At 59.0% G+C, this 57,671-nt stretch carries 44 protein-coding genes, 1 tRNA gene and 2 pseudogenes (1 of these 47 running past the window's edge); 26 read left to right on the forward strand and 21 right to left on the reverse strand.

Annotated features, from left to right (window positions below):
- Positions 1–7 precede the first annotated feature (7 nt).
- Both IPK32_19125 and IPK32_19130 read left to right on the forward strand, forming a co-directional pair.
- Positions 8–2,206, forward strand: coding sequence for an FAD-dependent oxidoreductase (locus IPK32_19125; GenBank protein MBK8094019.1), 2,199 nt, complete (start codon positions 8–10; stop codon positions 2,204–2,206).
- Positions 2,207–2,228: 22 nt separating this feature from the next.
- A complete protein-coding gene (locus tag IPK32_19130; GenBank protein ID MBK8094020.1) occupies positions 2,229–4,700 on the forward strand; it encodes a DUF1592 domain-containing protein in 2,472 nt (823 codons plus the stop codon).
- 5 nt (positions 4,701–4,705) lie between these two features.
- Here IPK32_19130 and IPK32_19135 read toward each other — a convergent pair whose 3' ends face one another.
- The 3 genes from IPK32_19135 to IPK32_19145 all read right to left on the reverse strand — a co-directional run bounded on the left by IPK32_19135 (position 4,706) and on the right by IPK32_19145 (position 10,283).
- Positions 4,706–6,064: an ATP-binding protein gene (locus tag IPK32_19135; GenBank protein ID MBK8094021.1), complete on the reverse strand. Its 1,359-nt coding sequence runs from the start codon at positions 6,062–6,064 to the stop codon at positions 4,706–4,708.
- A 158-nt stretch (positions 6,065–6,222) separates the two neighbouring features.
- The gene (locus IPK32_19140) at positions 6,223–8,739 is read right to left on the reverse strand and encodes a DUF559 domain-containing protein (protein MBK8094022.1); all 2,517 of its coding nucleotides are present in this window, start codon (positions 8,737–8,739) and stop codon (positions 6,223–6,225) included.
- 305 nt (positions 8,740–9,044) lie between these two features.
- Positions 9,045–10,283, reverse strand: a complete 1,239-nt coding sequence (locus IPK32_19145; GenBank protein ID MBK8094023.1) for an ATP-binding protein — start codon at positions 10,281–10,283, stop codon at positions 9,045–9,047.
- A gap of 417 nt (positions 10,284–10,700) precedes the next feature.
- Here IPK32_19145 and gcvP point away from each other — a divergent pair, with 417 nt between their 5' ends.
- Entirely contained in the window at positions 10,701–13,526 is a 2,826-nt protein-coding gene (gene gcvP, locus IPK32_19150) for an aminomethyl-transferring glycine dehydrogenase (protein MBK8094024.1), read from the forward strand.
- An 84-nt stretch (positions 13,527–13,610) separates the two neighbouring features.
- On the opposite strand, the gene IPK32_19155 is transcribed toward gcvP, so the two are convergent.
- Positions 13,611–13,684 (reverse strand) — tRNA-Gly (locus IPK32_19155).
- 218 nt (positions 13,685–13,902) lie between these two features.
- On the opposite strand from IPK32_19155, the gene IPK32_19160 reads away from it, so the two are divergent.
- From IPK32_19160 to IPK32_19180, 5 genes and pseudogenes are all read left to right on the forward strand, one after another.
- Positions 13,903–15,129 (forward strand): FAD-dependent oxidoreductase, encoded by a 1,227-nt coding sequence (locus IPK32_19160; protein MBK8094025.1) that lies wholly within the window; start codon positions 13,903–13,905, stop codon positions 15,127–15,129.
- 39 nt (positions 15,130–15,168) lie between these two features.
- Positions 15,169–15,480 (forward strand): TusE/DsrC/DsvC family sulfur relay protein, encoded by a 312-nt coding sequence (locus tag IPK32_19165; protein ID MBK8094026.1) that lies wholly within the window; start codon positions 15,169–15,171, stop codon positions 15,478–15,480.
- A gap of 36 nt (positions 15,481–15,516) precedes the next feature.
- Positions 15,517–16,039: pseudogene (locus IPK32_19170) on the forward strand (DsrE/DsrF/DrsH-like family protein).
- Positions 16,040–16,044: 5 nt separating this feature from the next.
- Entirely contained in the window at positions 16,045–16,254 is a 210-nt protein-coding gene (locus IPK32_19175; protein MBK8094027.1) for a hypothetical protein, read from the forward strand.
- Between the two features lie 55 nt (positions 16,255–16,309).
- On the forward strand, positions 16,310–17,845 hold the full coding sequence (locus IPK32_19180) for a hypothetical protein (protein MBK8094028.1): 1,536 nt from the start codon (positions 16,310–16,312) through the stop codon (positions 17,843–17,845).
- Between the two features lie 82 nt (positions 17,846–17,927).
- Here IPK32_19180 and IPK32_19185 read toward each other — a convergent pair whose 3' ends face one another.
- The 3 genes from IPK32_19185 to nagB all read right to left on the reverse strand — a co-directional run bounded on the left by IPK32_19185 (position 17,928) and on the right by nagB (position 22,410).
- Positions 17,928–18,920, reverse strand: a complete 993-nt coding sequence (locus IPK32_19185; protein ID MBK8094029.1) for a G protein-coupled receptor LGR4 — start codon at positions 18,918–18,920, stop codon at positions 17,928–17,930.
- A gap of 108 nt (positions 18,921–19,028) precedes the next feature.
- The gene (locus IPK32_19190; GenBank protein MBK8094030.1) at positions 19,029–20,384 is read right to left on the reverse strand and encodes a Gfo/Idh/MocA family oxidoreductase; all 1,356 of its coding nucleotides are present in this window, start codon (positions 20,382–20,384) and stop codon (positions 19,029–19,031) included.
- A gap of 139 nt (positions 20,385–20,523) precedes the next feature.
- Positions 20,524–22,410, reverse strand: a complete 1,887-nt coding sequence (nagB, locus tag IPK32_19195) for a glucosamine-6-phosphate deaminase (GenBank protein MBK8094031.1) — start codon at positions 22,408–22,410, stop codon at positions 20,524–20,526.
- A 213-nt stretch (positions 22,411–22,623) separates the two neighbouring features.
- Between nagB and IPK32_19200 the strand changes: the two genes are divergently transcribed.
- The 10 genes from IPK32_19200 to IPK32_19245 all read left to right on the forward strand — a co-directional run bounded on the left by IPK32_19200 (position 22,624) and on the right by IPK32_19245 (position 33,085).
- Entirely contained in the window at positions 22,624–23,706 is a 1,083-nt protein-coding gene (locus IPK32_19200; GenBank protein ID MBK8094032.1) for an SPFH domain-containing protein, read from the forward strand.
- A 307-nt stretch (positions 23,707–24,013) separates the two neighbouring features.
- A complete protein-coding gene (locus IPK32_19205) occupies positions 24,014–24,370 on the forward strand; it encodes a polymer-forming cytoskeletal protein (protein MBK8094033.1) in 357 nt (118 codons plus the stop codon).
- 21 nt (positions 24,371–24,391) lie between these two features.
- Positions 24,392–25,543: a polymer-forming cytoskeletal protein gene (locus IPK32_19210; protein MBK8094034.1), complete on the forward strand. Its 1,152-nt coding sequence runs from the start codon at positions 24,392–24,394 to the stop codon at positions 25,541–25,543.
- Positions 25,544–25,623: 80 nt separating this feature from the next.
- Positions 25,624–26,544, forward strand: coding sequence for a D-alanine--D-alanine ligase (locus IPK32_19215; GenBank protein MBK8094035.1), 921 nt, complete (start codon positions 25,624–25,626; stop codon positions 26,542–26,544).
- Positions 26,541–27,029: an iron-sulfur cluster assembly scaffold protein gene (locus IPK32_19220; protein MBK8094036.1), complete on the forward strand. Its 489-nt coding sequence runs from the start codon at positions 26,541–26,543 to the stop codon at positions 27,027–27,029. Before IPK32_19215 ends, IPK32_19220 begins: the two co-directional genes overlap by 4 nt.
- 111 nt (positions 27,030–27,140) lie before the next feature.
- The gene (upp, locus tag IPK32_19225) at positions 27,141–27,764 is read left to right on the forward strand and encodes a uracil phosphoribosyltransferase (protein MBK8094037.1); all 624 of its coding nucleotides are present in this window, start codon (positions 27,141–27,143) and stop codon (positions 27,762–27,764) included.
- A gap of 59 nt (positions 27,765–27,823) precedes the next feature.
- A complete protein-coding gene (mutS, locus tag IPK32_19230) occupies positions 27,824–30,316 on the forward strand; it encodes a DNA mismatch repair protein MutS (protein ID MBK8094038.1) in 2,493 nt (830 codons plus the stop codon).
- A 43-nt stretch (positions 30,317–30,359) separates the two neighbouring features.
- Positions 30,360–31,253 carry an ATP-binding protein gene (locus IPK32_19235; protein ID MBK8094039.1) on the forward strand — a complete coding sequence of 298 codons (894 nt, stop codon included), beginning with the start codon at positions 30,360–30,362 and terminating at the stop codon, positions 31,251–31,253.
- A 428-nt stretch (positions 31,254–31,681) separates the two neighbouring features.
- Complete coding sequence (locus IPK32_19240) at positions 31,682–32,314, forward strand: DUF1080 domain-containing protein (protein MBK8094040.1); 633 nt, start codon at positions 31,682–31,684, stop codon at positions 32,312–32,314.
- A gap of 30 nt (positions 32,315–32,344) precedes the next feature.
- Positions 32,345–33,085 carry a GNAT family N-acetyltransferase gene (locus IPK32_19245; GenBank protein MBK8094041.1) on the forward strand — a complete coding sequence of 247 codons (741 nt, stop codon included), beginning with the start codon at positions 32,345–32,347 and terminating at the stop codon, positions 33,083–33,085.
- Between the two features lie 378 nt (positions 33,086–33,463).
- Here IPK32_19245 and IPK32_19250 read toward each other — a convergent pair whose 3' ends face one another.
- From IPK32_19250 to serC, 6 genes are all read right to left on the reverse strand, one after another.
- Positions 33,464–35,707 carry a heparinase II/III family protein gene (locus tag IPK32_19250; GenBank protein ID MBK8094042.1) on the reverse strand — a complete coding sequence of 748 codons (2,244 nt, stop codon included), beginning with the start codon at positions 35,705–35,707 and terminating at the stop codon, positions 33,464–33,466.
- Positions 35,708–35,813: 106 nt separating this feature from the next.
- Positions 35,814–36,605, reverse strand: a complete 792-nt coding sequence (gene lpxA, locus IPK32_19255; GenBank protein ID MBK8094043.1) for an acyl-ACP--UDP-N-acetylglucosamine O-acyltransferase — start codon at positions 36,603–36,605, stop codon at positions 35,814–35,816.
- Between the two features lie 118 nt (positions 36,606–36,723).
- Entirely contained in the window at positions 36,724–37,119 is a 396-nt protein-coding gene (locus tag IPK32_19260; GenBank protein MBK8094044.1) for a hypothetical protein, read from the reverse strand.
- A gap of 33 nt (positions 37,120–37,152) precedes the next feature.
- The gene (locus tag IPK32_19265) at positions 37,153–37,890 is read right to left on the reverse strand and encodes an rRNA pseudouridine synthase (GenBank protein ID MBK8094045.1); all 738 of its coding nucleotides are present in this window, start codon (positions 37,888–37,890) and stop codon (positions 37,153–37,155) included.
- Between the two features lie 77 nt (positions 37,891–37,967).
- A complete protein-coding gene (locus IPK32_19270) occupies positions 37,968–38,630 on the reverse strand; it encodes a hypothetical protein (protein MBK8094046.1) in 663 nt (220 codons plus the stop codon).
- Between the two features lie 6 nt (positions 38,631–38,636).
- Complete coding sequence (serC, locus tag IPK32_19275) at positions 38,637–39,728, reverse strand: 3-phosphoserine/phosphohydroxythreonine transaminase (protein ID MBK8094047.1); 1,092 nt, start codon at positions 39,726–39,728, stop codon at positions 38,637–38,639.
- A gap of 178 nt (positions 39,729–39,906) precedes the next feature.
- On the opposite strand from serC, the gene IPK32_19280 reads away from it, so the two are divergent.
- From IPK32_19280 to IPK32_19290, 3 genes are all read left to right on the forward strand, one after another.
- Positions 39,907–40,320: a cytidine deaminase gene (locus IPK32_19280; protein ID MBK8094048.1), complete on the forward strand. Its 414-nt coding sequence runs from the start codon at positions 39,907–39,909 to the stop codon at positions 40,318–40,320.
- Entirely contained in the window at positions 40,317–41,234 is a 918-nt protein-coding gene (locus IPK32_19285) for a D-hexose-6-phosphate mutarotase (GenBank protein MBK8094049.1), read from the forward strand. The genes IPK32_19280 and IPK32_19285 overlap by 4 nt, the downstream gene beginning before the upstream one ends.
- A gap of 89 nt (positions 41,235–41,323) precedes the next feature.
- Positions 41,324–42,280 carry a hypothetical protein gene (locus tag IPK32_19290; protein ID MBK8094050.1) on the forward strand — a complete coding sequence of 319 codons (957 nt, stop codon included), beginning with the start codon at positions 41,324–41,326 and terminating at the stop codon, positions 42,278–42,280.
- Here IPK32_19290 and IPK32_19295 read toward each other — a convergent pair.
- On the reverse strand, positions 42,243–43,382 hold the full coding sequence (locus IPK32_19295) for a glycerate kinase (protein MBK8094051.1): 1,140 nt from the start codon (positions 43,380–43,382) through the stop codon (positions 42,243–42,245). The two genes, IPK32_19290 and IPK32_19295, sit on opposite strands and share 38 nt — an antisense overlap.
- 182 nt (positions 43,383–43,564) lie before the next feature.
- Between IPK32_19295 and mscL the strand changes: the two genes are divergently transcribed.
- Complete coding sequence (mscL, locus tag IPK32_19300; GenBank protein MBK8094052.1) at positions 43,565–43,942, forward strand: large conductance mechanosensitive channel protein MscL; 378 nt, start codon at positions 43,565–43,567, stop codon at positions 43,940–43,942.
- Positions 43,943–44,021: 79 nt separating this feature from the next.
- On the opposite strand, the gene IPK32_19305 is transcribed toward mscL, so the two are convergent.
- A complete protein-coding gene (locus IPK32_19305; GenBank protein ID MBK8094053.1) occupies positions 44,022–45,536 on the reverse strand; it encodes a hypothetical protein in 1,515 nt (504 codons plus the stop codon).
- Between the two features lie 42 nt (positions 45,537–45,578).
- On the reverse strand, positions 45,579–46,199 hold the full coding sequence (gene ruvA, locus IPK32_19310) for a Holliday junction branch migration protein RuvA (protein ID MBK8094054.1): 621 nt from the start codon (positions 46,197–46,199) through the stop codon (positions 45,579–45,581).
- A 253-nt stretch (positions 46,200–46,452) separates the two neighbouring features.
- Here ruvA and IPK32_19315 point away from each other — a divergent pair.
- Together IPK32_19315 and IPK32_19320 are read left to right on the forward strand one after the other, a co-directional pair.
- A pseudogene (locus tag IPK32_19315) lies at positions 46,453–47,963 on the forward strand (MFS transporter).
- A 991-nt stretch (positions 47,964–48,954) separates the two neighbouring features.
- Complete coding sequence (locus tag IPK32_19320) at positions 48,955–51,147, forward strand: SNF2 helicase associated domain-containing protein (protein ID MBK8094055.1); 2,193 nt, start codon at positions 48,955–48,957, stop codon at positions 51,145–51,147.
- Positions 51,148–51,254: 107 nt separating this feature from the next.
- On the opposite strand, the gene IPK32_19325 is transcribed toward IPK32_19320, so the two are convergent.
- Complete coding sequence (locus IPK32_19325) at positions 51,255–52,382, reverse strand: ROK family protein (GenBank protein MBK8094056.1); 1,128 nt, start codon at positions 52,380–52,382, stop codon at positions 51,255–51,257.
- 128 nt (positions 52,383–52,510) lie between these two features.
- Here IPK32_19325 and IPK32_19330 point away from each other — a divergent pair, with 128 nt between their 5' ends.
- Complete coding sequence (locus IPK32_19330; GenBank protein MBK8094057.1) at positions 52,511–53,662, forward strand: LLM class flavin-dependent oxidoreductase; 1,152 nt, start codon at positions 52,511–52,513, stop codon at positions 53,660–53,662.
- A 31-nt stretch (positions 53,663–53,693) separates the two neighbouring features.
- Here IPK32_19330 and IPK32_19335 read toward each other — a convergent pair whose 3' ends face one another.
- Complete coding sequence (locus IPK32_19335) at positions 53,694–53,942, reverse strand: hypothetical protein (protein MBK8094058.1); 249 nt, start codon at positions 53,940–53,942, stop codon at positions 53,694–53,696.
- A 216-nt stretch (positions 53,943–54,158) separates the two neighbouring features.
- On the opposite strand from IPK32_19335, the gene IPK32_19340 reads away from it, so the two are divergent.
- Complete coding sequence (locus IPK32_19340) at positions 54,159–55,577, forward strand: DUF1501 domain-containing protein (GenBank protein MBK8094059.1); 1,419 nt, start codon at positions 54,159–54,161, stop codon at positions 55,575–55,577.
- Here IPK32_19340 and IPK32_19345 read toward each other — a convergent pair.
- The 3 genes from IPK32_19345 to IPK32_19355 all read right to left on the reverse strand — a co-directional run.
- Complete coding sequence (locus tag IPK32_19345) at positions 55,505–57,040, reverse strand: hypothetical protein (protein ID MBK8094060.1); 1,536 nt, start codon at positions 57,038–57,040, stop codon at positions 55,505–55,507. The genes IPK32_19340 and IPK32_19345 overlap by 73 nt on opposite strands.
- Positions 57,040–57,258, reverse strand: a complete 219-nt coding sequence (locus IPK32_19350) for a hypothetical protein (GenBank protein ID MBK8094061.1) — start codon at positions 57,256–57,258, stop codon at positions 57,040–57,042. Before IPK32_19350 ends, IPK32_19345 begins: the two co-directional genes overlap by 1 nt.
- 63 nt (positions 57,259–57,321) lie before the next feature.
- On the reverse strand, positions 57,322–57,671 hold the 3' portion of the coding sequence (locus tag IPK32_19355) for a hypothetical protein (GenBank protein ID MBK8094062.1). Its footprint extends 100 nt past the window's final position; 350 of the gene's 450 nt are visible here — the last part of the coding sequence; its start codon lies beyond the right edge, outside the window; it ends in the stop codon at positions 57,322–57,324.

A 57,671-nucleotide genomic window follows, 5' to 3' on the forward strand; every position in this document is an offset into this window, starting at 1 on the left:
CCCGCTTATGAAACACCTCCTCACCTTCCTCTTCCTCACGACCTCACTGCACGCAGGCCACGTCGTCATCTACGGCGGCACCCCGGCGGGCATCATGGCAGCCATCGCGGCTGCACGTCAGGGGCATGAGGTTTCATTGGTCGAAATGAATGCGCATGTCGGCGGCATGGTCAGCGGTGGGCTCGTCGCGACGGACATGGGGGATCGGCCCACGGTCGGCGGTTTGGCAGATGATTTCTTCAAGCGCATCGTGCGCTACTACACGGAGAAATACGGTGCCGACTCGAAGGAACTCAAGGCCGCACGCGGCGGAGCCACCTTTGAGCCCCATGTCGCCGAACTCATCTTTGAGCAAATGCTCGCCGAGCAGCCGAAGATCACGATTTGGAAAAAACATCGCTACCAGGCCACTCACATCGACGCTGACCGCTCCAAGGCAGGAAACCGTGTCACGGCGCTGGTGACTGATGATCTGGTCAAAGGCACGACCAAGACCTTCACCGGCGATCTGTTCATCGACGCGAGTTACGAGGGCGATCTGATGGCTGGGGCCAAGGTGCCGTATCGCATCGGACGTGAGAGTCGCAGCGAGTATGGCGAAATGCTGGCCGGAGTGAGCATGGGGCCGCTGGAGCAGCGCGGCATGGGCGACCACCGCACGCCGCCCTACAACTACCGCGTCAGCGTCACCTCCAACACCGCCAACCGCGTGCTCTTCCCCAAGCCCGATCACTATGATCCCACGCCCTTCATCGCCACCGATGGCAAGCGCATCAAAGAAGGTCGAGCGAAGGGCTTCGGTGATTTTTTCACCACAATCGACAAATGGCACCCCGGCTACAAATACGACGCGAACTGGGGCGACAGCGCGGGCAATAGCCAAGGCTATGCCGATGGTGATTGGGCCACGCGTGAACGCATCGCGGCCAAGATTCGTGATGGCTTCCTGTCGCGTCTCTACTACTTCCAGAACGATCCCGAGCTGCCACAGGCCTTTCGCGATGAAGCACGCACCTGGGGCCTGCCGAAAGATGAATTCACTGACAATGGCCACTGGCCTTTTCAGCTCTACGTGCGCGAGGGCCGCCGCATGGTCGGTGCTTATGTTTTGCGGGAGAATGATCTCACGCAGGATCGCTGGAAGGCCGATGGCATCGCCACCGGCAGCTACGGCATTGATTGCCATGTGGTGCAGTATCTCCGTGAGAATGGCAAACTTGTCCCCGAACACACGCGGCACACTGCAGTGAATAATTACGACATACCGTATCGCTGCCTCGTGCCGCCGGAGGTGGAAAATCTGCTCGTGCCCGTGTGCGTCAGCGCCACGCACATCGCCTACTGCTCACTGCGCATGGAGCCCGTCTATATGATGCTCGGTCAGGCCGCCGGAGTGGCCGCAGGCATCGCACTGAATGAAAAACTGCCGGTGCAAAAAGTGGACACAAAGAAGCTGCGCGAGCTGCTGCTCAAGGATGGCGCAGTGCTCGATGCAGGCTATCAGCCGCAGGTGAAGCTCACCTTTACCCCACAGCGCCCGCGTCCCGGTGAGAAGGTGATCTTCAAAGCCATCTCGCAGAAGCCGCTGAAGGCTATGCAGTGGGACTTCATCGGCAACGGCACCATCAGCGCCACAGGCGAACGTGTGGTTCATGCCTACACGGTGGAAAAGGTGCATCACGTCAGCCTGCTCGTCACCGATGACGCTGGACGCCGACGCCTACTCACCGCCGAGGTGCCCGTCGGCATCGCCGAGCCGCTCGATGTCACGCTGGATGCCTTTGAAGCCGAACTCGCCGGTCGCTGGAACGGCACCGTGCCGGACTACCTCGCTGGCTTACCCTTGCGCTATTCCGACATCTTCCACGGCCCCGGCACGCACCGCGACATGGTGGTGCGGGGCAAGGTCGCCGCTGCCCGTGCGCACTTTCAGCCCACCCTGAAGCGCAGTGGTCGCTACCAGGTCTGCCTTGGCTTTCGCCCTTCCAAAACCCAAGCCACCAACACCCCTGTGCTCATCAAACACGCCAGCGGCACCGCCAAGCTCTCCGTGGATCAACGCTCCGAGAAGACTCCCTTCCTCTGGGTGCCCGTCGGCGAGTATGAGTTCAAGGCAGGCAGTGCTGGCTTCGCTGAACTCCGCAATGCCAATACCGATGGCCGTATCGCCGTTGATGCCATGCGGTGGTTGTGGATTGCTGAGTAGTCTGTAAATCATCGCTATTCTCATGCGAGTCCCCGCTCTCTTTTTCGCCCTCTCCGTTCCTGCCTTCGCCGCCGCGCCGAAGGCCATCACCACGTTTTTCGATCAACACTGCACAGAATGCCATGATGCAGAGGTGAAGAAAGGCGGGCTCGATCTCACGGCGCTCGCCTTTGACCTCAAAGACCCTCAGCTTTTTGAAAAGTGGGTCAAGGTCCACGACAGCGTCGCCGATGGTGAGATGCCGCCGAAAAAGAAAGCGCGGCCTGATGCAAAGCTCGCGGAGGCGTTCCTAGACTCGCTCGATGGGCAGTTGCGTGAGACGAGCAGCTCGGCGCAGACCGCGCAAGGCCGCACGCTGGTGCGGCGGCTCAATCGCATCGAGTATGAAAACACCGTGCGTGACCTGCTGCACATCGACACGCCGCTCGCGGGCCTGTTGCCAGAGGATACGCCGATGCATGGCTTTGATACCGTGGCGGAGGGTCTGCGCTTCTCACAGCTCCAGATCGAAAAATACCTGGAAGCCGCCGACGCCGCCCTCGATGCCGCTGTGGACCTACGCATGTCGATCGAGCAGAAAAAAGAACGCTTCACCTACAAGGATGAAAAGTGGATCATCGAAAACCTCGCACTGCCCGATGACCCTCCTGCGGACCCGAAAAAAAAGTATGAGCGCAAGCGTGTCGCCTTCCGCGATCTGCCGGATGCGCTCGTCATGTTCACCGATGCCGACTACATGCTGGGCCTCAGCAAGTTCAAGATGCGTCGCAGCGGCACCTACCGCATTCGCCTTTCCGCCTATGGTTATCAAAGTGCGGGTGAACCCGTCACCGCACGCATCTACGCGAATGATTACAGCATCGGCAAGCGCCTGCTCGGCCACTGGGACATGCCAGAGGGCAAGCCGCGTGTGGCAGAGGTCGTGACTCGCATCAATCGTAGCGAGCACCTGCTAGTGATGCCCTTCAGTGTCGGTTACGACGCCGAAGGCAAGCGCCTCAACGACAGCGATACGACCAAGGAATTCAAAGGCCGAGGCCTCGCCGTGCAGTGGATCGAGATCGAAGGGCCGCTGGAGATGCAGGACTGGCCACCGCCTTCACTCAAGAGCCTGCTACCCGATGTGCCCGTGGTGAAGCTCGATGAAAAGAAGATCAACAACCGCCATGATGCAGAGAAGGCCATCGGCTATGAATTGCAGCCTGCTGACCCCGCCGCATCGCTGAAGACCTGCATCGAATCCTTCGCCGCAAAGGCCTTCCGTCGCCCACTGGAGTCCGGTGAATCAGATCGCTTCGTCAAACTGGCTCACGATGCCCTCGCAGGCGGTGCGAGCTTCCTCGACGCATCGAAGCTCGGTCTGCGCGGCGTGCTAACCTCGCCGCAGTTTTTGCTCTTCGATGAACTCCCTGGCCCACGTCTCAGCGACTACGCTCTGGCCTCACGGCTCTCTTATTTCCTCTGGAGCACGCTGCCGGATGACGAACTCATGCGCCTCGCCGCTGCCAAAAAGCTCCACGAGCCCGAAACGCTCAAAGCGCAGGTGAAACGCCTCCTCGCGGACAAGCGCAGCAGTGCCTTCGTGAAGAACTTCGCTGGTCAATGGCTTGATCTACGCAGCATCGACGCCACCTCGCCCGACACGACGCTTTACCCCGAATTCGATGAAATGCTGAAGCTGGCCATGGTCGGCGAAACGGAAGCCTTTTTCGCTGAAATGCTTCATCAAGACCTGCCAGTGACGAATTTCATCCGCAGTGACTTTTTGATGCTCAACCACCGCATCGCGCAGCACTACGGCCTCGGCACCGATATGGCGAAGGGCGAAGACTTCGTCCGCGTGTCGCTCCCCGCCGACAGCGTGCGCGGTGGCCTGCTCACCCAGGCCAGCATTCTCAAAGTCACCGCCAACGGCACAGTCAGCTCGCCCGTGCTGCGCGGTGGCTGGGTGATGAAGCGTCTGCTTGGCCAGCCACCGCCACCTCCACCGCCCGGCATTCCCGGTGTGGAGCCCGACACCCGCGGCGCGAGCACCATTCGCGAGATCCTAGCCAAACACAGCACCTCAGAAAACTGCGCAGGCTGCCACGCCAAGATCGACCCGCCCGGTTTCGCCTTGGAGAGCTTCGATGTCATCGGCGGCTGGCGTGATCGCTACCGCAGCAAGGAGAAAGGCGAGCGCCCGAATGCCAAAGTCGAAAACCGCGGCGTCTGGCAATACAAAGTCTCCCTCCCCGTCGATCCCACCGGCCAACTCGCCGACGGCCGCCCCTTCAAAGACATCAAAGACTTCAAACAACTCCTCCTCGCCAAACCCGCCGATGTGCAACGCTGCCTAGCTGAAAAACTCCTCACCTACGCCACCGGTGCCGCCCCCACTTATGCGGATGGTCAGGCGGTGAATGACATCGTCGGCAAATCGCTGAAGCAAGGTGGTGGCTTGAAGACTTTTGTGACTGAGCTGGTGCTGAGTGAGACGTTTGGGCGGAAGTAGCATCACTACACCGCGTAAATATCCTCCAGATCATGCCAGTGCTCCGTCGCAGGCGGCGGAGTGCTGTGCGTGATCTTGGTGCGGGTGAAGTAGCGTGTGTGGATCGTCGCCCGGCGTGAGTTGGGGTAATGGGGAACGCGGGCCTCCAGTTCCTCCCGCAGCGGGGCTGGAGAGCGTGCGGCGGTCCATTTGCACTCGCCGAGGTCGGTCCAGCCGTCTTTGCGCAGGCCGACGACATCGATTTGCGATTCCTTGTCCCAATACTCGCCGATCTCGAAGGCGGCGGTGACGCCTTCGCGGGCATAGATCATCGGCAGGGCCTCGCGGCAGAGAGCCTCAAAGCAAATGCCGAAGTAGGCATCCAGGCCCGGCTTGATGAGCCGCTCCATCGCCGCCGATGGACCGAGGCGGGCGATGAGGCTGGTCTGCGGGAAGACAAAGCGGAACCAGAAACGCAGCAGCGGATCATCCAGCACATAGCGCCCCTGCCGCACCTGCGCGGCACCGCCGGTGAGCGGATGCTTTTTGCGCACATAACCGAGGTCGATGAGCGTGGTGAGGTAGAAATGCAGCGCCCGGTCACCGATGCCGCTGGCGGTGGAGATGCCGCTGTTCGTGTTTTGACCCTCCGCCAGCGCCATGAGGATGCTGTGATAGTTCACCAGCTCGCGCAGTTCCTCACGCAGCAAAAAATCCGCCTCGCGCCGCAGCAGCCCCGTCTCCGTGAGAAAGGCGTCAGCAATGTTTTGCTCCACCGACCGTCCCTGGGAGAAGCATTTCAGGTAAAACGGCAACCCACCACACACGAAATACGTCCGCGTCTGTTCCAGCCGTGAGTAGCCGGGATGAAACAACGCAGCTTCCTTGTGGTCAAAGGGCCGCAGCAGGATCTGCCCGGTGCGCCGGCCAAAAAGCGGACTCTTTTTCCCCAGCACCTCCCGCTCCATGAAGCCGAGATACGAGCCGCAGAGGATCAGCATGATGCCACCCTTCTTCCACCGGCGATCCCATGCCTCCTGGATCACCGACGGCAACTCAGGGCTGACCTCGCACATCCACTGAAACTCATCCAGCGCCAGGATGAGCTTCTCCGGCCCCTTCCATCGCTCTTCGATCAGCTTGAAGGCCCGCGCCCAGCCGTCTACCTGCACCTCGGCCAGCAGCGGCTCGTCCAGGCACTCCGCCGCATCCCGCATGAACTCGCGGAGCTGCAAATCCGCCGGAGCCTGCTTCCCCACATAATAAATGCCGCGCTTCTGGCTGATGAAATGACGGATCAGCTCGCTCTTCCCGACCCTCCGCCGCCCGTAAACCGGAAGAAACGCCCCCGCCGCATCCGCCCATGATTTCTCCAGGAACCGCACTCGTTGCTGCGCCCCATGAATGGTTCGTCGATGGATGGAAGTGGCACGGCAATAATGAAACTTGTCATGCCTACACTTGTCAAGTTGCGACTTGAATATTAAAGAAAAACTCAGCGGCTGAACCAGTCTACCTCACGGTATTATCTCAGTGTAACTTGTCAAGTCACGACTTGAATACTCACCCTCCCCGCCATCGCCCGCAGCACCGTGTCCAGCACGCTCTCCAGCTCCTTTCCCAGGTCATCCGCCAGGAAACGCAGCACGAGGTAGCCCCGCGTTTGCAGCAGCAGGTCCTTCCGCCGATCCCGGCGATAAGCGACGGCATCGCCCAGATGCTGCGCACCATCGATCTCGATGACGAACTTTGCTTTCTCGCAAAGCAGATCGACCTCCATCTCGCCGCGATCATCGAAAGGGATCGGCAGCCGTGCATTCAGCCGGAATTGACCCGCCAAGGCAGGCAGCGTCTCGAAGCGACGGAAAATGAAGGCCTCGCTGGCACTGCGAGCACGATCAGCACCTGCGGCATCTGCGGTGGGAGGTCGCGTGGCGTGGACAAAGAGCTGCGCCAGCGGCGTGTCGATGCCATCGCGGATCAGGCGGCGCACGCTGGCGGCGTAGTCGGACTTCCACTGCGGATCGACAGGCAGCGGCACCTCCTGCGGCCAGCCGGGCAGGGCGTTCGCGGGTAGCAAAATCGTATAACCAACCGCCTCGTAGCCAGCGCAGCGCTTGTCGAACATGCGGGAGAGCATCGGCACATCCAGATCAGCGTAGTCATAGACCTGCACCACCGTTTTGCCGCTATGCAGCCGGTGCAAACGGCCCGCGTATTGGGCGATGGTGCCGCGCCATGAGACGGGCATCGTCAGAAAAAGCGTGTCTAGCCGCGCATCGTCAAAACCCTCACCAATGAAGCGACCGGTGGCCACGACGACGCGGCTTTCATCTGGCGGGATCGCCTTGAGCTGATCCAGCGCTGCGGCGAGCGATTTGCGACCCATGCCGCCTTGCAGCGTGACGACGTGGGCCACCTGGGGCCGCAGCGCCGCTGCCAGCGCCTCCAGATGCTCCGTGCGCTCCGTCAGCACGATGGGCGAGCGACCGCCGCGCACGGCGAGCACCACCTCGGCGATGATTTGCGCCGTGCGGGCCTCCGACCGCATCACGGCATCGCACAGTCGCTGAAATTCCATGCGCTTGTCCTCCTGCGCCTCGCCGCCGGGCACGAAGCCCGTGGGCCGCACCAGCACCTCGTGTGTAAAGGGCCGCTCCGCCGCCTGCTGCCGCGCATCCACGCGATGCCGCACTGGCCCGCATTGCATGAAGAGGATCGGATGATGCCCGTCCTTCCGCGTCACCGTGGCCGACAAACCGGTGACGTATCGCGCCTTCACCCGACGAGCCACGAGCTCAAAACTCTGCGCCGAGAGATGATGGCACTCATCTACGATCACATGGCCGTAATCCGCCACCGCATCACTCACTACGCCCTTGCGCACCAGGCTTTGCAGCAGCGCCACATCGATCAGACCCGTCAGTTTTTTCTTCCCGCCGCCCCAGCGACCGATCTCCGATGCCTTGAGGCTCAAAAATTGCCCCAGCCGCTCCACCCACTGCTCCATGAGCTGCTGCCGATGCACGAGGATGAGCGTGCTCACGCCCCGCTGGGCCAGTAACCACGCTGCGAGCACCGTTTTGCCAAAAGCCGTCGTCGCCGACAAAATGCCGAAATCATGCGCCAGCATTGCCCCGCCCGCTTTTTGCTGATCCGGCCTCAAAGTGCCGCCAAAGGCCACCGCGAGCCGTTTTCCGCCAAATCGCTCGTCCCGCAGCTTCACTTTGATTTTGAGCATCTTCAGCAGCTCCTGCACCTCATCCACACAACCACGCGGCAGGGCGATATGCTCCGCATGATCTTCCGCACAGCAGATGATGCGCGGCTTGTTCCACACCGGCAGCCTCATCGCCTGCGTCTTGTAAAACTCCGGATTCTGAAACGACGCGATGCGGATCAGCGCATTGCGCAGCGATGGCGGCAACGCAGCCTTCGGCACATAAAGCGAGTCCGCCAGCACCAGCTCGAGGCTCGCAGGCATCTCACCCACCATCGGCGAGTCTTTGCGACGCGATGGCATCAGCTTCCACGGCTCCGCCGCGTCCTCATCCTCCGCCAGAGCCATTCGCACACCCACGATGCGGCCACGTCCCTCCGTCTCACGCACGATCGCCTCCACCTGTGCCCGGCTCATGTGCTGGATGCCCGCCATGAACGCCCACTGATCCTCAAACGGCTCCAGTGCCTCATTCACAAACACACTGTTCCCCTTCTCCCGCACCGCCTTCTGCATCGGCAGCGCGATTAAATTCCCAAAGCCTCCGCGCGGCAGCGTGTCCTGATTCGGAAAGAAGCGGTCATAAGACTTCATCCCCGCCTCCGGACGCTGCTCCATCGTCTCCGTCAGCACATGCGCCCCCAGCTTCCGCGCCAGCGCCGCCGGGATCGCCTCCGCGAAAAACACCCACACATGCCCGCCCTCCCCGCTGCGCGACCTCTCCAGCACCGCAGGCACCTTCAGCCTCTCGCAAGTCGCCAAAAACGCCCGCGCATCCGCCGCCCAGTCCCCTTCATCGAAATCCACCGCCAAGAAAAAACACCGCTCATCCAGCAGCATCGGATACACCCCCGCCACAAACGCCTTCCCCCGCTCATCCACCCCCGAAAGATGCCGCCTGATGACCTCATCTGTCACCGGCAGCCACTTCTGAAACCGGCAGTCCGAGCACTTGATCCTCGGCTTCTCACAGATCCCCGCACCCACTCATTCCCACACACCGGCGAATACCCGCTCTTTCCTGACTTCACCGATTCAAACCGCAGTGGATACACCTCCTCTCGCCCCCGAAACAGCGAGCGGAAAAGCGTGATCTTCTCCGCCGGGGTGGATTGGTTGGTGACGGGCATGGAGAGGCTATTTGCTCAAAGGTGATGCCAGGGGATCGCGGTGATGTGGGAGTCGAGTTGCATCGGGCGGTCGCAGCGGCAAACGACGTAGCCGCGCTTGGCTTTGCCTTTCTGCTCGGCCATGAAGGTGCGCAGGTGGCGGGCATCGGAAGGAGTGGGGTTTGTGGTCCATTTCACCTCGATGGGGATGATCTCACCACCGTGCTCGATGATGAAGTCCACCTCCGCGCCGTCCTTGGTGCGCATGTAGTAGAGATTGCCTTTGCCCAGGTAGCGCAGGCGTTTCCATAGCTCGATCCCGACCCATTGCTCAAAGATGGGGCCAGGATTGGACAGCACCGTCTGCTCAGATGCTGTCAGCCCTGCGGCGGCGTGACGCAGGCCGAGGTCAAAGAGGTAGAAGCGCGGGGTCGAGAGCAGTTGCTTCCTCGGGCTGCGGGTCCAGGCGGGAAGGGTGAAGCCGAGAAACATGTCCTCCAAAAGCTGGTAGTGCGCCTTGACCGTCGGCTGCGAGAGAGCGGCTTCGTTGGAGATGGCGGCATAGTTCACGATCTGGCCGGATTCGGCAGCCGCGAGTTGCAGGAAGCGCTGAAACTTCCCCCAATCACGCACCAGGCCCTCGCGGCGGATTTCCTCCTCCAAATGCAGCACCGCATAGCCATTGAGCATCGCGTCCCGGTCCTCCTCATCCGCGGTGACGACGCCCGGTAGCTCGCCGAAGGCCAGCCGCGTGATCAGATCCGCCTCGGGGAAACGGTTGCGGCTCGGGGGATCAAAAGAAATGTCGATGATGCCTGCGCTGGTGGCTTTCATCGACTTCGGAGCTGGACGTTCAGCCATCGTCAGGGGGAAGAGGTGATGCACAAAGCTGCGCCCCGGCAGCAGGTTTGCTCCGGCCTGTCGCAGCTTTCGCGCCGAGCTGCCGCACAGGATGAAGCGCCAGCGTTTCTTGTCCGAATCGAAAAGATGTTGCACTGCATCAAACAGGGCGGGCACAGCCTGCACCTCATCGACAAAGACGGTGTGCGGCTCCTTTTGGCCTGGCATGGCCTGGCAGATGCGGATCAGCCTTTCTGGCTCGCGCAGGAAGCGTGATCGCTCACCCGGATCAGCCAGATCAAAGATGTGGGCGTGCTCTGGCAGCAGGGAGCGGATGAGTGTGGACTTCCCACACTGCCGCGCTCCGAACACGATGTGAACGAACGGTCGAGTGAGCTTTGCGGCGAGTGTCGGGGCATACCAGCGGTCAAACATAAGGCCAATCTAAGGCGATAAATCCAAATGTCACTTTAGATTACGCGTCTATTTCTAATGTTCTGTTTGGATTGTGAGCCTACAGGGGAGCGTTGTCGTAAGTCCTTGCTGGCCGTTTTCGATGTGTTCGAGGCCTGGGGGAAGGCTGCTTTTGAATTTGGGGCACCGATGAGTGTGATCACGACGATTAGGCTTTTCTGACGGCGCAAGTCATGGCTACAGGCGTTCGCAATGCCTGTGAACTGCTCTACTTTTGTAGTGATGAAATCATGGTCTCCTTTCGACTGAACCCTGGACTAGATCAAAGCGCAGCTTCGCAAGCTCCATAAAGGCCGAACTAAAGATTTGGTGAATCACTAGCAGGATGGTCTTTGCTTGATTTGGCTGGTCTCCACGCTTGAGAAAGTAGCACTGCTCATGTCCACGAACTTTTCTCGCCGTCATATCGGTCCGTCTGCCTCGGAGGCAGTGTCGATGCTCCAAACTCTCGGTTTTCAGTCGCTGGATGCTTTGATCGACAATGTCGTGCCAGAGGCCATCCGCAGCCGGGAGGCGCTGAATTTACCACAGCCGCTCTCGGAGGAACAGGCGCTACGCAGACTCAAGCAGATGATGGGGCGCAATAAGGTGCTGCGCTCCTTTATCGGACTGGGCTATCACGATACTTTTACGCCACCAGTGATTCAGCGGAACGTGCTGGAGAATCCAGGCTGGTACACGGCTTACACTCCGTATCAGGCTGAGATCGCACAGGGGCGACTGGAGGCGCTGATGAATTTCCAGACGATGATTTGTGATCTGACGAAGATGGATGTGGCGAATGCATCCCTGCTGGATGAGGGCACTGCTTGTGCCGAGGCACTGGGACTGGCTCTGGCGCAGGTGAATGGCGCATCGCATGTGGTCGTATCGGATCAATGCCATCCACATGTCACCGAGGTGGTAAAGACACGCTTAGCGGCGCTGAGCGTGGAGGTGAAAGTGGTCGATGTGATGCACTGGCGACATGATAGCTCCAGTAAGCCTGCCGCTGTGCTGGTCAGCTATCCAGACACCCTCGGAGTGATTCAAGATTATGAATCTCTGGCGCTGGAGACGCATGCGGCGGGTGCTCTGCTCGTGGTGAGTGCGGATCTGCTGGCGCTGGCGGTATTGCGCCCGCCGGGAGAGTTTGGCGCGGATATTTGCGTGGGGAATAGTCAGCGTTTTGGCGTGCCGCTGGGCTTTGGTGGACCGCATGCTGCCTTCATGGCGGTGAAGGATGCGCTGAAGCGTCGCATGCCTGGGCGCTTGGTCGGCTTGTCCAAAGACGCGGCGGGGCGGCCTGCGTATCGGCTTTCCTTGCAGACGCGTGAGCAGCATATCCGCCGTGAAAAGGCCACTAGCAACATCTGCACGGCACAGGTGCTGCTCGCGGTGATCGCTGGCATGTATGCCGTGTATCATGGGCCAGAGGGGCTGCGCCGGATCGCCCTCCGCACCCATGGAGCCGCAGTGTGGCTGGCCAGCGAGCTGATGCAGGGTGGAGTGGATGTCCTGAGTGATGATTTTTTTGATACCTTGAGCATCCGCACGGCCAAGGCAGATGATGCGCTGAAGCGTGCGCAGCTTTACGGCATCAATCTCCGTAAAATCGACGCACAGACTGTGGGCGTCGCACTGGATGAGCGTGTGACCGCAGAGGAGCTGGTTCATCTTCTTGCCGTGTTTGGTATCGCCAAGCCGAAGCAGCAACCGCTCCTACAGGATGAGCATGAGCTGCACTTCTCTGCCCAGCATCAGCGGACATCGGCTTACCTGAAGCATCCTGTCTTCAATAGCTACCACAGTGAGTCAGAGATGATGCGCTACCTCCACCGCTTAGAGGTGAAAGACATCGCGCTCAATCGCAGCATGATCCCACTGGGCTCCTGCACGATGAAACTGAATGCGGTGGCGGAAATGATGCCTCTGAGCTGGCCAGAGGTGAATGCACTGCACCCTTTTTGCCCGTATGATCAGAGTGAGGGCTACCACGCCATGTTTAGCGAGCTGGAGTCTTGGCTCGCCGAGTGTACAGGGTTTGATGCCGTGTCGCTCCAGCCCAATGCGGGCTCGCAGGGAGAGTATGCGGGGCTTTTGGCCATCCGGCGCTTCCATGAGGCACATGGAGACCATCACCGCGATGTGTGCCTCATTCCGACCTCTGCACACGGCACGAATCCCGCCAGTGCCGTCATGTGCGGCATGAAAGTCGTGCCTGTCATATGTGATGAGCAGGGCAATATCAGTGTGGATGATTTGAGATCGAAAATCGCAAACCACGCTGACAATCTCGCCGCGCTCATGGTGACGTATCCTAGCACGCATGGTGTCTTTGAGGCCAGCATCGTGGAAATCTGCCGCGCAGTCCATGATGCCGGTGGTCAGGTCTATATGGATGGGGCGAACATGAATGCCCAAGTCGGACTCACCTCTCCTGGACGCATCGGGGCGGATGTCTGCCATCTGAATCTGCACAAGACCTTCTGCATCCCACATGGGGGCGGTGGACCCGGCGTGGGACCGATCGCTGTGGCGGCTCATCTACGTCCACATCTGCCTGGGCATCACACCTGGAGTGATCAAAAAGTCGGAGCTGTCTGCTCTGCCCCCTGGGGGAGTGCGAGCATCTGCACCATCTCATGGATGTACATCGCCATGATGGGGCCGCAGCTCGTGCAGGCCACGAAGTATGCCATCCTGAACGCGAACTATACAGCAAAGCGCCTGGAGCCGAGTTTCCCTACCCTATATAAGGGGCAGGGAGGCCTTGTGGCGCATGAGTGCATCATCGACCTTCGGCATTTCAAACGCGTCACCGTCGAGGACGTGGCCAAGCGGCTCATGGACTTCGGATTTCATGCACCGACGATGAGTTGGCCAGTGGGCGGCACTCTGATGATCGAGCCCACGGAGAGCGAGAGCCAAGCCGAGCTGGATCGCCTGTGCGAGGCCCTGCAATGCATCCGCTCGGAAATCGAATCCATCGAAACTGGCACATCGGATGCAGTAGATAACGCCCTCAAGCACGCTCCTCACACTGCGGAAGCAGTCTGCGCCAATCACTGGCCCCATGCCTACTCACGAGAAGAAGCCACTTATCCACTGAAATGGGTCCGTGAGTCGAAATACTGGCCCCCGGTAGCTCGCATCGACAACGTCCACGGAGACCGTCATCTGATCTGCACCTGCGTCAGTGTGGAAGAGGCTGCGGCTCAATGATTTGGCTAACCTGCGGCCGACTTCTGTCTGGCATCTATCTTTTCAAAAGCCCACCATAACTTTTGGCCCACTGGAGTCATAAGGTGGAGCGGGTGATGGGAATCGAACCCACGTATCAAGCTTGGGAAGCTCGTGTTCTACCATTGAACTACACCCGCGTGTAAGGTGTTGTATGAGTAGTCGTGAGCACCACTGCGGCAATCACTTTGTTCATTTATCCGGGGCGGGAGAGGCGCGTTTTTGACGGGTCGGTATCACTGACGATTTGCGGCTAAGGTTCAAAATAGGGCGGGAAAAGCCAAATTGAGCCAGATATAAATATTGCATATACGCATACACTCATATAGAAATCTGATTGGAAACTTCTATTTCAACTATGAGCAAACACCTTCTCATCCTCGGCGGCGGCACTGCTGGCACCATGATGGCGAATCACCTCCGCCGTCGTCTTTCGAGGTCAGATTGGCGAATGACTGTAGTGGATCGCTCAGAGCGGCACCTGTATCAGCCAGGGTTTCTTTTTTTACCCTTCGGGATTTATGAAGAGAGCGATATTGTGCGACAGACGCGGGATTTTATCCCTCACGGCGTCGATTTCGTCCAGGCTGAGGTAGATCAGATTCTCCCATCAGAGCACGCGGTCACCTTCAATGATGGAAAGCGACTGTCCTACGACCTGCTCATCGTCGCTACAGGCTGTCGCACGGCCCCGGAGGAAACAGAGGGCATGCTAGGGCCAAAATGGCGTGTGAACGTGCATGATTTCTACACGCTTGATGGTGCTAAGGCTCTGCGGGAAAAGTTGGCCGATTTCACTGGTGGTCGTGTGGTCGTCCATATCAACGAAATGCCGATCAAGTGCCCTGTGGCTCCACTGGAGTTTGCATTCCTGGCCGATACCTATTTCCGCGAGCGTGGACTGCGAGACAAAATCACGCTCACCTATGTCACGCCACTCTCTGGAGCCTTTACCAAGCCCAAATCCTCCAAGAAGCTCGGTCATCTGCTGGCTGACAAGGGTATCGAACTGGTCACTGACTTCGTAGCAGAACGGGTCGATCAGGAAAATGACAAGCTGATCTGCTTTGATGGTCGTGAGGTGCCATACGACCTCCTGGTGACCACGCCGACGAACATGGGCTCTGAAGCCGTGCGCCGCAGCGCCATGGGTGATGATCTCGATTTCATCCCGACTCATAAACACACGCTCCAATCGCTCCAGCACCCCGATGTCTTTGTCATCGGTGATGCGACGAATGTGCCTGCCTCCAAAGCGGGCTCCGTAGCCCACTTTGAGAGTGAAACGCTCGCTGATAACGTGATGCGCCATATCCGAGGCGAACCACTGAAGGAGGACTTCGATGGCCACTCGAATTGTTTCATCGAGTCAGGAAACGGCAGAGCCTTGCTCATCGACTTTAATTATGAGTATGAGCCACACGAGGGTAATTTCCCCTTTGCCTTCGGCCCGATGAAGTTGCTGGAAGAGTCACGGCTCAATCACCTCGGCAAACTAGCTTTTCGCCATGTTTATTGGAATGTGCTGCTAAAAGCCTGGCCGATGCCGGGTATCAGCAGACATAAGAAAAAGCCAATAGCGTGAGGCATGTACCAGATCTCGAAACCCAACTAACCAACGACCATGAAAAAGAACATCGCAGGAACTGAAATCGACGTGAACGAGGAAGGCTACCTCACGGACATGTCACAATGGAGCGAAACGATCGCCGCCGCCATCGCGGTCGAAGAGGGCATAGGCACGCTCACCGATGGCCACATGAAAGTCATTCGCTACCTGCGTGAGCAGCAATCGAAAGGGGCCGCCCTCACCATTCGCAGCATGGGGAAAAGCGGTGTCGTGACGACAAAAGAGCTCTATGACCTCTTCCCCGGCGGTCCTCTGAAGAAGTCCTCCAAGATCGCAGGCATTCCCAAGCCTGTCGGCTGCATCTAACCAACCAAGAACACAGAATCACGAACCAAGAAGTTTATGTCTGACGAAAAACAACCTGTGAAAAAAATGTCCATCATCGTGAGCCGTGGTTCACTGGATGGAATCTACCCCGCGCTGATCATGGCCAATGGCGCACGCATGGAGGGCATCGAGGCATCGCTATTCTTCACCTTTTTTGGTCTGAATGCGCTGGCGAACAAGACGCTCGATAGCCTAAAAGTCTCCACCGTGGGCAATTCCGCACTGAACATGGCCATGCCCATGCTGGGAATGCCGATGACGGTGCCCTTTCCGACCTGGATGGGGGCCATCCCCGGTGTATCCGCATTTGCCACTCACCTCATGAATAAGGAGATGGAAAAGCTCGACATCCCACCTGTGCGTGAGTTCCTGGAGCCTGATCTCGGATTCCGGCGGCAAGATTTTTGCCTGCAAACTGGCGATGGATATGTTCAAGCTGAAGAAGGAAGACCTCATGGACCGCGTCGATGGAGTGCTCACCGTGGGTGACTTCTACGAGGAATCTGCCGGAGCTGGCACCCACATTCTTTTCACCTGATTTCCATGCCCGTCCTCTGCAACGATGCTGACCGCTGTGAGGTGATGAACCTCGCCTGGGGCCCCAATGGCCACGGCCCCTATCTCGTCCGTCAAGAGGGCTACGAACCCGGCAGTAGCCAGTTCAAACCGCAGCGCTTCATTCTTCAAAAAGGCTGCGATGCTACGGACATCAGTGGTGGGATGCTTTCGGCAAAGATGTTTAGTGCCAAGTAACATTTGGCAAATGCATCCCCCACGGCAGGTGTTCCTGAACCTCACTCTTTGTGTCATGCGCTCTTTCTTTCACCTCGTGGTTTTGTCCGTCAGTGTCAGCACGCACGCCATGGAGCTTTTCGACGAGAGCAAAGCTCAGACGCTATTTGCCTTCGATCATGTGGCGATTCCGCATACTCAGAACCTGCGTCTGGAGATGCGGCGGCCAGTGCGTTTTCAGGGGAATCCGGTGGTCGCGCGGGGAGAGCCTGGGGCACCGGATGCACATGGAGTGCAGTTTTATGGTTCCGTCATCAAAGACGGCGGCAAGTATCGGATGTGGTATGTGGCTTTTGACGATGCCGTAGAGAGCAAGGTGGCTTCGGAGCGCTGGAGAGCAGCATATGCAGAAAGTGCGGACGGTTTGACCTGGGTGAAGCCAAATCTAGGGCTCGTGGAGTTCAGAGGGGACAGGAACAACAACCTCCTCGATATGGGGGCAGCTTGGGGCTTCGTGAACCTGAAGGTGATCAAGGATGACGCAGATCCTGATGCCTCACGCCGCTACAAGATGACGACACACGTTTACTTCAGGCACCACACTCGATTGGGAACACTGCTACCCTTTATCAGCGTGGATGGACTGCGGTGGAGACCTGTGAAGGATGTCGCTCCGCTAAATGGTGAGCTGCAAAAGAATGATCTTCTTGTGCCGGGGTTTCACTTGGAGCCCGCGTGCGGGCTGTATCAGTGGGACGGTCAGTATTTTCTCACCGCGCAGAATGCGATGCCACATACGCATCACTATCAGGGGAGAGTGGTGAGGCTCCATCGCAGTGCAGATTTTGTGAACTGGTCTGCGACGAGCAGCCTTGCCTTTGTGCGAACTGCGCAGCACACGTATCTAGGAGCCGGGCGGAGCAGAGAAGGGGAGCAGTGCCATGAAGGCATCGCGGTATGGAATCGCGGGAACGTCTTGCTCGGTGTGTATGGACGCTGGCATGGAGCGGCGGAGTGGAAAGGTGTGTCGGTGGATCTAGGCTTTGTTCTAAGCAATGACGGACAGCAGTTTCGTGAGCCTGAGCATGAATGGACCTTCCTGGAACGCGGAAAAGACGGCGAATGGGATCAAGGCGGAGTGCTTCAGGGGCAAGGTTTTGAGAATATCGGTGAGAAAACGCTGATCTACTATGGTGCATGGGACCCGCGTGCCACGGGTGGGCCAGAGGTGAAGCGTGGTGGAGTGGGGATAGCCACTCTACCGCGAGATCGCTTCGCGGATCTCATGGTCGATACCAGCGGCGAAGGTCCTGGAGACTATCAAATGCCGAAAGTAACCGCAGAACTGGTGACGCAGGCATTGGAGGCAAAAAAACCGCGCTTTTTCGTCAATGTGGCGGGTTTGGGCGCTGAAGCAGCTTTACGCCTCGAAGTGCTCGATCACGCTGAAAGGCCCATTTTGGGCTGGAGCACCCTGGTTCGCCAAAATGGCTACCAAGTGCCGGTGGAGTTCCAAACTGAATCTGAGTTACCAGAACGAGTAAGGCTGCGAATCGTGTTTGAAGGTGTAAAGCGCACGGATATCCGATTGAGCGCTATTTATTGCCGTTGATGTGACACTCGGAAAGGGCTAGGCCAACAAGGGCTTGCGTGCGGTGAATGGAGCGAGACGCGAGATCGCGATCAAGGGAGACTCACTTGAAGGTGAGAGCCGTCTTTGGCAGCAGCGCTTTGATCTTTGCCTGAGTTTCGTCGCTATAAGGCTCCTTGCCTGGTGCGAGGCGCATGGATTTGAGGAAAGCGAAGTCTGCTAGCACAGACAGACGTGCATCAGGGAAGGGGACTTTGCCGAGTTCGAGATGCTCCAACTGCGTGAGGCCAGCGACGACTTTGAGTTCGGCATCGGTTAGTTTTGAGGCCTCAGTCAGTGTCAGGCGGCGCAGGGTGGTGATGCATTTGATCAAAGGGATGCAATCAACGGAAGCAAAGCCTTCGCCAAGTTGCAGCGACTCCAGTGGGAGCTTGGCGAGATGAACCAGCGCCTGTGGCGTGGCGTTGGAGGTGCCGATTTCGAAGCCTTTGAGCTTGGTGAGCTTGGCGAGATGGGGAGCGCCAGCGTCGGTGAACTTGGCGTGAGCGAGGCTGATGCTTTCTAGATTGGGCAAGTGATCGCAGAGTTCCTTCAGGCCTTCATCATTGATGCTGCTGCCGCGATGGCTGACTTTTACCAGCTTGGTGAAGCCGTCGAACTTCGCATACGCCTTGCCGGTGATCTTGGTGCCGACGAATGAGAAGGCTTCGAGGTTCTTGAGACCGGCGAGCTGCTCCATGCCAGCATCGGTCAGCGGGCCGTTGTTGGTGAAGCGCAGAGTTTTGAGGTTGGTCAGCTTGGCGATGTGCGGCATCCACTCGTCATTGAACTTGGTGGAGATGACATTCAGCGACTCCAGTGTGCTGATGTGTCCCAGATGCTCAAAGAAGGCCGCGTCATACGGATCATTCTTGCGGTGATCATGCGGCCCCGTATTCGGCACGGCCAGATCGACCAGCTTGAGGCTCTGACCATCTTCCGTCTTCTCAACCTTGCCCTTAGCCCCTTCCACGATGCGTGTGACCGCTTCGACATGCGGATCGAGCGCAAAGGCTGAACTGGCAAGGCAAAGGATGATGGTGAGTGGTAGTTTCATGTGGATGGGGAGAGTTGGTTGGGGCGGAGCCCGTAAGCCGTTGTGTTGAATCTTAGCGAGTGAGAAGCCAGCGCTGGGGTTGGCTCTGGGGCAGGATGAGGATGTGCGTTAAGCGGGTAGCTCAAAGCCCTTGCAGTAGGTTTTGCGAATCAGTGCATCCGCTTCGGGGGCGTTGGTGGCTTTCATCGCGGCGCTGTCCCATTCGATGCGTTTACCGAGTCGGATGGGGAGCACGCCCGTGAGCAGGGCTTCGGTGTAGGGGGCGGCGTAGGCGAAGTTGGCCTGGGCATCCTCCGGTTTGCCCGCGAGGCAGGCAGCGACCCATTCTTCACGGTGCCCAGGGCTCCGGGCAATGGTCTTGGGTGGCAGCTTGAAGCTCTGCATCTGGCTTTCTGGGACGATGCGTGGTGTGCCAGACCATCCAGGAGCGATGATGGAGCCCTGCTCTCCGAGGAAGAGGATGCCATTATCGCCGATTTTGCGTGCGGGATCGAATCCAGGTGGTGGCGCGGGCTGCTTGCCGCCATCATACCAAGTGAGCTTGATGGGGCCGCGGTTGCCTTTGGCGGCGAAGTGCCACGTCACGATGCTCCACACAGGGAAAGAGTCCACATTGGTCTCTGAGCACTCTGCCTCTACCGCTGTCGGAGCGCCGAGATCGAGCGCATACCATGCAGGGTCGGCATTGTGCACCATCATATCCCCTAGCGCTCCGCAACCGTAGTCGAACCATCCGCGCCACTTCCGTGGCACATAGAGTGGATGATAGTCATGCTCCGGGGCAGCTCCCTGCCATTGATTCCAGTCGAGTGACTCAGGGACGGCGACTTTTTCGGTGGGGCGTGGTCTGCCTTGTGAGTCCCAGAACTTTCCAGGTCGATCAGACCACACATGCACTTCCTTGATGCCGCCGATGGCACCTGCGTCGATCCATTCCTTCGTGAGGCGGAGCCCCTCGCTGGCATGACCGGTATTGCCCATCTGTGTGACCACCTTCATCTCGGCGGCTACTTTCGCCATGAGGCGTGTTTCCTCGATGGTGTGTGCCAGCGGCTTCTCGCAATAGACGTGTTTCCCGAGCTTCATCGCGGCGAGAGAGATGGGCGCGTGCCAATGATCTGGCGTGCCGACCATCACGGCATCGAGGCCTTTTTCCGCAGCCAGCATCTCGCGATAGTCTCTGTAAAATGGGCGTCCTGGGTAGAGCTTGGCCATGGTGGCCTCATGTTTCTGCTCCACGTCACAAAGCGCGGCGATGTGCACATTGGCAAAACTAGCGAGATCACGCGTGACGCCGCCACCTTGTCCTCCGATGCCCACGCTGCCGATATTCAGCTTTTCAGAAGGCGCGGGCACACCTGGAGCCCCGAGAACATGACGCGGGATGATATTGAAGCCCAAAACGGCTGCGCCAGTCGCGATGAAGTCACGGCGTGAGGGTGTGGGTCTGAGGTGTTTTTTCATGAGGGATTGTGGCGAGTCATTGAGCCGCCTACTGAACGCGTCTCACATCCCGTTTGTTCATGGTCATCAGCTCAAGTGTGCCCCAGATTCAAAAGAGAGCAGTCTGGGGGCAATATGAGATAACTCGAGCATCCGTGCTTCAGGCCCTCCGCCAGCGCTGAAAGGCCTCAATGGCCTCATACTCGGCCAATCCGAGAGAGTCGTAATGATGAGCATTTTCTCGATTGGTCTCTGGTGCTTCTTTTTCGAGGCTGCTGAGTGCGGCGAAGCGCCCGAGGGCGTTTTGCTTCTTTTCCATCTGGAGAGGGCTCATCGGCACGGCCATGTCGATCTCATGGGGCTCCAGAGCTCGCTCTTTGCCACGGTAGAGCCATAGACTGCATGCTCCCGCGAATTCCTCATGGGAGCAGGCTTTTAGCGCGGAAAGCAGGAGGCGGAAGGTGATGCCGCTGACGCTACTGGGGTCTGCTGCGTCGCCGGTGAGATAAATCTGATGTGGCTTGTGCTCATCGAGCAGCTTCTTGAGCGCATCGACATCCGCCTGGGTGCTTTTGAAGCGGCGGTAGCGCCCTGCTTCATAAAAGGGTAAGTCGGCAAAGATAATGTGGTCATTGGCAAGGCCCAGAGTGTGCGCGGCATCACGCAGTTCACCGCGTAGGATGAGACTCTTGAGCTGGCGCAGCAGCGGGGTGTCCTCGCCGAATTCGCCTTTGGCTTCGAGCTGTGAGAGAGCGTCTTTTGCATACGCGACTTGGGCTTTCCAATCGCCCGCATTGTTCGCATTGGAGGCGAGTTGGAGGAGTGTCTCGGCAAATTTATCTGCCTCGCTATCTGGCACACGTAGGCTCCCGCTGGTGAGAGAGATGAGGCGGACCTCGTGCCCTTGCTCGATGAGGCGGTCGATGGTGCCGCCCATGCCGACGATGGCGTCCTGCGGCTCTGGAGAGAGCACGAGGCAGCGCTTTGGATACGGTCTGGCACGCTCGGGGCGGTAGGTGTCGTCCTCGTCCGGCTTGCCACCAGGCCAGCCCGTGATGGTGTGCTGGAGCTGGTTAAAGATGCGGATATTGAGCTGATAAGACGGCCCTTGCTCACTGAGGAGGTCACTGAGGCCGTGCTCATTGTAGTGCTCGTCGATGAGCTTTAAGATGGGCCTCTTGGTCTGGAATGCTTGCCAGACCATGGCACGCCGCGTCTCACGCGGTGTCCAGGATACAGGTGTGCCGGTGAGCCAGGGTAGCTTCACCCGGGTCAGCTCGCGGGAGGCTCCCGTGTCGATGAAAAACCGTGCGTCGGCATGGTCTTGGAGGAAGGAGGCAGAGACAGCTTCCGTCATCGGGCCTTCGACGGCTTTGGCGACGACTCCGGCCTTATTTTCTCCCCAGGCCATGAGGACGAGCTTTTTCGCTCTCAAGATCGTGCCGACACCCATCGTGATAGCGAAATGCGGCACATTTTGCTCCCCACGGAAGTCGCTGGCGGCATCCTGACGAGTCACGCGATCGAGCGTGATGCGGCGAGTGAGTGAGTCACGGCTGGAGCCAGGCTCATTGAAGCCGATGTGGCCCGTGCGGCCGATACCGAGGATTTGCAGGTCGATTCCGCCCAGGGAGTCGATCTTCTGCTCGTAGTCGCGGCAATGGGTGAAGACCTGATCGCTTCGCAGTGTGCCGCTAGGGATGTTGATGTTGGCTTTGGGGATGTCGATGTGGTCAAAGAGCTGCTCCGCCATGAAGCGTGCGTAGCTTTCTGGATGTTCCGCCGAGAGGCCGAAGTACTCATCGAGATTAAACGTGATGACATTTTTAAAGCTCAGTCCCTCTTCCTTGTGCAGACGGATGAGCTCACGGTAAAATGGCACGGGAGTGGAACCTGTGGCCATGCCCAGCACGACGGGCTTTCCAGCCGCATTGCGCAAGGTGAGGAGGTCCTTGATCTCCTGGGCCAGTGTTTTCGCCGCCGTAGCGGAATCAGGGAAAATGAGGGAGGGGACTTTCTCGAAGGCTTCGGCAGGTGAGCGTGACATGGTGGTCGATGTTCAAGGTTTTAGCGACAAATTCAAGGTTCAAAGTGCCCGCCGTAGCAGCTATTGGGCCTCGGATGCATTTCAGGACGCTCAATCGGGAGCGGTTGTAAAAATCACGCATGATTTGCCCTCGCCAAAAGGAAACGACCTCTCTACTCTGTCCGCGCGCGACCTAGCGCACACCTCAAACCAACTTAACTCACATACACGATTATGGGCCTCATGGATTACCTCAAAGGACAGTTTCTGGAAATCATCCAATGGACGGATGACTCACGCGACACGCTTTCCTGGCGTTTCCCTGATGAGGACAAGGAAATCAAGCGCGGTGCCCAGCTCATCGTGCGGGAGTCCCAGGTGGCTCAGTTTGTCTATCTAGGCCAGTTCGGTGACACGTTCGGTCCTGGCAAGCACGACCTCATCACCGATAACATCCCTATCCTCTCCACGCTGAAGGGCTGGAAGTACGGCTTTGAGTCCCCCTTCAAAGCAGACATCTACTACGTCACCACACGCCTCTTCACCGGCAACAAATGGGGCACCAGCAATCCCATCATGATGCGTGATCAGGACTTCGGCATTGTGCGGGTGCGTGCCTTTGGCACCTTCGACTTCAAGATCACTGATCCGAAGATCTTCCTCAAAGAAGTCGCCGGTAGCGACCACCACTTCCGCCTGGATGAATTCGCCGATACCATGCGCAGCCGCATCGTCAGCGTCTTCACTGATGCACTCGCCAGCGCCAAGGTGCCTGTGCTAGACCTCGCTACCCGCTACTCAGAGCTCGGAGAGGCACTGCTACCGCTCATCAATCCCGCAACGCAGAGCAAATACGGCATTGAGATCACCAGCTTCCTGCTGGAAAACGCCAGCGTGCCACCGGAGGTCGAGCAGGCCATCGACAAACGCAGCAGCATGGGAGCCATCGGCAATCTCAACGACTACGTGAAGTTCCAGATGGCTGAGGGCATGGCCAAAGGCGGCAACAGCCCCGCTAGCGCCGCAGCAGAGATCTCCATGGGCTTTGGCATGGCGCAGCAGATGATGGCACAGGGGGCATTCAACATGAACCCCGCCGCAGGAGCCGCGACTCCACCGCCGCTCCCTGGTGCCGCCCCAGTCGCCGCAGCACCTGTCGGCGGAGACATCCTCACGCCCGCACAGGTCGCTCAGACCCTGGGCGTCTCCGAGGCAGACGTCATCGCCACCATTGAGGCAGGAGACATCAAGGCCAAGAAGATCGGAACCCAATTCCGCATCACCAAAGCCGCGCTGGACGAGTTTTTGGCCAAATAAGCCGCAAACCACCCTTTCATCGCCTTTTCCACACCGCGTCCACCTATGGGAGGACGCGGTTTTCTTTTTATAAACTTCAGACAGAAAATAAACAACGCCGTCATTGACACTCTATGGACGGGCCACCTATACTTTTGGTCTCATGCTCAGGCAAATCATCGGACAATCTGAAGGGCAAAAGGACGCCAAACGCGTCGAGGCTGCACCTGCTCCCGCTCCGGCCCCCGCGGCCGCCGAGCGCGCACCCATCCTCTCCGCCGCACCCGCTCCCACTGCACAACCCCCACGCGCTTATTCCGCTCCCACAATGAACACCAGCAAAAACGTCCTGGCCAATGACGTCGAGATCAAAGGCTCCATCAAATTCTCTCATGACCTCATCATCGACGGTAAGATCGAAGGTGAAGTCATCTCAGACGGCAGCCTGACGATCGGCGAAAACGCCATCATCAAGGGCGAGGTCAAAACCCGCACTGTCATCATTTTCGGTAAAGTGGAAGGCAACATCACTGTCGCCGAGCGCTGCGAGCTCAAGAGCAATGCCATCCTCGTCGGTGACATCGCTGCTGGCACTCTCTCCATCGAAGAAGGTGCCACATTCATGGGTCAGTCCTCCGTGGGCAAAAAACCCGACGCGAAAGTCGCGGGCGGTCCAAAACCATAACCTCTCTCCCTTGCCCCACGAGTGTTCGGACGGTTTTTCACTCCGAAGTCCAGCATTCTACCCACTCCTCCGAAGAATCAGATCGAAGTGGTGTGTCCGTCATGCGGCGCGGCTCAGTATGAGCCGCGCCTCGTCGTTTCCTCCTTTTGCAAAAAGTGCGGCGTCCACCTGACCATCAAAAAAGGGAAGGTCTCTGCATCCCAAGCCAGTCGCTCTGGAGCTGGCTATGGCGACTGGGATAGCCCGGAGCCCGCGCCAGCCATTGCTGCCGCACGCGCCGCCACCGCGCCGCCTCCTCCACCGCCCGTCGAGAAAAAAAGCCTCATCTCGCTCCCAGAGCCTGCGAGCGAAGAGGATCGTGATGCTGATTTATCCGCCGCAGATGGTTTCGGAGCCTTTTTAAAGAATAAGGTCCAACCCGCTGCGGCCCCAGCTCCCATCGCTACACCGGCTCCCACTGCCCCCGAGCCAGCACCAGTCGCTGAAGAGCCCTTCGTGCTCAAAAACGAAGATCCGCCCTCCGAGCCGGAGCCTGAACGCCGCGCCAGCTCGAACTCCCCGCCTCCCACGGCGGCTCCCGCGCCACTTTCCGCCAGTTCGCTTCAAAAAATGAAGGATCTCGGCATGTACCGGAACCAGTACTTCAAGGACGTGGAGTGCTTTGAGTGCCGTCACAGCTTCAAAACAGGTCGCAGTGCTCGTAGTGCCAACTGTCCATCCTGCGGAGCCTACATCTCTCTCGAGGACGTGGAGATCAATATGAACTCCTCGCAGTCCATCAAGACTCGCGGCGATGTCATCATCCGAAAACGCGGCCATCTCACCGCTAGCGAGGTGCATTGTCGTGATTTGCGCTGCCAGGGCCTGTTCGAGGCCAATGTCCATTGCCTCGGTGATGCCGTCTTCAAGTCCAGTGGCACCATCATCGGGGAAGTACGCTGCCACCGCCTCATCATTGAGCGCGGAGCAGACATCGTCTTTAAAAATCCTGTCCACGCTGCTGAAGTCGAGATCCATTCCCGCATCACTGCCACCATTTACAGCAGCGGCCCCGTCCTCATCGGCACCAATGGTGCCGTCAATGGCGATGTCACCGCCCGTGCGGTCTCCATCGAGCCCGGTGGCGAGCTCAATGGGGCTATGAACATCGTGCGGCCAAAAGCCACCGCTTGATGAGCCGCTCATCCTCTGCCAATGCGCAGTCTGGATAGCCCGCCTCGGCCCCTAGCCACATCCTTTTTCTCCACACCATGATCGACCTCTCCGATAAAAAAATCGCCGTCCTCAAAGGCGGCCCCGGCTCCGAACGCGAAGTCTCCCTCAAAACCGCCGAAAGCGTCTCCTACGCACTCGCCACTCTCGGTGCCCAGGTCATCGACGTCGATGTCCACGGCCCTGACTTCAGCGTCCCAGAGGACACCTTCATCGCCATGAACCTCATCCACGGCACCTTCGGCGAAGATGGCCAGCTCCAGGCCATCCTGGAACAGCGCGGCATCCGCTACACCGGGGCAGGGGTGCAGAGCAGCCGCATCGCTTTTGATAAAGGCCTCAGCAAAGACAAATTCATCGCCGCAGGTGTCCCCACTCCGCGCTCCCAGCTCTATCCGCTCGATGGCAGTGAAAAACTCGCCATCAGCTTCCCCCTCGTCGTCAAACCACCGCGTGAAGGCAGCAGCGTCGGTGTCCACATTTGTTATCATCAAAGTGAGTTCGACTCCGCCATCGAAGACGCACGGAAATTCGGCTCCCACACCCTCATCGAAGACTACGTCGCTGGAAAGGAGCTCACCATTGGCATCCTCGGTGACCAAGTCCTCCCCGTCATCCACATCGAGCCCGTGGACGGCTTTTACGACATGAACAACAAATACCCCTGGATGACCGGCAAAGGCAAAACCCTCTACCATTGCCCCGCGCCGTTCAGCGCTGCCGTCACCCAGAAAATCCAGGACGCCGCCCTCGCCGCCTTCCGCTCCTGCGGCACGGAGGTTTATGGCCGAGTCGATGTCATGCTGCGTGACAGCGACAGTGAGCCCTTTGTCCTCGAGATCAATACCATCCCCGGCATGACCAGCAGCTCACTACTGCCCAAAGCCGCCGCCGCTGTCGGCATCGACTTTGCCCAACTCTGCGCTCGCATCATCGAGCTCTCCCTCGCCGCACGGCCATGAACGAAGACGCCCTCCAGCAGGCTCTCGCCTCCACTCAGAACCTCGGCGAAATGAGCGATGCAGACGCCGTCGGCACCGTCGGTAGCCCCGACTGCGGTGACATGGTCCGCATGTGGATCAAATACCGCGATAAGGATGGTCGCCGCGTCATCGACAAAGCCACCTTCCAGAGCTTCGGCTGCCAGACCGCTATCGCTGTCGCCAGCCTCGCTACCGAGCTCATTCGCGGCAAGACACGCGAGGAAGCCCTCACCCTGAAAGCCGATGACCTCAGCAAGCCCCTCGGTGCCCTCCCACCGATGAAAATCCACTGTGGTCAGATGGTCGAAGGTGCTCTCAAAGCCGCGCTCCAGGCAGAAAACCACCCTCAGGCACTCCCCACGGCCACTCAGCCGCCCGCGCCACTCGGAGCCATGTTGGCCGACTCCCTCGCCGAAGCCGGAAAAAGCGCCGGCAAAGTCAAAATCGTCTTCTCCGGCACCTGAGGCCACAAATGGGCCGCGCCACACCCGCCACATGCATTGTCACCGGATGGCCATTTTGCGGCGCTGAGAGAAAACTTTGCCACTCACGCGAAAGCAGCCACCGTGCGTTTCATGCAGCCCGTCATCGTCGTCACCCATCCGCTCGCTCGCAGACATCTCACCATCATGCGAGACGTCGCCACGCCTCCGCACCGCTTCCGGCGTCAGCTCAATCTCCTCGGGCGCATCCTTTTCCTCGAAGCCACCCGTGATCTAGCCACCGAGCCCGTGCGCGTGCTCACCCCGCTCCAAGAGACCGATGGCGTGCGACTCGCTCGCCCCATGGTCCTCGTCCCCATCCTCCGTGCCGGGCTCGGCCTGCTCGATGGCATCCACTCCCTCATCCCAGACGCCATCGTCGCTCACGTCGGCATCAAGCGAGACGAAGAAACCGCGCAACCCCGCCCCTACTACACGAATCTACCTCCCGGCATCACCGATGCCCAAGTCTTCCTCCTTGATCCCATGCTCGCCACCGGTGGCAGCGCCATCGAGGCCATCAATCAGCTCAAAGCCGCAGGTGCCAGCCGCATCGTCCTCATTTGTGTCGTCAGTTGCCCTGAGGGCATCGCCACCCTCCAGAAAGCCCACCCAGACGTCCAGATCATCACCGCAGCCATCGACGATGGCCTCAATGAGAAAAACTACATCGTCCCCGGCCTAGGCGACGCCGGTGACCGCTACTTCGGCACCTGATCCCGAAATCAGAAATCTAAAATCAGAAATCCAAAATGTCCGACGCCGCCACCACACCGATGATGAAGCAATACCTCGCCATGCGGCGTGAGCTTCCAGAGGACGTGCTGCTCTTTTTCCGCCTCGGTGATTTCTACGAGCTTTTCTTTGAGGACGCCAAAGTCGCCTCCCCCATCCTCAATGTCGCCCTCACCAAGCGCAACGGCGTCCCCATGTGCGGCGTCCCCCATCACTCCTCCCAGGGCTACATCGCCAAGCTCATCAAGGCCGGTAAACGCGTCGCCATCGGCGAGCAGACCAGCGATCCGGTGCCTGGAAAAATCGTCGAGCGTGCCATCTCGCAAATCCTCAGCGCAGGCACCATCAACGACATCAACCTCCTCGACTCCAATCGGCCCAACTACCTCGCCGCAGTCTTCCGCAACGCCAAAAGCCGCAAACTCGGCCTCGCCTACGTCGATCACACCACCGGCGAATTCGAAATCGCCGAATTCAAAGACAGCACCCAGCTCGCCGACGAACTCGAGGGCCTCCAGCCTAGCGAGCTCCTCTACAGCGATGACCAGCGTGATTTGATCGACCAGCTCGGCTCTCCCGCTGCCGCCCTCGCCGTGGAGAGTTACCTCTTTTTGCTCGACCAGGCCCAGCACAGCCTCACCCAGCACTTCAAAGTGCAATCACTCGATGGCTTCGGCTGCGCCGACATGCACGCAGCCCTCTCCGCCGCTGGAGCCGTAATGCAATACCTGCAATTCCAGCTACGCCGCAGCGTCGAGCACATCCAGCGCCTCCGCGTCGGCCAAACCAACGACGTCGTGCTCATCGACGCCGCTAGCCAGAGCCACCTGGAGCTCGTCAGCGCCCGTGGCGGCAATGCGCACACCCTTTTGAGCGCCCTCGACCGCACCTGCACCCCCATGGGTGCCCGCAAGCTCCGCCATTGGGTCCTTCATCCCCTCCGCGATCTCGATGCCCTCACCCAGCGCCAGGACATGCTCGCCGCCTTCATCGACGAGCCCATGCTCCTCAGCCAACTGCGCACCCTCCTCAAAGAAGTGCGCGATCTGGAGCGCACCAGCTCCCGCCTGAGCCAAGGCAGCGGCAATGGCCGCGATTTGCAGGCATTGGCCGTCTCTTTGGAAGTCGTGCCTTCACTCAAAGTCATCCTCCATGAGTCCAATAGGTCGCACACTTCCTATACGACCTATCTCCTTTCCCGCCTCCACGACCTCACGCCCATCTGCCAGGAAATCCAACGCGCCATCTGCGACGAGCCGCCCATGCAGATCAAAGAAGGCGGCGTTTTCCGCGAGGGCTATCTCCCCGCGCTCGATGAACTCCGCGCTGCCTCCACGCTCGGCCGCCAGTGGATCGCGGATTTGCAGGCGCGTGAGATCGAGCGCACCGGCATCAAGAGCCTCAAGATCAAATACAACGCCGTCTTCGGTTACTTCATCGAGATCACCAAGGCCAACGTCGGCAGCGTGCCCGCCGACTACCACCGCAAGCAAACCACCGTCAATGGCGAGCGCTACATCACCGATGAGCTGAAGCGCATGGAGGACAAGATCCTCGGCAGCGAGGAGCGCAGCAAAGCGCTCGAATACGAGCAGTTCATCGAGCTGCGCGGTCGTGTGCTCGATCACCTCGCGCACATCCAGGAAACTGCCGAAGCCATCGCCGTGCTCGATTCGCTCTGCTCACTCGCCGAAACCGCTCGCCTCTTCAATTACACCCGCCCCGTCCTCAACGAAACGCGCAACCTCTTCATCCGCGACGGCCGCCATCCCGTGCTCGATCAGAATCTGACGAGCGGCGAGCGCTTCGTGCCAAACGACATCACGCTCGAGCCCGAGGAAAGCCGCCTCATCCTCATCACCGGCCCGAACATGGCCGGTAAGAGCACCTACCTGCGCATGACCGCTCTTTTGACGCTCATGGCGCAGATCGGCAGCTTCCTCCCCGCCGCCAGCGCCGAGATCGGCCTCGTTGATCGCATCTTCACCCGCATCGGTGCCAGCGACGACATCGCACGCGGCCAGTCCACCTTCATGGTCGAGATGAACGAGACCTCGCTCATCCTCAACAACGCCACCGAGCGCAGCCTCGTCATCCTCGACGAGATCGGCCGCGGCACGAGCACCTTCGACGGCCTCAGCATCGCCTGGAGCGTCGCCGAGCACCTGCACGATCACATCGGTGCCCGCTGCCTCTTCGCCACCCACTACCACGAAATCACCGCGCTCGCCCAAAGCCGCAGCGCCGTGAAGAACTACAACGTCGCCGTGAAGGAGTGGAACCAGCAGATCATCTTCCTCCACAAGATCCTCCCCGGCTCCGCCGAAAAAAGCTACGGCATCCAAGTCGCCCGCCTCGCCGGCCTCCCCGAGAACGTCATCACGAGAGCCAAAGAAGTCCTCCACCAACTCGAATCCGGCCACCAGCCCGCCGAAAGCGTCAAAGAAGTCCCCGTGGCAACCAGCGTGCCCGCGAAGACGAGGAAGAAGCCGCGCAGCGATGAGGACGCGGGGCAGATGAGTTTGTTTGGGTAAAGACGTAAAGAATGGCACTCTTTGCCGAAAACTAGCATCCAATATGCAGGCTCCACGATCAGAACAGGAACTTCAGGCTCTTATTCTTGAGGGCATCGAAGAAAACTCGCGCTTGGATTACAAAGCAGCCGATGCGCTACAAAGAACTGATGGAAAAAAGCAGGAGATTACCAAGGACGTTTCGGCATTCGCGAACGCCGCAGGTGGAATGATCATATTTGGTATCAGGGAACACACGAAGCCAGACAAACGACATCTTCCGGAAAGTATCGACCCCATCGACCATACTCAGTTTTCCAAAGAATGGCTGGACCAGGTAATTGGCGGCATACAGCCGAGGATAACCGGCCTTGAGATCATCCCAATCCCAGTTGAACAACCGAGACTAGGTATGGTTTATGTTGTCGTCATTCCGCAGGGAGAAACTGCGCACCAAGCGTTAGATTTGAGATATTACAGACGACGCAACTTCGAGCGGACAGCGATGGAGGATTACGAGATTCGCGAAGTAATGAACAGAATCTGCAATCCCGTCCTGAATGCTTCGATCCTTGTTCTTGCTGAATTTGGTCATCGAAATGAGAGTCGTGTCGTTCTCAAAGTGAAGAATGAAAGTGGCATCATGGCTGAGCACTACTGCGTCACGCTGAAAATCCCCGGTCGGCTTTCAGGTGGATACTACTTCAGTCCAGAAAAAGGTTTTTTTGCGATTGAAGAAGGACTGTACTTTCACGAACTGCGCATCGACAATGCACGCTCTTCGCCTCTGTTTCCTCATTCTGAGGTGACTCATTCGCTTAAATTTTCGATTCCACTGACGATCACGCCCACTCCACCACCAAGTAACGACGAAATAACCATCACCATTTTCGCCGACCAGTCGCCCAAAGTCGTCCTGAAGAAGTCACTCAAGGCTGCTGAACTAGATTGGCAATAGGAGGAGATATCAATATCGCCCATTTTGAATCATGACCTGGAAATGACGTCAGGCTGCAACTGTCTGACAACCCAGACCAACCGCTCCTCATCCTCGTTTTCCTGCTCGGGCGCGGGCTTGTGGTGGTGGCGTGTGGGCTGGGTGCAGGTGCGGACGGCGCGGAGGCTGGATCCGCGTGTCGCCGTGGTGGAGGGGCGGGTGATCCACGGCGAGCCAGCCGCTTTCCAACGGCGGTGAGATACACCGCAGATTGGAGCACCGTAGAGCACCGAAACCCAAGGCTGCTTGAATTTCAATCTTGCTGCGGGAGACGCCTTGTGGGTGATCGAAACATATTCGGGGCATGGTTAGAGGGATTCTCTCGGTGGTGCTTCATCAGGGCTTCTTTGACAGGAAGACTCCTGCGTCCGGCCTCGTTCTTGTTGCCGATGAAAAATCTCGCTCAGCTCTGCCTCCTGCTCGTCACCACCTCCGTTCTCGCCCAGCACCCGGCGGCTGATGACGCGGGCTTTGTGTCGCTTTTCAATGGTAAGGACCTCACCGGCTGGAAAACGACCGGGAACTGGCTCGTCGAGTCCGATGGCAGCATCTCGCTGCATCCGCGTGAAGGCGAAAAAGGCTGGCAGCGCTATGCCGCCTACCTTTCGACCGAAAAGCAGTATGGCGACTTCGTGCTCGACCTGGAGTTCAAGATCAACGCCAAGGGCAACAGCGGCGTCTTCATGCGTGTAGGCAATTTGAAGGACCATGTCAAAAGCGGCTTCGAGGTGCAGATCCTCGATACCTACGGCCTCGCCAAGCCCGGCCACCACGACTGCGGCGGCATTGTCCACGGCACCGGCCCCTCGAAGAACATGGTCAAACCCGCCGGTGAGTGGAATCGCTACACCATCACCGTCCAAGGCCGCAGCGTGAAGGTCGTCTTCAACGGCGAACAGATCATCGACACCACGCTGGAGGCTATGAATATGGCCGACCGCCCCAACCTCGGCCACATCGCCTTCCAGGACGAGGCGCTGCGTGTGTGGTATCGCAAAGTGAGGATCAAGGAGCTGAAGTAGCCCGCATAGCCCAGCTTATTTAGACAAGACATGGGTGCTGCGAACAGCTTTTGGGACGGACCACAGCCCTTCATCTATGGAGCGCTGTTTTTTGTTTTTTTGCATACTTTGGCGGAGAATTATCTGCGAAACAGTTTTCTGCGTCAGGGCAGGGCAGCGCGGGTCCAGCAAGCCATCTTCAACAAGCTCTCGCGCTGGCGACTGATTTCTCCCATCATTCTTCCGAATGTCGAAGTCGAAAAACTCACAGCAGAGCCGCTGCCAAAGGGGTTCAAGGTTCGTGGTTGGGAGCAGGGTGACTCCATGACCTGTATGGAGATATACCGCCTGAACGCTCCAGGCCGCTTTCCGACCGAAGTAGAAAAAGATTATGAAGAACGACTCACTAAAGAGGACCAGTCGATGTTGGTGGTTGAACTCGACGGTCGTGTCGTCGCTTGTGGCGGACACTCGCAAACGAAAGACGAAGCATGGCTGTGCTACGGTTTGATCCACCCCGATTATCAAAGGCAGGGCATTGGCCGATTGCTTCTTCTATCTCGGCTGGCAAGGTTTGAGGTTCCTCCGGGGATTTGTATCAAGATATGCGCTGTCGAGGCATCCGTCGGCTACTACGAACGGTTTGGTTTTAAACAGTTCGGCCTTTGGTATTCAGAAGATGGCAAGGCGCATCCAATGGCAGGAGTCTCGTTGCATCCTGAGCATCTCACCCAGATCGTTGAGTTCCTCCGGAAGGAAGGCTGCCAACCGATTCCGCCCCTCAGAACATGAAGTTTTTTGATTTGGCGAAGCAAAGTAGTCCTGTCGCTCCGCGAGAGGAACACAGCGCCTGATTCGCTTATGCGTGATCTCGTTTCGGGCGACTTCAGGGGCCGCGAGAGCCCTCGGCTCACCTTGCGGGAAACGGGGTCAGGCTGCAACTGTCTGACAAACACACTCAAAGCCACAATTGATGGGGTCGCCATGGCGGATGGCCTTGCCGAGCCTAGGCCCCCAGAAGAGGCAACACCGCAGAGTTGGGATAACCGCAGAGATGAGTTTTGAAATGGATTTCTCTGCGGTTATCCTATCTCTCGCGGTGTAACCTTCTTGTCCCTAGCGGCACTGGTTTGGGCTTTAGATCGAGTTTGAGCATCAATTTCGCCCTCTCTACTTCTTCACCCAATCGCTGATCGGCTTGTGGCTGTGCGCGGGAGCAGCAGGTCCCAGGGTGAAGGTGATGCAGAGGCTGACGTTGCCGCTGGCAGCAGAGACGGTGGCCTTGAGCGTTTGGACGTTCTCGCCTTCGACGTCAGGGGTCGCTTTGCCGAGCTTGCGCCCGTTCTCCGGGTCGAGGGGTGGAGGAGGCGCCTCCGCGCTGAAGGTGGCGCCTTTCGGAGAGACGATGGTGGCGATGAGCTGCCGGTCGCCCTGCTTCAGAGTGGCGGTGGGGCCATCCACCGTGATCTCGATGTCCCTGGTCTGCATGCTCCAGACGAGTGGTTGGGTCTTTTTGACGGTGAGATCGTCCTGGATGACGAGGTAGGGCGAGGCACCCCGCACAACCCTGATGCCGCGATGCACCTGTTGGGCATCCTTTGGATAGGCCTTGGTCATGTCGATGATGGCGAGTCCGGCGTCGGGGGTCGATTGGGTGACGAGCACGCTGGCACGCGCATCGAGGTCTTGGTTGGCACCTCCAAAAGTGAGCGTGCTCTGGCCCCGCGTGCCTTCGAGGAAATGGTCGTAGCGCTTCCGGCGGTCCTCGGGCGCGAGCGCCACACTGCCGTCGAAACCATTCTCCACGCCGAGTTCCTGACCCCAACGGATGCCACCGGCATCAAGCACGAAGGTGCCGATATCGAGCTGGGCATGTGGGTCGCGATTGTCTCCGCCCTTGATGGCGATGTAGAGGTCATCTCCGCCCCAGCCGCTACGCACGGTGGCAGCCATGCCGCCTGCGGTGGCGAAATCGAAGGCCTCCGGTGTGCCGTTGATCGCGGCCTGTGAATGGTAGTAAAGATAATGGCCCACTCCGCTGAAGTAAGCCGTATCGACAGCCATCTTGTCACCCGCATCAAAGGCCGGGATGCCCGGATTGCCATGCAGACCGGCCAGCCAGGTGGTGATCCAAGGACGGAGGCCGTCACCGGCCGCATCCGCACGGAGATTGAAGGGCTGCCCGGTGGGGCCGTAAAGGTGCAAGCGGGCCAGACCCAACTGCGGAATGCCTTCCAGCATGCTGAGGCCAAAGTCCTTGCCTGAGGAACTGCGGAGCGACTGGATCACCATCGCGGCGTAATCCATCACGGCATCACCCGCCGCGATGCCCTCCGGCCAGATGCCAGCGGGGGCAAAGCGCAAAAGGCCTTCACCAAAGACCTTCGCAGCGGCATTGGCCGAGTCCTTGGCCATTTTCGGGTCATCATCGACAAAGCCGATGGCATTCAGCATGAGCGCGGAGGCAATGCGCATCTTTTGCCGAGTCACCGGAGCCGCGTTCTTCGTCGCGGGCGCTTCAGGGTTGGCGTCACTGCCTTCCGGTGCGGTGGCAAAGGCCGTGGGTGGCACGGGCTTGTCCTGGATGTGGGCGATCAGCGCGTCCACGCCCTTCTGGCGAAGGAAGGCGCGAATGTCCTCTGCTTGCTTGGCATTGAGGCCATCGCGAAACCAGTCGTAGCCGAGCGTGACGGCGATCACCATGTCGGAGACGGACCCGGCATCGGCGGGATGCCAGTCACGGAAGTTCGTCTTGTCGCAAAGCAGGATGAGTTCGCGCACGGCACGATCCTTCCATTTCAGATCGCCATCGCCATGTTGCAGTGCGGCGAGCAGGGCCATGCGATAGATGGCGCGAGAGCCCTCGCCTGAGTCACCTTCGCCGTTGATGCGGTTTAGCTCGGGATCTTTGAGCAAATCCTCGCCGGAGGCTTTGAGCGCGGCCATGAGCCTGGTCAGCGCGGGATCCTGGGTGATTTGATTCTTGATCGCCGCCCAGCCGGCCGCGTTTTGGATCAGACGCGGGCGTACCTTCGCGATGCCGCTGAGGTAATCATTCGCCGACGGTGCCTTGAACTTGGCGGCAGGCAAAACGGTGATCTGAGGCCGCGGCGGCGCGGTCTTTCCCGCGCCTTCTCCAGATGCAGGCGCAGCGGCCTGCATCGCCGCGTAGCGTGTCTTCGCATACTCCAAGTCCGCCGGGCTCAGACTGGCGATCGGCACATCGTATTCCATGCCGCTCCTCATCTTGATCTTCACGCTGCGTGCGGCGGTATCCACGGAGACCAGCGTGGCCTCGATTGCCTTGCCCGCCGTGTTGGTCCACTGACGATATTCCTCCGCAAGCTGGGCCAACGACGTTCCGACGATGAAATAACTAGCAAGGAGGAAGGCGGGAAGTTGGCAAAGCTTCATGGAAGAGGTCGAAAGACGCCCCGCAGATGCTCTCGCACCACCCGCATGGTCAAGAGTGAATATCCAGCCGCGCGGAGCAAAGCTGCATGAGGCGGTTTGGCCGCCCTCAAGCCTCCCTATCACGATGCGTCACGGAGCAGATGCCTTTTTTGCTGGGGGATTGGATGAAGGCGAGCAGGTGGGCGGCTTTTTCCGGCCATTCGTGGGTGGCGGCCTCGGCGAGGGCCTGGGTGAGGTTTCTGCCGGAGCAGAAGAGTAGATGAAACAGGCGCTTGATGGCGGCGCGGTCGGCGGCGGTGAAGCCCTGGCGCTTCAGGCCGATCACATTGAGACCGGACATGCGGTTCAGTCGGTTCACGGAGCTGTAGGGCGGCACGTCCTTGCTGATGCTGCTATGGCCCTGCACCAGAGAAAAGTCGCCAATGCGGATGAACTGATGAAAGCCCGCTCCACCGCCGACGAAGCAGTGGCTGCCCAGATGTGTGTGACCAGCGAAAAGCACGGCATTGGCCACGGCGTTGTGATTCCCCACCTGCACATCATGGGCGAAGTGGACGTTGGCCATGATGAAATTGTCATCGCCGATCTGGGTGCTGCTGCCGGGCTTGGAGCCACGGTGGATGGTGCATTGCTCCCGGATCACATTGTTGGTGCCAATGAGGACGCTGCTAAGCGTGGCGGGATCAAAGGACAAATCCTGCGGCAGTTCGCCAATGATCGTCGCCCGCCCGATGCGGGTGCCGCTGCCGATGGTGGTGTCCCCCAGCACATGCGCATGCGCCCCGATGACGACACCGGCCGCGAGTTTGACCGGCCCCTCGATCAAGGCATAGGCCCCGATGCAGACACTGGAGTCGATTTGAGCGAGCGGATCGATCAGTGCGGTGGCATGAATCATGTCGCACTCCATGGGCGAGCTAGTGACCATTAGCAAACGGCCTCTTTGCGGGCAGAGTTCCCCCGATTCCCACCAAAACGAACCGTGCGGACGCCGAAGACTTCACCCAGGGCTTCGCTCAGGCGCTGTGTGGAAGGTCAGTTTTTGCTTCAAGCGCTGCAAGGCGTGGAGGCAGGAATTGAAAGTTTTGCCCAGAGGGGAGAACCAAGAGTCCTCGTAGTGATGAATGGCAAAGGAGTCCGAGGCGGCGGCGGTTTTCCGGGAGGCGCTCTGCGGGTGGTGATGCGTAAAAGGCCTCATGCGAAAGCACTGTGATGTCGTCATGGTCGAGGGAATAAGCCTCCACCGCAGCATCTAGTTTGGCTATGGCCATGCGGATGACATAAGTCGCATGAAATTCGAGGCAGCGACGAGGTCGGTAGTCTGAGACCATGCGGCTCATGAGCTCCAACCACAATGGATGGTCCGGTGGTGGGGCGATGAGGGCATTGATGATGAAGTCTCTTCCACGCATGATGCGCCCGATGCCCTAGGCCGTGGTGGTGTGTTAAGGCTGGGGCTCGCGTGTTCTCAGCACTTCGTGCTTGGTGAGCTCGCGCCATTGGCCTTTGGGGAGGTTTCCCAGTGCTAAGGAACCAATTTTCACACGGACGAGCCGCAGCACCTCGATGCCAAATACCTCGAGCATGCGGCGGATGTGTCGGTTGCGGCCTTCATCGAGGGTGAATTCGAGCCAGGTGTTCTTTTCACCGGTGCGGAGGATTTTCACGTCTTTGGCGCTGAGGTGCTCGCCTTCGTCATCGATGCCTCTTTGGAGCTGTGCGAGGCGTTTGGCATCCACGGTGCCGCTGACGTGCACATGGTAGGTTTTATGCAGATGCGTATCGGGATTGGTGATGGTGTCTGCCCAGGCGTTGTCGTTGGTGAAGAGCAGCAGGCCTTCACTGGCCTTATCCAAGCGACCAACGGGTGAGAGGTGGGGAAGGCGAGAGTGCTCAAAGCACGAAAAAACGGTCTCACGCCCCTGCTCATCGGAGGCGCTGGTGATGAGGCCATGGGGCTTGTTGAGCATGACGTAGATACGTGGGGCTTGATTGATACTGACGTCATCCATGACGATGACGTCTTTTCCGAGCAGCACGGGGAACTCCGGATTTTTGCGCACGGTGCGGTTCACGCTGACTTTGCCCGTTCGGATGAGTTCGGAGGCTCGGCTGCGGGAGCAGTAGCCCAGCTTGGACATGGCACGAGCTAGGCCGGTGCGGACAGGGGTGGGTGGAGGCATGTGCCGCTCATCTCGCCCTGGAAGGGGTGAAATACCACCTGCAAATGGATCCGTTGCAGCGCCAGCTCCTGGTCGGATTAGGGCAGGGCTTCTTCCCGGCCAGTGGCAGGTGGAGCCTGGTTGGAAGCTGGGGAAAGCTCCGGCGCATCCTGTCTGCGAGATTCTTGTATGGCAGAGCTAGTGGTGCGAGACAGGTCGAAAAGTAGAAAATGACGCGCTTCGCCTTGGATGACCGCTTCATCGATCACCATGGCCCCGATGCGGCGGTAGAGAGGCAGGATCTTGGTGGCGGTGGTGGCTAGGGCATGGGTGAAACCCTCGGCGCGGAGTTCTGCGAAAACTTCCTTCCAAAAGTCGAGGATTCCCGGCAGCGAATGCCCCTGGATGACAAATAGGGCCAAGAACTCGCAGACTTGCCCCTTCGCTGCATAGGGTGCCAATTCTGGCGGGACCTTAAACCCAAAAGCGGCGCTTTGCAGTTCCCTGAGCTTGACGTTGACGGCGACCCCGGCGTCGAAACGCTCTCCCGTATAGCGTCCCCAGATCATTTGGTCTTCATAGGGCACACGGGTGCGGAGTCGGCGATTGGGCGTATCCCATTCCCAGAGGGTCTGGATCAGCCTGTTGTGGGTCGCGTGCTCAAAACCACGGTAAAAAAACTGCTCAAAGGACTCGCGCACCGCTGGATCACTGGCGTTCAGGCGGCGGGACTTGCGTTCGGATTTGGCGCTGCTAGCCACGGTAAGTTAGGTTTTGTCCCGCGAAAAATCCTGCATGAAGCAGGCCAGGGTTTGGGCAGAATCGAGCGTCACCGCATTGTAGATGGAAGCACGCAGGCCGCCGATGGACCTGTGTCCTTCCAAACCACAGATGCCGAGCTTTGCCGCGGCATGGGTGAACTCCTGTTCCATGTCGTGAGTGGAAAGATTGAAGACCACATTCATCAAGGACCTGTCTCCGGCAGCCGCACGTCCCGAATAAAATCCTTCGCTGCCATCAATCACATCGTAGAGCAGCTTTGCTTTGGCCTGGTTGATCTCGGCCATGCGCTCCAGTCCACCGATGTCCTGCTTTAACCAACGGGCCACCAGCATGGTCACATAAATCGCAAAAACAGGCGGTGTGTTGTAGATGCTGTGCGCAGCCGCATGCAGGCGGTAATCCAGCATGGAAGGAAGTCCATGCGGAGTGGCCTGCACGATGTCGTCCCGCACCAGCACGACGGTGACACCGGCTGGACCGAGGTTTTTCTGGGCGTGGGCGTAGAGGATAGCGAAGCGCTGGGGATCCACCGGACGGCTCAGAAAGTCCGAAGACATGTCGCAGACTCGCAGGACGCTGTCGTGACCGAGAGTGCGGTGAAACTGCATGCCCTCCACCGTTTCGTTCGAGATGTAATGGAAATACGTGCTGTCGGGGGATGCCGCCAATTCAGTGTCCGTGGGCAGTCGGCGGAATCCTTCGGATTCGCCGGACCAAAGCACCTTGACGGGGCCTTCGCGTTGGGCCTCGGGAATCGACTTCCCGCTCCAGTAGCCGGTGTGCAGGTATTCGGCCGGAGTAGTGGCCCCGCGCAAGAGAGTCATGGGCACCTGGCTGAATTGTTGGGTTCCACCTCCTTGGAGGAAAAGGACGTGATAATTGTCGGGCAGATTGAGTAACTGCCGAAAATGATCCTCTGCTTCTGCGACGACATCGCGGAACCAAGTGGAACGATGGCTGATGCCGAGAATGGAAACGCCTGCTTCGGGGATTTCGTGAAGTGCCTCCCTTGTAGTTTCCAGGACGGAAAGGGGCAGTGCCCCTGGGCCTGCGGAAAAATTGTGAGAAAAGCGCATTCGCTCAACTAGAGTGCTGTACAAGGCATTTACAAATACCTTATGGGGAAACCGCATAAGTAGAGAAACTCAAATACTGCTCAACGCCGCTCAGTTAAGGCGCTAACTCGATATTTTGCCCCCCCCGCGCCGTTTATTGCAAAGCACTGTAGTTTGGCATGCTTTCTTGGATTGCAGAATGGCGCTGCTCGCGAAGACTGCGGATATGGATGATCTGAATGCTCTGATGGATCGTGCTCGTGTCGTGGCGGCGCGGGCTTATGCGCCGTACTCGCGTTTCCAAGTGGGGTGCGCGCTGCGGACGGTGGCCGGAGGTCTCTATGTGGGCTGCAATGTGGAAAATGCTAGTTACGGTCTGACGATCTGTGCGGAGCGGAATGCTGTTTTCGCTGCCGTGTCGGCTGAGGGGCAGGGGATGCGCATCGCGCAGCTCGCGGTGATCGCGCTAGGGCATGAGTTCCCGCCTTGTGGTGCGTGTCGGCAGGTGATCGCAGAATTTTCACAGGCTGAGAGCGAGGTCGCTTTTTTTCAAAATGGTGGTCTCGTGTCCAAATCCATCGCCGAACTCCTTCCTTCCGCCTTCCAGCTATGAAATTGCCCCCCAGCGTCCAAATCATCGATCATCACGAAAATTATCCCATCATTGAGGTACAGCACCGGGAGGCGACGGGGCGGATCGCGCTGCATGGTGGCCATGTGCTGGAGTGGATGCCTGCGCATAGTGATCCGGTGCTCTATATGAGTCCGCAGGCGGTTTTAGAACATGGGAAGCCAATCCGTGGGGGTATCCCTGTGTGCTGGCCGTGGTTCGGGCCGCATGCGGATAGCGCCAAGCCTGCGCACGGCTTTGTCCGCACTCAAATGTGGGAGCTGGATCGGGTGCGGGAGACGCCGGAGCGTGTCGATCTGGTGCTGCGGATCGCAGATTCATCGGAGTCACGTGAGATGTGGCCGTTTTCCTTTGAGGCACGTCTTTTCATCAGCATGGGGCTGGAGCTAGAGGTGGCGCTGGAGCTGACCAATACGGATCGCAGGCCGTGGAGCTTCACGGGGGCGCTGCATAGTTACTTCATCGTCGGTGATGTGCGGCAGATCAGTCTGCACGGCTTGCACGGGACTCAGTATGTCGAGGGGCGACTTTCGCCGGAAAAACGACCTCAGAGTGGCCCGGTGCTCATCGATCAGGAGGTGGATCGTCTATATGCCAGTGATGCCACGGTGATCGTGAATGATCCGGTCATGGCCCGTGAACTGCGGATCGAGAAGAGTGGTAGTCTGAGCACGGTGGTGTGGAATCCCTGGATCGAGAAGTCCACACGCCTGGCAGATCTGCCGGATGATGCGTATCCAGAGTTTGTCTGCGTCGAGACGACCAATGCAGGTGAGGATAGCATCACACTGGCTCCAGATGAGTCACACCTGCTTTTCACACGCATTTGTGTCCGCTCACTGAAGGAGGAGGCTCTGCCAGAGCCGATGCTGCCGGAGAGTGGCCTATTTGCCTGATCGGTGCCTCTTTGGGCAAAGCTTGTCGTTGGACACAGAAGCTCCTTCTTGACCGGTACGGGCGGAGCGGGCATACCTGGGGCTTCGATATGAAATCCACTTTGTGTTCTCTTTTTCTCGCGGTGACGGGCGTGCTTTTTGCGCAGGATGCTGCACCGCCTGTGGCGGAGAATTCAAATACCATCGAGTTCAAAGATGGCGACCGGCTGGTGCTGATCGGCAACACGGTGTTTGAGCGTGAGCAGCGCTACGCATCCTTTGAGCCACGGCTGGCGCTAGCGCTGGGGGATGTGAAGGTGAGTGTGCGAAATCTCGCGTGGAGTGGGGATACGGTCTTTGGGCATGCGCGGTCGTATTTCGGGCCACCGGAGGAGGGTCTGCAGCGCCTCAGCGGACATATCGAGATGCTGAAGCCGACGGTAGTGATGCTGTGTTACGGCTCTGAGTTGGCTTTTGAGAAGCTAGTGGGACTGCCGGACTTCCTCAGTGGCTATCGCAGCCTCATCGAGATGCTCCGGGCGAAATCCCCTGGCGTGCGTGTGGTCGTGGTGGCTCCGCCGCCGCTGGAGAACCTGCCCCCGCCGTTGCCTGATCTGACGACGGAGAATAAAAATCTCTCCAGCCTGCGTGATGCACTGCGGAAGTTCTCCTTGGCGCAGAACACGGCCTTTCTCGATCTTTTTGAGCTGATGGGCGGGCTACCAAAACCGGGCTCGACGGCGAAGCTGCTCACCGAGAATGGGGTGCATTACACCCGTGAAGGATATGAGAAGATGGGGGAGAAGCTGGTGATCGGACTGGGGCTGAAGGCGGCAGATGCGCCACCGACGGCCATCGAGAGTCTGCGTGTGGCTGTGCTGGCGAAGGATACGCTGTTCTTCAATCGCTGGCGTCCGCAGAATGAGACCTACCTCTTCGGATTCCGTAAACATGAGCAAGGCCAGAACGCTAAAGAGATCCCGATGTTCGATCCGCTCATCGCAGAGGGGGACAAAAGTATCCAGAAGCTCAAAGCGGAGGCTTTGAAGCAGATGAGCAGGCCTTGATCGCAGCGACGAGCTGTGTGCGCACGGCCTCGGCGAGCAGTTCCGGCCCGCGCTGGATGGCTTCGGCTACGGGTAAGGCGTCTGGTTTGACCTGAATGAGTGAGCTGAAGTGGGGGGCGAGCTGATCGCGTGCCTCGATGAGTCCGGCGATGCCGATGATGGGTTTTTGCAGTTGGTGGGCGAGTTTTGCGACACCCATGGGGCCTTTGCCGTGCAGGGTCTGGGCATCGAGGCGGCCTTCGCCAGTGATGACGAGGTCCGCGGCAGCGATGCGGGGGCGCAGATCGGTGAGGTCGGCGATCAAGTCGAAACCACTGACGAGTCGTGCGCCGCAAAAGGTCATCAAGCCGTAGCCGAGACCGCCAGCGGCTCCTGCACCTGGAATTTCCGCTGGATTGAGCCCTAGATCACGCTGGACGACGGATGTGAGGTGCTGGAGGCGACTCTCGAACCACTCGAAGTCGTGGATGCCTTTTTGGGGGCCGTAGATGCGTGTGCAGCCCTCGGGGCCGAGGAGGGGATTGGTGACGTCACAGGCGACGAGCACGTCCACAGGCCACTTGGCGGGTGGGAGGATGTGTTTGAGCCGGAGGAGGTCTGCGGGCAGTTTTTCGAGATCGCGGCCATTTCCATCGAGGAAGCGAAAACCGAGTGCTGCGGCCATGCCGGTGCCGGCGTCATTGGTGGCGCTGCCGCCGATGCCGATGAGGATGCGGCTAGCGCCACGCTCGATGGCATCGAGCATCATCAAGCCTGTGCCATAGGTGCTAGCGGTGCTGGGGGAGAGTGGTAGGTCGCTGACGAGGGCGAGGCCACTGGCGGCGCTCATTTCCATGACGGCCTGGAGGCGGCCATTTTCCTGGGTGAGTCCATACTGGGCGACGAGGGGGCGATTTTGAGCGTCGCGGGTGGGAATTTGCACCCAGGTGCCATTATGGGCCGTGGTGAGGGCCTCTGCGGTGCCCTCACCCCCATCGGCGATGGGGCATAGATCCACCTCCCAGTCAGGAAATACGCCGCGTAGCTCCGTGGCGACGATGGAGGCTACTCTCGCGGCCGAGAGGGAGCCTTTGAACTTGTCTGGGGCGATGAGGATGCGCATTGGGCAGAATGATGCGCCGCCAGGGGCCGCTGCCAAGGCCGGGTGTGTCTCAGATTTGCCCTTGATGCATCTGTTTGAGAGTCAGTGGAGAAAATACTTTCAAAAGTGGCATTTGCGATGTTCTACTAGTCGCCTCCCGGCATCTACAACACATAGCAAACTCAAACTTATCCTCCCACTCCATGTTGAACGAATTCAAAAATTTCATTCTCAAAGGCAACGTCGTTGACCTAGCCACTGGTGTCATCATCGGTGCTGCCTTTGGCGGCATCGTCACAGCTTTTACCAAAGGCATTGTTGAGCCCCTCTTGGCTCTTGTCGGTGGCGGTGGCACCCCCGATCTGAAGATCGCCCTCAGTGAAGCGGTGAAACTCGACATCGGCATCATCATCGGCGCGGTGATCAGCTTCCTCATCACCGCTGCGGTGATCTTCTTTGTCATCGTGAAGCCTGCGAACAAGCTCATGGCCATGATGAAGAAGGCAGAAGCCGCTGCTCCACCTCCTCCTGCTGAAGACATCGTGCTCCTTACGCAGATCCGCGATTTGCTGAAGAAGTAATCCTTTTCCAGAACTGCATTTACAGACGGCGGCTTCCCACTGGGAGGTCGCCGTTTTTTCTGCATGCGTCACACCCTGGCTACTTCCTAGCGGAGGGCTTGTTCATGATTTTATCGATCTCCTGGAGCGTGGAGTTCCCGGTGGATTGCGGTGAGTTTGCCGACGGGGCTGCGGGCGCGGCGGATTCTTCAATAGGCATTTCCAGACTGCCCTGCTGTGGGATGATGCAGCTGCGTAGGCCCGCTAAGATCAAAAGGAGCACACCACCGACCCATAAGCCGCCACGCAGGGGATTGGGCGAGTCGGGCTGGGAGATGGCTCGCTGCCATGGCCACACGATCAGGCGACCATGCCGTGCCATGGCGTCCAGCGCGAGGTGGTAGCGGTGCCGCGCTGCGGGTGCCTCCTGCATGCTGACGAGGGAAGGGGCTAGGAGCCTCAGGCGAGAACGCTCCTCATGAAAGACACGCTTAGACTCCCGGCGTGCCAGGCGCTGCACGCGGGTGATACTGCGGGCGAGCTCCAGCACCCAGGCAAAATCCGTCGCACGAGCACCCGCAGAGTCATCCTCCAGTCGTGCGAGTGCGGCAAGAGCCGCCTCCCCCCGGCCCGCCAATGCGTGACCGTAGGCGGCGGAGGTGACGTGGCGGTTCCAGGTGCTATCATGCAGACCACGGTCGATCACGGCGGAGCTGACTCGCCCTGCTTTGGCGTAGTCATCCTGTTTCCACAGTGCGAGCACCAGATTGAGCGCTACCCAGCCGCGCAAGTCTCCGCGCTGCTCGCAGCCATCGAGCCAGCGGGCAGCCTCAGCATACAGGCCACTATTCACCAGGGCGAAGCCGGTTTGACCATAGACGGCAGTTTGCTGGCTCATCCAGGGACCGTATTCCGCGATCATGGCTGGCACGCTGCCCGCTGCCTCGCGTGCATCCCCCACGCTATCGAGAAAGACTCCCACGGGCTCTGCCGCACGGTCACTGGCACGGGCGATCCATGTGGGAAAATGCTGACGCACCTCCCACTGACGGCGGTGGCAGGCACGGCGCACATGCAGCGCGGCGAAGCTCATCCCCACACTATCCTCTGCTACGGCCGCCTCCAAGACGGTATCGAGCGGGCGGAGGCAGCGCAGGGAGGCCAGCTCCCTTTCTAAGTAGGTGGGGAAGTCCCCCAATGGGGCAACTCGGCGGACCAGCTCCGAGAGATCTGCCTCCAAGGAGGCGCTGTCCTGCCTTTTTGCTGCGAGCAGGCTGCGCCACCCCAGGGCGATGGTGGCGCAGTAGGAGTCCTCGGGGCCGGTCTCCTGCGTGGATAGAGGCGCGAGCACGCTCTCCAGGTGGCTGATTTCGCCCTGCCGCCAGAGTTCACGACAGAGCTGATCGAGTAGCGCCGCGTCACTGGGGGCCGCACGCCATTGCTTTTCCAAATAACTGGCCAGAGAGGTCTCTCCATGCCGGGAGACTAGCGAAGAGGCCACTCGCTCCCGGCCATCTGCCAGCAGACGCCGAGTCTCCGCCAAGAGTGCAGGCGCATCGAGCTGCGTGCGCAGCTCCAGCGTCTCGGTGGGCACTCTGATTTCTTCCTCAGGCATGTTGGGCGACGGGGGGAGGGGAGGAAAAGGAGGGGCGGTAGATCAATTCATCGCACGGAGGGCTTCGCGGATGATGCGGTCCACGCTACTGGCCTCACCAGCGGCGAAACCGGGCTGGCGGGTGATTTCGTTCACGGCCTTCTGCGCCTCACCCTGCTTGTAACCGAGGGAGATGAGGGCGAGCACGGCATCGCTTTGCGCCTCACGCAGCGGATCATGGTCGGTCCTCGCGCTGCGGCTCGCCTGCCAGGCATCCACGACGCCGACCTTGTCCTTCAGTTCCAGCACGATGCGCTCGGCCGTCTTGCCGCCCACGCCTTTGATCCGCGCTAGGGCTTTGACATCGCCCTGAATGACGGCGTCCTTAAAAGAGGACACTGGCATGCCGCTGAGCACGGCTAGGGCCATCTTCGGCCCGATGCCAGAAACCCGGTCGATCAGCAGGCGGAAGAGATCCCTCTCCTCCGCCGTGAAAAAACCGTAAAGCGTGTGGTCACGGTCTGTGACGTGGTAATGCGTCAGCAGACGCACCTCGGCCCCAGGATGCGGCAGGCGGTCAAAGGTGCCGAGTGGAATATTTGCCACATAGCCCACGCCATGCACATCCACCACTGCCTGGTGTGGCAGCGCCTCAGAGAGTATTCCTCGTAAAAAAGCGATCATATCACCAGCATGAAGCCACTGCAAAGCCTGCGTGCAAGAACAGGTTTATTGATCGGAATAGATGAAGCCTGGGGCCAAACTTCTCCACGGAAGGAGCATTTTTCCCTTGTCCCGATGAAAGGCACCCCCTAAAACCCACGCTTCCTCGCACTTCCGCAATCGGAAACTCCAACACACTACTACCCCAACCACACTCCCAACATTATCTATGAGCAGCGAAACCAATCGATCGAGACTCCTCTGGGCCGGATTCATGGCCATCCTGGCCGCAGGCGTCGGCTTTGCCATCCGCGGTGGCATCTTTGACAACTGGGGCAAGGAATTCGGCTTCACCGGAGCCCAGCTCGGTGCCATCGGCGGTGCTGGCTTCTCCGGTTTCTGCTTCGGCATCATCTTTGGCGGCCTGATTGTCGATAAAATCGGCTACGGCAAGCTCGTCGCGCTGGCCCTCCTCTGCCACATCCTCTCCGCCTTCGTCACCTTCGGTGCAAGCACGCCTGATAATGCCTACAATTACCTCTTCTGGGGCATGTTCATCTTCGCATATGCGAACGGCACCCTCGAAGCCGTGGCCAATCCGCTCGTCGCCACACTCTACCCAGAAAACCGCACCCATTACCTCAATATCCTGCACGCCTCCTGGCCTGCCGGTATGGTGCTCGGTTCCGTCGCTGGCTGGATCCTGGATGACAAAATGCAGATCGGCTGGAAACCCAGCTCGCCCTCTATCTGATCCCCACCGTGCTCTACGCGATCATGTTCATGGGCCAGAAGTTCCCGAAATCCGAAGCTGCCGAAAAAGGTGCCAGCTTCGTCAGCATGCTCAAGCCCGTCGGCATCCTCGGAGCCCTCGTTGCCTGCTACCTGCTCGCTAACTTCTTCGGTGACATCGCCAAAGCCTTCTCTCCTGAAAATGCCAAAATCATCGGTTATTCCATCGGTGGCGTGTTGCTGATCGCTGTGGCTCTCATCACCAAATTCTCCATGGGCTCCTTCGTGCTTTTCGTCCTGTTTGTCGTCCACGCCCTTGTCGGCGCTGTCGAACTTGGCACGGACGGCTGGATTCAGAACATCACCGGCAACCTCTTCACCTCTGAGCAGGGCAAATACCTCTTCATCTGGACCTCCGCGATCATGTTCGGCCTGCGCTTCTGCGCCCATTGGATCGAAAACACCCTCAAGCTCTCCCCCATCGGCCTCCTGCTGGTCTGCTCCATCATCGCGGCTGTCGGCCTCGTGCTCGCCAGCGGCATGGAGAGCTTCACCGTCGCACTCGCCGCACTTGGCATCTATGCCGTCGGTAAAACCTTCTTCTGGCCAACCATGCTCGCCGTCGTGGGAGATCGCTATCCGCAGTCGGGTGCTGTCGCCATGTCCATCATGGGAGGCATCGGCATGCTTTCCGCTGGTTTGATCGGTGGCCCTGGCCTCGGTTACTGCAAAGACCGCTTCGCCGGTGAAGAGCTCCAAAAGGCCGATGCTGCCCTGTATGCTGAATACAAAGCCGCTACGCCTTCCAAATTCCTCAACCTCGACAGCACTGCCGCCTTCGGCCTTGATGGCACGAAGCTCGCCGCCGCCAAGGAAGCTAAGGAAAAGACTCCTCAGCAGGCTGCCGTCGTCACGGCTGACCAAAAAGGTGACCGCGCCACCCTGAAAGCAGACGCCTACATCCCAGCCACTATGGCAGCGATTTACCTGCTTCTGTTCCTCTACTTCAAGAGCATCGGCGGATACAGAGCCGTCAAAATCGGAGAAGCCTAATACTCATAGGTAAATCCGGCTTAGCATCCCCCACGCGGCGCTCCCTCACCGGAGCGCCGCTTTTTTTGGCGGTTGAAAGTGCGGCTAGCTTGGCGAATGGCAGGGCCGCATGGAAATCACGGAAGCATGGCTCGGAAAGATCGGCGGCTGGGCCGCGCTCAAATCGGCTCGCAGCCTGGCAGATGCCGGGCTCGCCACCCTCACGCAGCAGGAGGGCCCCCTCATCCGTGGCAGCGCTGGGGCTGGGAAAATCAAGTTCGCCTGCGGGCTGCGCATCCGCACGGCCAGTGATGTGGATAATCTCTGCACCTGTCCCACGGCCCGCCGTGGCCTCATTTGCGAGCACTCCCTAGCCGTCGCCCTCGTCGGCATCCGTGGCCCCGCCAAAGGCTCCAATCCCGCCCCCCCAGCCACCGCCATTCCCGGAAAATCGGCACCGGCCGTTGCTCCCCCGGCTGTAGAGCCCCCCAGGAGCATCTCGGGGCAATACAGCATCTATTTACCGGAAAAGCTGCGCGAGCCCCTGGGCGTCCTCCTTCGTCATGAGCCCATCGGGGCCGAGACCAGCCCGCTCATCACCTGGCTGGCGGGGCAGGGGATCACCCGCCCGCAGACCATGCCGCTCTCCCTGCGCGGAAAGGCCCTGGAAGCCTTCCTCACCGCCCTAGGAGGGCATCCACGCGTCTTTATGGGGAAACCCTCCCCAGACGCCCCGTCTGCCCGGATCGAGCCCGAGCCACTCCGGCTGCCCATCATCGTGGAGGCATCCTCCACGGATCAGATCACGCTCCAAATCCCCGACGGTGCCGCCCAGCCCATCGCCGGAAGCTGGTGGTGGTGCCCAGGGACAGCCGTCCTCTTTCGCCTACCGCCCATCTCAGGTCTGGAGTCACTTTGGCAGGATTTAGGCAGCGATAATCATGGGAAGCCTGTCACCCGGCCCATCCGCTGGCTTGTCGCGGAACGCGAGAAACTCGACACTGCCTGTCAGGTGGAGCTCCGTGGCTCTGTCTTGGCTGGGTTCCACATCGCGCCTGTCCCTTGCCAGTATGAAATTCACCTCGAAGGCAGCTTCCAAGCCCTCGAAGCACGGCTTTGGGGCAACTATGAGGGCAACAAGTGGCCCATTCACCCACCCGGCATCTTGGATGGCCATTCACAAGCCATCTTTCCCCTTCAAGATAAGCAGAAAACAGCCTGTTTTTACGTTCGTGACAGCAGTGCTGAACGAGAGTTAATAAAACGCCTAGAGCGTTACAAATTTGAATCAAGCGGTGGCTTTTGGCAGTTGCGAAAGCCCGATGAGATCCTCACATTTTATTCGCAGGGCCTGTCAAAATTCCCAGAAAATGTAACGATCATTAAAGGCGAGCGCTGGGCACATGTTACGCGAAACACGTTCCATATCGCTCCAAATCTGAAACCCGAGAAGCGTTACACCAATGATCAAGGTGGCACTGGAAATGATTGGTTGAGCATGGAGTTCGCCTACGAGGCGCCAGATGGCTTCCGACTAGCACGAACAGAAGTCCTCCGCCTCATCCGCAGCGGACAGCGGCAAATCAATGGCCGCAACGGTCAAAAATATATCCTCAACAATGAAAGCATCGAGGAGCTGGAGGAATCACTCCGGGATGTGCCTGTTCAGATGACGCCAGAGGGCGTGCGCATCCATGCCGCCCACGCGGACTATTTCCAGTCTGGAAGCGCTGTGTCTCTGGTTTTGCCTGCCATGGAACAGATCCGCAGCTCGCTCGGACCGCTGGCCGATATTTTGCGGGATTATCAGCTCGAAGGTATTCGCTGGCTGGTAGCCCGCACGCAGGCGGGTAGGGGAGGTATCCTGGCAGACGACATGGGTCTGGGCAAAACCCTCCAAACCATCGCCACCATCCTTTCGACAGGCCCCGAGCGGGGCCCTGTGATGGTGATTTGCCCCAAATCGCTTCTTGGAAACTGGGAGGCCGAGTTTGCCCGGTTCACACCTGCGTTACGGGTGCTGAAAATCGACGGAACCGGTCGGGAAAAGCACTTTGCTAAAATTTCCGCCCATGACGTGATTTTAACCTCTTATCCTCTTATACATCGTGATTTAGATAGCTACGCTACATACGATTTTAGGCTCATTTTCCTCGATGAGGCCAGTTTCATCAAAAACCCTGATACGGATGCCTCGAAATCCGTGAGAAAGCTGCGGGCAGGGGCCCGATTCGCCCTCACCGGCACGCCTTTGGAAAATGGGGTCCGGGATTTATGGTCCATCATGAGTTTCGCCTTACCAGGCTACCTTGGAAGCCGGGAAAACTTCAAGGAACGGTTTGAACAGCCAGTCACCAGTCATTTGAATGCTCCAGCTGGCCAACAAGCGGCTGAACGCCTTCGCCGACTCCTCAAACCATGGTTTTTGCGCCGAACGAAACGCCAAGTTTTGCGGGAGCTACCCGAAAAAATCGAACAGGTTCTCTGGTGTGACCCAAGCCCGGCCCAGGCAGAGGTTTATCGCCGCATCCTGGAAGAGGGCCGCGAGGAGATCAAGGCCGCCCGCCGCCGCTCTGGCCAAAACGGCTCCCGGATGACCATGTTCACCGTTCTGCTCAGACTGCGTCAGGTTTGCTGTGATTTGCGCCTCGCCAAGCTGCCAGAAGAAACTATTAAAGCGTTACAAAATGACGATTTATCCGGCAAATGGTCGGCTTTATTGGATCGCCTCGATTCTGTCATTGAATCTGGAGGTAAAGTGCTTGTTTTTAGCCAATTTGTAGAATTTCTACGCTTTATGCGGGAACAGCTTTTGCTGCGTAAAATCGACTTTTGCTACCTCGATGGTCAATCAAACGACCGAGCAGACCAAGTCATTTCATTCCAGACCCAGGCTGAAAAGCGAGTTTTCCTCATCAGTCTCAAAGCTGGCGGTTATGGACTCAATTTAACTGCCGCCGATCATGTGATTTTAGCCGATCCTTGGTGGAATCCCGCAGTCGAGTCCCAAGCGATCGACCGAGCCCATCGACTCGGCCAGCAACGCGTCGTGAACGCCTATCGGCTCATTGTCCGTGGCACCGTTGAGGAACGCATTCTCGCACTCCAAGCCAAAAAGCGTGGCCTAGTCGAAGCTACTCTGGAAGAAGATTTCGGAACTGGCGCAGGTTTGTCAGACAGCGAAATGGAGGAACTCCTCGGATAAATGAGTGCCTAACCCCCCCCCTTCTATAACCTTAACCAATAATAGTAATGCATATCAATTAGCTGGTGAGGCTCTGCCCTGGTGGCTCTGGGTTGTTTAAGTGCGGCTTATTGGATGTTCCATGCCTCCATGGCAAAGGCTGCGGCTCCGAGTGCTCCGGCGTCGGGTCCGAGAGAGGTCGGTCGGAGATTGATCGGTGAGTGCTCCAAGGCGGGTAGCAGGACGCCGGCTCGGGCGTTGATTTCATCGCAGAAACGGATGCCTAAGTTCGTGAGTGGCCCGTGTAGCAGAAATGCCCCGGAATCCACGATGAGCTGGACCATGCCCAGAGCCTTGGCGAAGTCGTCGATGACGGACTCCCAGAGCGGACCGGCGGTGGCGGACGAGTCGGCTAGCTGGAGGAAGGCTTCGCGTAGGTCGTCTGGAGCTGTTTTTTCGCCGGTGAGGCGGAGCCAGACGGCTCTAGCGGAGAGGACCTGCTGGAGCTGGCCGACTCCCCCGCCCTGGGATGTCCAGGGCCACATGCCGATCTCACCAGCCGCATGATGGGTGGCTGGGAGTAGGGCTCTGTCTTTGATCAAAGCCATGCCGAAACTGTTGCGGGCGCGAATGACGGCGAAATCGTCCATTTCCTGACCAGCACCGAACCAGCGCTCGGCGGTGGCGATGGCGTTGAGGTTGTTGTTCACGGAGGCTGGGACGGAGAATTCGGACGTGAGGATCTCTGCGAGCGGCACCTGCTTCCAGTCGATGGAGAACTGCGAATAGATCACCCTGCCGTTATCTGGATCGACAAATCCGGGCGAGCCTGCTCCCACGCCTAGAAGCGGGCCAGCAGCACCTTGGCGTAGCAGGTCCACAGCTTCGCAGATTCTGCGAAGGAGCTGTTTTTTATGGATGTCCTCGGGGATGGACCAGACGTGGCCCTCCACGGGATTCCCCGCGAAATCTAGGCGCAGAGCCCGTAGGCGGCCAACGGTGAATTCGATGCCCGCGAACCAGCCGGAGTGCGGGAGGATGCGCAGGAGGCGCTTCGGCCTGCCGACGCCTTTTTGCTCCAGGCCGGATTCCTCCAAAAATCCGCGTGCGATGAGATCATCCACGTAAAGCCCCATGGTGGAGGGAGATGTATTGAGTACATCGGCGAGCACGCCGCGTGAGGTCGCCTGCCCGTGACGGATGAGGCTGACGATGCGTGAGTTCAGGTCTTGATTGATGACTTTGAGAGTGCGCATAGGGACGGCGGTGGTGGGTGGAGTAGCGGCAGTGCGCTGTATCTTGTGATTATGTGCTAAATTCAACCGCAGAGGGAGAATTTCGCACTTCGTGGACGTTTCACCGCTGTCCCTACAACCCCACTTTCATGTCCGCTATCCCTATCCGCACGACTGACCGCCAATGTGAAGTAGCCTGGTTTTCTGCTCTATGCTCGGACGATTATGAGTTCCTGGGCGTGCCAGATGGAGCGCTGCGCTCAAACTATGAGCACTGTGGCGACATCGTGCGCCGGGCGGATGCGCTGGGGTATCAGAATATCCTGCTGCCCTCTGGCTGGATCGCGGGCCAGGATGCACTGGCCTTTGCTGCGGCGATGGCCCCGCAGACGCAGCAGATCAATCAGCTCGTCGCTCTGCGCATGGGTGAGGTCTGGCCGCCCATGCTAGCTCGGGCTCTGGCCACGGTCGATCACATCGCCAAAGGCAGGCTCTGCATCAATATCATCTCCTCCGACATGCCGGGGCTCAAGGAGAGCAATGAAGTGCGCTATGAGCGTGCCAGCGAGATCATCCAGATTTTGCAGGGGCTTTGGCGGACGGATGGTCCCTTTGAGTGGAAGGGCAAATACTACCAGATCAGCCTGCCGAACACCGAACCGGCGAAACCTTACCAACAAAACGGCGGGCCGCTCATGTACTTCGGCGGTATCAGCCCAGCGGCACAGGAATTGTGTGCCAAGCACTGTGATGTCTTCCTGATGTGGCCGGAGACGGAGGACCGGATCGCCGAGACCATGCGGGTGATGTCTGAGAAAGCCGCCGCTCATGGACGGCAGATCGACTTTGGCTTCCGCTCCCATGTCATCGTGCGTGAGACGGAGAAGGAAGCGCGGGCGGCGGCAGATCACCTCATCTCCAGGCTCGATACATCGAAGGGCGCTGAGATCAAAGCACGCTCCCAGGATAGCCAGAGTGCTGGTGTGCTGCGACAGGACGAGCTGCGTGCCCAGAGCAAGGATCTCTACATCGAGCCCCACCTGTGGAGCGGCATCGGGCTGGCCCGCAGCGGCTGCGCCAGCGCCATCGTCGGTGATCCTGATCAAGTGCTGGCGAAGCTGAATCGCTATATGGACCTGGGGATGCGGGCCTTTGTGCTCAGTGGCTATCCGCACCTCGATGAGTGCGATCTTTTTGCCAAGCATGTCCTGCCCCGACTGCACACCTGCCGCCTCAATGAGCTCCAAGGCCGCCGCGTGCCAGATCCAGTCACCCCGCTGACGACCGCAGAGCGGAAATAGGAGGCGAGAGCTCCTGCTTTGTGAACTTACTTTATTTGGGCTGGATGCGGATGGTGGGCGACGGATGCAGTTCTGTCGCTGGGGTGGTGGGCTGCTCTGCCTCACGCAGCACGGGCAGCACCATGCTGCCGAGCATGTAGATGAGCCCCCCACCGAGTCCCGCGCCGATGGCGATGAGACGGCGCTGGATCACATTCTCCCGGTCGATCAGGAACCAGAAGCGCATGCAAAACAGGATCCACAGGAGGCTGATGCCGAAAACGATGAATTCACCTTTCATGCCATCAGGATGACACGAGGCACGAACGCCGCGCAATGCGAAAGTGGCCGCTGCTAGCCAGTCGGAATGACCACACCTCGCACTTGGCCAGAGCACCTTGGGCAAAGTAGCCTTGTTGCTGTGCAACAAGGATGTCCAGTTCCGCAGGGACTGCGCCACATTATGTGAAGCCCATTTTTGGAGCACAATCACGCTCCTCACTGGCGTATAGTGGGCATGAACTCTCCTTTTGGCCTCTACCGCCGCGAGATGCTGCGCGAGTCCTGCGCTGGTTTTGGCATGCTTGCGCTCCAGGGTTTGCTAGCGGGCGAGGCAGCGGCCTCTGCCGTCCCTGTGGCCAATCCCATGGCAGCGAAGAGGCCCCACTTCACGCCTCGGGCGAAGCGGATCATCTTTCTCCTCATGAAAGGCGGCCCCTCACAGGTCGATACCTTTGACCCGAAGCCGCTGCTGGATCGCGACCATGGGAAGCCGCCGCCCTTTGCGCTACCGAGGGTGAAATTCGCCCAGACGGGCAATCTGCTACGCTCGCCGTGGAAATTCCGCCAGTACGGTCAAAGCGGTCTGCCGGTGAGTGATCTCTTCCCTCATGTGGCGCAGTGCGTGGATGATCTGTGCATCATCCGCAGCATGCATGGGACCAATCCCGCTCACGGTGGAGCCTTGCTGAAGCTGCACACGGGCAGCGATACCTTTGTGAGGCCGAGCATGGGTGCATGGATCAGCTATGGTCTAGGTACGGAGAATACGGATCTACCCGCCTTTATCACCATCTGCCCTACCCTGGCCCATGGTGGCGTGAATAACTGGGGCAGCGCCTTCCTGCCTGCGAGCTGCCAAGGCACGCCGCTGGGCAATGCCAGCGTCACCGCCGAGCAGGCAGTGGTGAAGCACATCACGAACAAGCGGCTCTCCCCTGCCCTACAACGCATGCAGCTCGATTTTGCCTCGGAAATGAATCGAGATCACCTAGCCTCTGTCGGTGCCAATCAGGCCCTGGAGGCGCGGATCGAGTCCTTCGAGACCGCTTATCGCATGCAGACATCCATGCCACAGCTCCAGGACATCCGTGGCGAGAGTGAGGCCACCCGGAAGCTCTATGGCATGGATGATCCGCTGACGGAAAACTTTGGCCGTCAGTGCCTCATGGCGCGGCGATTTGCAGAGGCAGGCGTGCGCTTCATCCAGGTCACGCATAGTGATGGTTTTGTGCAGTGGGACCAGCACAGTGATTTGCTCAAAGGGCACAGCGAAAATGCGTCCGAGGTGGACAAGCCTATCGCAGGCCTGCTGCGTGATCTGAAGGCGCGTGGACTGCTAGAGGACACCCTGGTGCTCTGGGGCGGTGAGTTCGGTCGCACGCCTGTGGCCCAGGGCAGTGATGGCCGTGATCATAATCCGCATGGCTTCACCATGTGGATGGCGGGTGGCGGGGTCAAGGCGGGCACCGCCTACGGTGCCACCGATGACTACGGTTACTATGCCGCAGAGGATAAAGTCCACATCCATGACCTGCATGCCACGATCCTGCATCTCATGGGCATGAATCACGAAAAGCTGACCTACCGCTTCGCAGGCCGTGACTTTCGCCTCACGGACATCGCCGGTGAGGTGGTGAAAGGTATCATGGCCTGATTGGGCGGACTTATTTCGCAGGCTCCGCTGGGGCGGGCTCTGGCGCGGCCTTCTCCGGCTCGGCAGGTGCGGCGGTCTTTCTGCGGCTCTTCTTGAGCAATCAGGCGCAGACGCTCCAGGTCACTCTCCGCCCATTTGCTGCGCGAGCCACTCTGGAGGACTTCACGGGCCACTAGGCGGATATCTTCTGCATTGGGTGAGCCTGGATAGACCAGCCTCTCCCATAGATTCAGCACGGCGCTGTCCTCACGCTCCAGCAGTAAGCGGGCTGTCTGCTGGCGCATTTCGGCATTCTGGGGCGGATCGAGGTGCAGCCAGGTGAGGAAGATGCTGTACTTTTCATGCGAATAGGGCAGCTGATCGCTATGGCCGGAGAGCAGCATCTGCGTGTCCTTCCAGGTGCCATTTTTGGCGGTGATGAATTGCTCTGCGATGTCGGTGTGCTTCGCAGCCATGCTCGCAGCTTGGTTTTCTCTCCAGCTACGTGCTTGTTCTGGCGTGAGCTTTTCTACAGCGTCCTGCGCGGGGAGCGGCGGCGTTCCTCCACCCAAAAACAGCCCACGGAAATCTTTTGCGAGGCGATACACGCCATCAGGAGCGAGCAGTATGGTGCCCGCCATCATCAGCACTCCGAAAGACCAGCCCAGGAAAATCCGCGCCATACTGCTGGCCTGCGGCTGCACACCATAGACATCTTCATAGTTTGGGCGGCCCCGGTTGAGATAGTTTGCCGGTGGTGCTGGGGATTGCTCCGGTGCGGGACTAGCACTGGCTGTCGTAGATGCTGCTGCGTCCGTAGTGGGGGGCACGGCTTCTTTGCGCCGCCGTAGCTCGGCCTCCACTTGGCCTTTTTGGAGCGCTAGGCTCCACCACGCGGCTGGGGCCACACGCTGGAACACCTCAGCCCCTGGTGCATCCGCATCCAGGCACTCCGCCATCGCATTCAGCGCCTTCACTTCATCCGCAGATTCCCACTTCCAGGCCACGCGTGGGCGGCGGGCACGAGTATCCCATAAATCACGCACTTCTTGGGGCATGCTGGCCGTCATGCGACCTGCCTCGATCCACCTTTTCGCATCGGCCAGTGCCTCAGCATGCTCTTCACCCGCATTTGGAAAAGCTGCATTGAAAAGCTGCTCCGCACGGGCAGGACGGGTGACAGCCAGTGTGGCGGATAGCGCCAGCATGACCTCTGTTGCGGCGCTGTTTTTCATATTTCCCTGCGCAGCCAGGATCGACTCTGCCAGGCGTGCCAGCCGGTGCGTCTCGCCCCGTGTGGCCCACTTTGATGCCACGATGCATGAGATCGCCGCCTCTCCACAGCCCAGCTCGATCACTAGGTCTGGCACGCGTGCGAGTTCGGCGAGTCGGTCCTCCTCGCCCTCGAATAGCTCACTGATGAAGGCACTAGCCGGCACGGCACGCTCTGGCTTGGAGAAGGCCTCCGTGCAAAAAAAAAGCATCAAAACGCACAGAAATGCCCGCCTGGTGCTTGAGCGAGTCCATCAGGTCGATCGCGGGCTTGCGCAGCTCTGGGGGCAGAGCGGACTTCGATCAGCGTCTGCAAGACACCTTCCTTCTGCTCACGCTCGGCCACCGTTTCGAGCAACTGCCCCGGCGCATGTTCCATCACATGCGTGAGGTGTGGGGAGGCGGTCGTGACGGGAGATTCAGCAGACATGACTCTGCATATAAGTGGGGAAAACACGGATGCAAAACAAAGTCTCCCCACTTAGTCCCACCGTCATTGCTCCTGCACCTTCAGGCGGAAGAAGCGCATCGGCTCGCCCGACGGTGCGGTGATGCTGCGTGTCGTGCCGGTGGGTAGAGGTTGGCCGTTGTTGCTCGGCACATTCCAGAGGGACCAGGTTTGCAGGTTTGTGCTCGTTTCGATCCAGCTCAGGCGGCCTTGTAGGTTCGGGAATTGCACGGTGTAATTGCTCGATCCACTGCCAATGGCTGCCTGGAGCATGCTCGCACCATTCAGCGGCTGCGTGAGGCCGAGGAATTCGTTGTAGTTCGTGATGCCATCTCCGTCGGCATCGGCACTCGGATCACCCGCAGGACTGCTGGAGCTACCGAACTGGGCTAGAC

This window comes from Verrucomicrobiaceae bacterium (assembly GCA_016713035.1).
In the GTDB taxonomy this organism is placed as follows: Bacteria; Verrucomicrobiota; Verrucomicrobiia; order Verrucomicrobiales; family Verrucomicrobiaceae; genus Prosthecobacter.

Excerpts from the sequence above, each read along its gene's own strand:
- IPK32_19340 (MBK8094059.1), top strand. The coding sequence starts at position 54,159 with ATGAACTCTCCTTTTGGCCTCTACCGCCGCGAGATGCTGCGCGAGTCC.
- IPK32_19240 (MBK8094040.1), top strand. The coding sequence starts at position 31,682 with ATGAAAAATCTCGCTCAGCTCTGCCTCCTGCTCGTCACCACCTCCGTT.
- IPK32_19280 (MBK8094048.1), top strand. The coding sequence starts at position 39,907 with ATGGCGCTGCTCGCGAAGACTGCGGATATGGATGATCTGAATGCTCTG.
- IPK32_19160 (MBK8094025.1), top strand. The coding sequence starts at position 13,903 with ATGAGCAAACACCTTCTCATCCTCGGCGGCGGCACTGCTGGCACCATG.
- serC (MBK8094047.1), bottom strand. The coding sequence starts at position 39,728 with ATGCGCTTTTCTCACAATTTTTCCGCAGGCCCAGGGGCACTGCCCCTT.
- IPK32_19250 (MBK8094042.1), bottom strand. The coding sequence starts at position 35,707 with ATGAAGCTTTGCCAACTTCCCGCCTTCCTCCTTGCTAGTTATTTCATC.
- mscL (MBK8094052.1), top strand. The coding sequence starts at position 43,565 with ATGTTGAACGAATTCAAAAATTTCATTCTCAAAGGCAACGTCGTTGAC.
- lpxA (MBK8094043.1), bottom strand. The coding sequence starts at position 36,605 with ATGATTCATGCCACCGCACTGATCGATCCGCTCGCTCAAATCGACTCC.
- gcvP (MBK8094024.1), top strand. The coding sequence starts at position 10,701 with ATGTCCACGAACTTTTCTCGCCGTCATATCGGTCCGTCTGCCTCGGAG.
- IPK32_19220 (MBK8094036.1), top strand. The coding sequence starts at position 26,541 with ATGAACGAAGACGCCCTCCAGCAGGCTCTCGCCTCCACTCAGAACCTC.
- IPK32_19190 (MBK8094030.1), bottom strand. The coding sequence starts at position 20,384 with ATGAAAAAACACCTCAGACCCACACCCTCACGCCGTGACTTCATCGCG.
- IPK32_19185 (MBK8094029.1), bottom strand. The coding sequence starts at position 18,920 with ATGAAACTACCACTCACCATCATCCTTTGCCTTGCCAGTTCAGCCTTT.
- IPK32_19165 (MBK8094026.1), top strand. The coding sequence starts at position 15,169 with ATGAAAAAGAACATCGCAGGAACTGAAATCGACGTGAACGAGGAAGGC.
- IPK32_19130 (MBK8094020.1), top strand. The coding sequence starts at position 2,229 with ATGCGAGTCCCCGCTCTCTTTTTCGCCCTCTCCGTTCCTGCCTTCGCC.
- IPK32_19265 (MBK8094045.1), bottom strand. The coding sequence starts at position 37,890 with ATGCCTCCACCCACCCCTGTCCGCACCGGCCTAGCTCGTGCCATGTCC.
- IPK32_19325 (MBK8094056.1), bottom strand. The coding sequence starts at position 52,382 with ATGCGCACTCTCAAAGTCATCAATCAAGACCTGAACTCACGCATCGTC.
- IPK32_19205 (MBK8094033.1), top strand. The coding sequence starts at position 24,014 with ATGAACACCAGCAAAAACGTCCTGGCCAATGACGTCGAGATCAAAGGC.
- IPK32_19285 (MBK8094049.1), top strand. The coding sequence starts at position 40,317 with ATGAAATTGCCCCCCAGCGTCCAAATCATCGATCATCACGAAAATTAT.
- IPK32_19330 (MBK8094057.1), top strand. The coding sequence starts at position 52,511 with ATGTCCGCTATCCCTATCCGCACGACTGACCGCCAATGTGAAGTAGCC.
- nagB (MBK8094031.1), bottom strand. The coding sequence starts at position 22,410 with ATGTCACGCTCACCTGCCGAAGCCTTCGAGAAAGTCCCCTCCCTCATT.
- IPK32_19200 (MBK8094032.1), top strand. The coding sequence starts at position 22,624 with ATGGGCCTCATGGATTACCTCAAAGGACAGTTTCTGGAAATCATCCAA.
- IPK32_19345 (MBK8094060.1), bottom strand. The coding sequence starts at position 57,040 with ATGCTTTTTTTTTGCACGGAGGCCTTCTCCAAGCCAGAGCGTGCCGTG.
- upp (MBK8094037.1), top strand. The coding sequence starts at position 27,141 with ATGCAGCCCGTCATCGTCGTCACCCATCCGCTCGCTCGCAGACATCTC.
- IPK32_19290 (MBK8094050.1), top strand. The coding sequence starts at position 41,324 with ATGAAATCCACTTTGTGTTCTCTTTTTCTCGCGGTGACGGGCGTGCTT.
- IPK32_19235 (MBK8094039.1), top strand. The coding sequence starts at position 30,360 with ATGCAGGCTCCACGATCAGAACAGGAACTTCAGGCTCTTATTCTTGAG.
- IPK32_19145 (MBK8094023.1), bottom strand. The coding sequence starts at position 10,283 with ATGTTTGACCGCTGGTATGCCCCGACACTCGCCGCAAAGCTCACTCGA.
- IPK32_19335 (MBK8094058.1), bottom strand. The coding sequence starts at position 53,942 with ATGAAAGGTGAATTCATCGTTTTCGGCATCAGCCTCCTGTGGATCCTG.
- IPK32_19140 (MBK8094022.1), bottom strand. The coding sequence starts at position 8,739 with ATGCTGCTGGATGAGCGGTGTTTTTTCTTGGCGGTGGATTTCGATGAA.
- IPK32_19305 (MBK8094053.1), bottom strand. The coding sequence starts at position 45,536 with ATGCCTGAGGAAGAAATCAGAGTGCCCACCGAGACGCTGGAGCTGCGC.
- IPK32_19125 (MBK8094019.1), top strand. The coding sequence starts at position 8 with ATGAAACACCTCCTCACCTTCCTCTTCCTCACGACCTCACTGCACGCA.
- IPK32_19350 (MBK8094061.1), bottom strand. The coding sequence starts at position 57,258 with ATGTCTGCTGAATCTCCCGTCACGACCGCCTCCCCACACCTCACGCAT.
- IPK32_19260 (MBK8094044.1), bottom strand. The coding sequence starts at position 37,119 with ATGCGTGGAAGAGACTTCATCATCAATGCCCTCATCGCCCCACCACCG.
- ruvA (MBK8094054.1), bottom strand. The coding sequence starts at position 46,199 with ATGATCGCTTTTTTACGAGGAATACTCTCTGAGGCGCTGCCACACCAG.
- IPK32_19245 (MBK8094041.1), top strand. The coding sequence starts at position 32,345 with ATGGGTGCTGCGAACAGCTTTTGGGACGGACCACAGCCCTTCATCTAT.
- IPK32_19295 (MBK8094051.1), bottom strand. The coding sequence starts at position 43,382 with ATGCGCATCCTCATCGCCCCAGACAAGTTCAAAGGCTCCCTCTCGGCC.
- IPK32_19180 (MBK8094028.1), top strand. The coding sequence starts at position 16,310 with ATGCGCTCTTTCTTTCACCTCGTGGTTTTGTCCGTCAGTGTCAGCACG.
- mutS (MBK8094038.1), top strand. The coding sequence starts at position 27,824 with ATGATGAAGCAATACCTCGCCATGCGGCGTGAGCTTCCAGAGGACGTG.
- IPK32_19175 (MBK8094027.1), top strand. The coding sequence starts at position 16,045 with ATGCCCGTCCTCTGCAACGATGCTGACCGCTGTGAGGTGATGAACCTC.